The following is a 57,671-nucleotide window of genomic DNA, read 5'->3' as shown; positions in this document are numbered from 1 at the left end:
GGTTGATCTTCTGGTTCTGGGTAAAACCGGAGAAGTCCAGGGTGTCCTTGCCGCCCGCATCCCAGACCGAGAACACGAGTTTGTCGGCGGACGACGAAGCGCTCAGGAAGTCACGGCCGGCATTGGAGTTGAAACCGTAGGTGGTGTCACCGGTACGGGTCTCCAGGTTGGCGCCGTAGAGTTTCTGAATCGCCGCGATATCGTCCATCAGCGGGCCGGACGAATACGCTTCGACACCGCCCTTGCTGAAGTTCTGGCTGGTATTGCTTTCGCTCCAGTAGCTCATGAGGCTGTAGCCACGGGTGTCCTGGCCGTAGGACGCGTCGTTATAAGTCGGGTTGCCTTCGCCGGCGTTATAGTCGCCAGGGTGAGACAGGCCCAAGGTGTGACCAATTTCGTGGGTCAGGGTCTGACGCCCGTAATTGCTCAAGCCCGGGGTTTTGTTGACGTTGTAACCACTGCCGGTCAGGTACCAGGACTGACCGTCATAACCTGGCTCGGTGCCCGGCAGGAAAGCAAATGCCGCTGCGCCGTCCTGGCCGCCGCTGTAGTTACCGAAGGTCATGTGGCCATCGCCACCCTTGGACGCTTCGGCAAACGTTACATTGGCGACGTCAGCCCAGGATTGCATGGCGAGCACGGCCTGGGCTTTTTGCAGGGCGCTGAACTGACTGAAACCGGTAACGCCCAGGCCGCTGAAATTCGAGGTCTGGGACGTCAGAAAGGTGTAAGTCAGTTCGATCTTGCCGCTGCCGTTGAGATCGTGCCAGGAAGCACCATCGCGCAGCAGTTGAGTCGCGGCTTGATCTACCGAGAAGGAGGGTTTGCCATTGACCGTGAGGTAGCCGCCACGGTCGTACTGATGGCTGAAGCTATTGATCTGGTTGAACGCAGAACTCGGCGCGGCCAGTGCTTGCAATGGCTGGAAGACCAGTTCGGCGGAATCAATGGCTTTGGCTTTTACTTTCGACATAAACACACTTCCTTGTTAAGCAATGGAACAGTTTTTGTCCGACGGGACAATCTCTGGCGAGATCGTCCAATCACTCGCCCAATGAAGGCGTAAGAAACCTGACACAATTGGAAATCAAACGTCTAGCACTTTTTTGGGGTCGAACTTGGCTGTTTGGGAATATGCCCGGAAACATGGGGTGCGGGGAGGGAATATAGTTTGGAGTGATGGGGCTTGAATGGATTGTCTGACAACTTCAAATTTAAATATTAAATATGGCTAAGTTGTTTTTTGTCGAAGACGTCTCACTTTGCTGGACTTATTAATATGAGTGCCAGTGCATTGCCATCAACTAAATCAATCTCCTAGTGAGTCGCCTTCATGAATGAGTATGGGCGGATTCTTGTTCCAATAGATCCGCCCTTCTCATCCTCACACGCTAAGGCACTCGATCGATGCCTTCGATAGCAAACACGACCTCAACATCCACTCGCTCAGCTGCCCGAGTATGGTAACTAAAATTCAATTGCCCATTGATTCGCTCCTCTGGCTGGTGATTTTGAAGATGGAGGGTGCCACCGGTGACAGCTTCGAACACCTCCCCAGACGGGTTCACAAAATAGAAAAGACTCACCACAGAACTGCTACCTACGTGGTATGTACCGCTCGGAGCATTTTCATCGGCTAATCTAAACGCGATGCCTTCGCCGGCGAACCCGCCCGCGTATCCAGTGACGTTCAAGCGGTGGTCAGAGTTATTTCTAAACACATCGGTTGAAGTAAAGGCCCTCTTCAACCCCGTTTTTTTTTCGGAAATGGTGCCTTTCATCGTGCCGGTGACATTGCTGCTCATGACGAACCCTCCTTGTGTCGCCTCGATGCGAGGCGCCTGCCGTCATGATTTGATCGACAAATAAAAATGTTGAAACCTGTCAGGTTTGACAGGTCTCAAGATCATTTTGCTATTTCAGACGATGTCGACTGACTCAACTCCCCGTCCGAATCTTGTTCCACACCCGCGTGCGAATCCGGTCGATGTTCAGCGGCATCGCCTCAAGCGCAAACAATTTCCCCATCATTTCCGGGCTCGGATATACCTTGGTGTCGTTCTTGATCGCCGGGTCAATCAGGCTGTCGGCCTGTTCGTTGCCATTGGCGTAGTGTACGTAGTTGCTGATGCCGGCCATGACGTCCGGGCGCAGCAGGTAGTTCATGAAGGCGTAGCCGGCTTTGTCGTCCGGGGCGTCGGCGGGCATGGCGACCATGTCGAACCAGATGGCGGCGCCTTCCTTGGGAATCGCGTAGCCGATGTCGACGCCGTTCTTGGCTTCTTTCGCGCGGGTTTCCGCTTGCAGGATGTCGCCGGAGAAACCGACGGCCACGCAGATGTCGCCGTTGGCCAGGTCGCTGGTGTATTTGGACGAGTGGAAATAGCTCACGTACGGCCGGACTTTGAGCAGCAGCGCTTCGGCCTTTTTATAGTCTTCCGGGTTTTTGCTGTGGTGCGGCAGGCCCAGGTAGTTCAGGGCGGCCGGCAGCAGTTCCGGGCCGTTGTCGAGAATCGCCACGCCGCATTTTTGCAGTTTCGCCATATTCTCGGGCTTGAAGATCAAGTCCCAGGAATCCACGGGCGCGTTGTCACCCAACACAGCCTTGACCTTGGCGATGTTGTAGCCGATACCGGTGCTGCCCCACAGATACGGGAAGCCGTGTTCGTTGCCCGGATCGTTGGTTTGCAAGGCTTTGAGCAACACGGGGTTGAGGTTTTTCCAGTTCGGCAACTGGCTCTTGTCGAGTTTCTTCAAGGCCCCGCCCTGAATCTGCCGAGCCATGAAGTGGTTGGAGGGGAACACCACGTCGTAACCGGATTTGCCGGTCATCAACTTGCCGTCGAGGGTTTCGTTGCTGTCGTAGACGTCGTAGCTGAAACCGATGCCGGTTTCTTTCTGGAAGTTCTTGGTGGTGTCCGGGGCGATGTAGTCCGACCAGTTGTAAATCTTGACGGTCTCGGCCGCGTGGCTGAGGGTCGCGACCAGTGCGAGAGGTGCCAGGGTCAATGTCTTTCGGATCATGAGTCGATTCCTGTGTGGGTTTGTTGTTATTGGCAGGCAATCAAAAGATCAAAATCAAAAAATCAGAACGTAGGTCTTGCGCACGGTTTCCTGGATATCCCAGATCCCGAGGCTGTTGGCCGGCAACATCAGTGCATCGCCAGCTTCTATGTGCAGGGTTTCACCGCCGTCGGGGGTGAAGGTGCAACGGCCCTGGATGAAGTGGCAAAACTCCTGGGCCACGATCTGCCGCCGCCAGCGCCCGGGCGTGCATTCCCAGACGCCGGTTTCGACGCCGTCGTCGCGTTCGACGCTGGTGGTTGAGGCCACGGCCACTGGGGTTCCCAAGGGCACAGCGACGGGATTGGAGTCGTCCAGTTTCAGGGTGGCGGTGTTTTTGAACTGCGTAATGCTCATTGGAATACCCATCAATATTTAGTGCATGAAACCTTCCATGAACCCCGCCACACCGCTGGCCAACTTGCGGCGCCAGGGTGCAGTGGCCGGGTTGGCCAGGGTCTGGTCTTCGTGGACGAAGCTGCGGATGATCGCGTTGTAACCGAGCCAGCGGCAGGGCTCCGGCTCCCAGGCTCTCAACGCATTGAGGCCACCTTGTGGAATCACCCAAGGCTGCCGGACTAATTCGGTGTCGCGCTCCAGAATCAGATCGGCCAGGGTGCGCCCGCCCAGATTGCTGGCACCGACACCCTCCCCGCCATAACCACCGGACAAGGCAATGCCATTGGCCCGATCGCAGAGCATGTGCGGCTTGAAGTGGCGGGACATGCCCAGGTTGCCGCCCCAGGCGTGGGTGATGCGCACGTTCTTCAACTGCGGGAACAGCTCGCCAAACAGATAGCGCCGCAGCTCGACTTCGCCAGTCGTGAGATTGAAGTCATGGCGCAATTTGCCGGCGAACTGATAACCACCGCGAGCGCCGAACACCAGGCGATTGTCGACAGTGCGCTGGCCGTAAGTGACCTGGCGACTGGCTTCGCTGAACGCCTGGCCCTGGCTCAGGCCGATTTCGTCCCAAGTGGCGGCGGACAGCGGCTCGGTGGCGACCAGCAGGCTTTGTACGGGTAACTGATAACGCCCCAGGGGCGGCAGCGTGACCGAATAACCTTCCACCGCCGGCACCACCCAGCGACTGCGAACCTGGGCTTGCGCCGTGCGCACGCTGCCGGACTGCCAATGGGTAACCGGGCTGTTCTCGTAGATCTTGACGCCCATGCGCTCTACCGTGCGCGCCAGGCCCCGGACCAATTTGGCCGGATTGATGGTCGCGACGTGCGGTGCATAGATACCGCCATACGGCTTGGCAACCCTGATCTGTTGCGCCAATTGCTCGGGGCTGAGCCAGCGGTAATCGTTTTCGGTCAGGCCCTGGCTATAGAGTTTGTCCAGGTAGCTGCGCAGGCTGGCTTCCTGCTCGGGATAACGCGCGGCGCAGTACAGCACTCCACCCTTGCGGTAATCACAGTCGATGCCTTCGCGTTCGAGGACGATCTCTACTTCATCGGGGATGCTGTGCAACAGATCGAACGAGGCGCGACGCTGTTCAGCCGACAGATCGGCGAGAAGACGGTCTTCGCCCAGCAGATTGCCCATCAACCAGCCACCATTGCGGCCGGAGGCGCCAAACCCGGCGGTTTGCGCCTCGATGATGGCGATGTCCAACCCCGGGGCCAGGCGCTTGAGGTAGTAAGCGGTCCACAGCCCGGTGTAGCCCGCGCCGATGATGGCTACGTCGACGTCCAGCTCCTGTTCCAGGGCCGGGCGCGCCTGTAACGGCTCGTCGAGTTGATCCATCCATAAACTGATACCGCGCCACGCCGACATACACCACTCCGCCACTCAACACATCAATGGCGTCGATCCTAGTGCGCGACCTCAGAGACTGTCTTGCGCGCGTGCACGCAAAGAAATTTGTTTGACGTAGGCCTTCGGCGACTGGCCGGTGTGCTGGCGAAAACAGCTATAAAAAGCAGATAGCGAGTTGAAACCGGCAGCAAAGGCCAGTTCATCGACGCGCAGCGGTGGCGTCGCTTTATCCAGCGCGGCGAGCAAATGCTGCAAGCGCGCCTGGTTGACGTAGCGATAAAAGCTCTGCCCCAGCACCTGGTTCAGCAGATAGGAAATCTGATTGCGGCTGTAACCGCACTCCTTCGCCACCCGCTGCAAGTCGAGTTCGGGGTCCAGGTACGGTTGCTGGCGCTGGAAGTACTGCTGCAGGTCTTCGGCCATGAAGCTCAGTTGTCGCGGTGACAAACCGAGCCGACTGGCCGCCGGGCGCAAGTTAGTGGAGGCTTTGTTGGCCGGCTGCTCGCGCACCAGGGAGGCGTATTCGTTGACGCGCCAGATCAAACCGTCACGCACGGTGATTGCTTCGCTGGAGCGGAACGACACCAATCCGTCGGTGCCGCGCAACGTCATCTGGTATTGAATGAATGCCGTATTGCCGTCCAGTCGGATTCGGTCCGAGTGCTCCAGCGCTTCGCCAGGATTGCGCGGCATGCTGTCACGCACGTACTCGCGCAACTCATCCAGCCCCATCACCCGGTTCTGGAAAAAGTCGCTGTACTGGATGTCCGGGTGATAAAGGGCCATGACGCCGTCCAGGTCCCGGTGTTTCCAGCACAGGTGGTAGCGCATGACCGTTTCGCCCGTGGCCTGGGTTTGCAGCGGGCCATCATCATCGGCGTGCATAAAGGGCTCGGCGAAAAAAAACCGAGCTTGCCCAAGTTCCGCGCCGGCTTCAATGGCCAATCGGTACTGGCGTTTTGGCGACAACGGGGCGTGACGTGACCCATATCAAAAAAAATTGAACCAATCGCCAAACGGACTGAAAAAATCCACATGGTTTTCACATCTGGATGCTACTTTTAAAGGCATCCACCGGTTGAACCAATGAAGGTTCTACCCCTCCTCACATGAGCAAAAGGAAGCGCTCGATGACTAAGGCGGGCAACACATGAACAAAGGGATATTCAGCAAGGTCACTTTTCCCAACGCCTGCCAGCTGATGCGCTGGCATTTTCATCCCATGGGTTTCGAGGCGAGCATGGACGCGCCGGGCAGCATGATTGCCCGTCTGTTTGACCGTGCCAATGGCGAAACCATGATCGCCATCGCCGGCATTCCCTGCGCGACCGTGATGAATGCGGCGGATGTAGAACGAATAATCGAAGCGGTGGAGGATGAGTTGGAAGCGTTCATTCCGCCGGTTTCACTCAGGAGTTATGCCTGAGGTCCTGCCGCACAGTAAAAAGCCCACAGGATGTGGGCTTTTTTGTGGGTGAAAAGATTCTGCGGTAGCGCCTACGGGACTGTCGCCGCTTTCTGACCTTGTCGATGATCCGCAAAGAACGCCTTGCCCTGACCCACCTTGTCAGACGCTTTGGGCAGATTGACGGCCTGGTTATCCTGACCATCGACGTACCAATAACAATGACTCACCGCCCGGGTAATACCGACATAAGCCAGCCGCAGAATCTCGTCTTTCTGCGCGCTGTCATACGGCTCGCTATCGCCAGCTTTCCCAAGCCCGGCCATGCGATACACCTGGTTCTTGTACGGCGAACTGGTGAGATGCTGGCAATCACCCAACAGGAATACCGCGTCGGCTTGCAAGCCTTTGGCACTGTGATAAGTCAGTTGTTTAAGCCGTCGCGCTTCGTACGGCAAGCTAGAATCAACATTAACTACAGACTGAATATGCTGCTCAATCAATAACTTATCGCTGCTTTTTCGATAAAGCATCAAGATTGAATCGCCCTTTCTATAGTGCTCCATCAGCCGCTGCGCCATGCCCTGATCATCGCGATCCAGTACGTTGACTGGCTGCAGTGGCTTGGGCTCCCCGCTGGCCTTGGCCTTCTTGCCCGGGATGGCCGGCGCGGCGCGCACGATATGTTCGGCCGCATCGATGATGTGCTGGTGGCTGCGGTAGTTGTCGCTGAGCATCACCCGGGTCGTGCTCGGCGACGGGAATTCCTTGTTGAACTCCATGAAATACGTCGGCGAGCTACCGCGCCAGCCATAAATCGACTGCCAATCATCGCCCACGCAGAGCAGCGAGGACCGCTGTGCGCCGCGCCCGACATGCATCGCCGGGCCGCGACTGCGGATCTCTGCCAGGCTGGCGCGAATCCACGATACGATCTGCGGCGATACGTCCTGAAACTCATCGATCATCAGGTGTGAAAGCGGCCTGAGCAGCTCATCGCTCAACAGCTTGAGATTCTCCGGCGAGTGTTCGCTGAACAGGGCGAACATACGGTTGTAAGTCATCACGGGCGGCTTTTGATCGAGCAAGTGATCTTCCAGCGCACGCCAGAACAGGCTCAGTGCCTCGAAGAAAAACCGGTCAGGGTCGTCCTTGGCAAAATTCAGCCGGCCCACGGCGTCCGGAACGTCGAGGCCCAGATTCTCGATAAACCCGGCGGCGGCGACAAAACTGTCCAGTAACGGGGCGGACGCCAGTTCACCCTTGACCTTGTAATCGAAACCTGGCCCGGCGCTGGCATCCCCTGCCAGCGAGGCCAAAACACGTTTTGACGAATCGTAACTATCCAGCCATATCAATGGCTTACGACAGAAAGCTTGAAACAGGGTGCGTTTTACCGCCCATTCGGCGCGAACCGTCAGCTTGGCATTCGGGCGGCTGACCTGGGGGTTTTCCCGAGGATCGAAACCCAGCACCACCCAAGCATCCAGAGTCGGAATATAGCCATGACAATAGAATGTCGAACCGTTGATATCGAACGTCTGGCGGTTGGGCTCGATGCCCTTGATCGGCCAGGCACCGGCGCGAAACCACAGGTCCTCTATCGTGTCGCAGAGCTCTTCGTCGCGCTTGGCCGCCAGTTCCGTCACGGCCATGCGTTTCTGCACATCCGGGTGATCGCGCTCCAATTCCTTGAGCTGCAACGCGTGGCGGGACAACGGCTGGATCAGTTCGCGAAATCGCTCATTGCGGGTAAACAGGCTGTGGTAACAAGCGTTGAGTTGCTGGCGTTGGGCGTCGTTGATGCGCAGATCGAACGGATTGCTGTCGACCTCGTCGTCGCCGTTTTGCGCACGATGAGTGAGGTTTTCGAAGGCTTGCAGGCGTTCGAACCCCGGCAAGCTGCGGACCATCGGCAAAATCCGCGAATGGAAGGTGCGCACCAGGTCCCGCGCCTCTTTGAGGCTGAGCGCCCGGCCCCACAGCGCAAACAGTTCGATCAGTTTATTAATGAAGTCTTTGCGCGACTCCCGGGTGAAGGTCACCACGGTCATTGAGCCGAGTTCGAAGCCCAGGTAGTGGGTCAGCAACAGAATGCGCAGCACCAGCGTCGTCGACTTGCCCGCGCCTGCACCGGCGATCACCGAGGTGGATGGGGTATCGCTGAAGATCATCTTCCATTGCGCGAGGCTGGGCTGTGCATGCGCTGGCAGCCAGCGCGCAACGTCGGCCTTCATGCGCTTCTTGATCTCGGCCGTTAATGGCAGGCGCCAATCGTCGAACAGGTTGTCATCGACATTCGGTGGCCGATGCTCGGTGGAGCGCGAATCGCGGATCAGCAGCACCTGCCGGCCTTCTTCCAACCCTTCGGCCTTGCCCTCTTTGAACCCGTAATCCACCCCGGCGCTGTGCCCGCTGCGGAAGCCATCGGCTTGCCCGTGTAGCCATGAAGCACGGTGTTGCGCGCGCATTTGGGTCAAGCCATAGCCAAAAAACCGCGCGGCCAGGCGCTTGAGCAACGGCATCTCGGCCAGAGGACGAAGTTCGGGGGGAAGATCGGGGGTGTGTTGCGGCACGCGGACGGACTCCAGGGTGTGAGGCTGTTGGGGGCTATGGTGTCTGCATTTGCCGTTGAGTTCTAGTGAAATGCTTACAGGTCATTGGCTTAAGCGATGAAGTGAAGGCTGGATGAGAATGTTTCGAGGTTATTTAGCATCAACTAAATCGATTGTTTTGAGGCACTTTTTACGCTTTTTATCGATTATCGCCTGATAGATGATGCACGCCATCAACCACCGGTTCTTGTTTCGTGGTCCAGGCGCACTGCCCCATGACGAACCTTTCAGGAGACGATCATGCTTGAACTCAGACCTTTCAACACCTTGGGCGGCGCCCACCATGGCTGGTTGGATGCCCATCACCATTTTTCGTTCGCCGAGTACCACGACCCTAAACGCATGAACTGGGGCAACCTGCGGGTCTGGAACGACGATGTGATCGCTCCCGGCACCGGCTTCCCCAGCATCCGCACCGCGACATGGAAATCATCACTTATGTGCGTGAAGGTGCGATTACCCACCAGGACAACCTCGGCAACAAGGGCCGCACCGAAGCGGGCGACGTGCAAGTCATGAGCGCCGGCACCGGGATCGCCCACAGCGAATACAACCTGGAAACCACTGAAACCCGGATCTTCCAGATCTGGATCATCCCCAACGAGGCCGGTTCGGCGCCGTCGTGGGGCGCCAAGCCTTTCCCCAAAGGCCAGCGCGAAGGTTTCGTGACCCTGGCCAGTGGCAAGTCCGGTGACGATCAGAGCCTGCGGATTCGCGCTGATGCGCGGTTGGTGGCGGCGAATCTGAAAGCCGGGGAATCGGCGGAGTATCGTCTGGACAATGGGCGCCGTGCTTATCTGGTTCCGGCTACGGGTGTGATTGAAGTCAACGGCTTGCGGGCACAAGCTCGAGACGGTGTCGCGGTTGCCGATGAGCAGGTGTTGCGAGTGACGGCGATTGAGGACAGTGAAATCGTGTTGGTGGATCTGGCTTGATCGAGTAAATCGCAGACAAAAAAGGGGCGACCGTAATGGTCGCCCCTTTTCTATGTGTGTATTGCATGTGACGAGGGGGCTTGCCCCCGTTCGGCTGCGCAGCAGTCGCAAACCGGTGAATGCGGACGATCTGAAATAACGCATTCGCCTGTTTTGGAGTTGCTTCGCAACCCAACGGGGGCAAGCCCCCTCGCCACAGGGTTCCTCAATCACTTCGCCGAGATTGCGCCATCCACCAGCGTCTGGGCCTCAGCCACCAACTGCTTGAGGTGTTCGTCGCTGACAAAGCTTTCCGCGTAGATCTTGTAGATGTCTTCGGTACCCGACGGACGCGCCGCGAACCAGCCGTTCTCGGTCATGACTTTCAAGCCGCCGATGGCCTGGTCGTTGCCCGGCGCATGGCTGAGGATGCTCTGGATCGCTTCGCCGGCCAGTTGGGTCGAGGTGACTTGATCCGGGGACAGTTTGCTCAGCAGCGCTTTCTGCTCAGGATTGGCCTTGGCATCGACCCGCACCGAGAACGGTTCGCCCAGTTCATCGGTCAGGGCGCGGTAGGCCTGGCTTGGGTCGCGACCGGTGCGCGCGGTCATTTCTGCCGCCAGCAGGGCCGGGATCAGGCCATCCTTGTCGGTGCTCCAGACGCCGCCATCCTTGCGCAGGAACGAGGCACCGGCGCTCTCTTCGCCACCGAAGCCCAGGGAGCCGTCGAACAAGCCATCGGCAAACCATTTGAAGCCGACCGGCACTTCGTACAGGCGACGACCCAGGCGCTTGGCCACACGATCGATCAGGCCGCTACTGACCACGGTTTTACCCACGGCGGCATCGGCACGCCACTGTGGACGGTTCTGGAACAGGTAGTCGATGGACACGGCGAGGTAGTTGTTCGGTGCCAACAGGCCACCGGACGGGGTGACGATGCCATGACGGTCATGATCCGGGTCACAGCCGAAGGCCACGTCGAAGCGATCTTTCAGACCGATCAAACCTTGCATGGCGTGGGTGGACGATGGGTCCATGCGGATCTGCCCGTCCCAATCGACGGTCATGAAACGGAACGTCGGATCGACCTGGGTGTTGACCACTTCCAGATCGAGGCGGTAATGCTCGGCAATCGCCGACCAGTAACGCACCCCTGCTCCGCCCAGCGGATCGACACCCAGATGCAGCTTGGCATCGCGAATGGCGTCGAAGTCGATCACGTTGATCAGATCGGCGACATAGGTATTGAGGTAGTCGTGACGATGGGTGGTGCTGGCCTTCAGCGCCTGTTCGTAGCTGATGCGCTTGACGCCGGCCAGTTTGTTGCCGAGCAACTCGTTGGCCTTGGCTTCGATCCACTTGGTGATATGGGTATCGGCCGGGCCGCCGTTGGTAGGGTTGTATTTGTAGCCGCCGCTTTGTGGCGGGTTATGGGATGGCGTAATGACGATACCGTCCGCCAGGCCCGAGGTACGGCCGCGGTTGTAGCAGAGAATCGCATGGGAAATGGCCGGGGTCGGCGTGTACTCGTCGCCTTCGGCGATCATCACGGTGACGCCGTTGGCCGCCAGCACTTCGAGGGCGCTCGCACCGGCCGGCGTCGACAGCGCATGAGTGTCGATACCGACAAACAGTGGGCCATCGATGCCCTGGGCCTCACGGTACAGGCAGATGGCCTGGCTGATCGCCAGAACGTGCCATTCGTTGAAACTCAAGTCGAACGAGCTGCCTCGGTGACCGGACGTGCCGAAGGCTACGCGCTGGGTAGAGATGGCGGCATCAGGCTGGCCGGTGTAGTAGGCCGTAACCAGTCGCGGGATGTCGACCAACAATTCTGCCGGTGCCGGTTTGCCCGCAAAAGGACTGATTGTCATGCAAAACCTCTAGATAGAGTGGCTCAGGAATTGGAACGCAGTTTACTGGCAGTTTGACCGCAACGCGATGGTAACGATCCGAGCCATGGACGACGTTTTTTAACCTGGCTCAATCGACCGACTCCAGACGCAACGCATCCCCCAGCAAACCCAGGGCGGTTCCCAGATCATGATCACCACTAAACGTATGGCTCAGGCGCAAGTGCTGACCATACAGGCCTTGCAGGCTGAACAACTCTCCCGGCGCAATCACCACCTGCTGCTTGAGCAAGCGCTGGAACACCCGGCGCACATCGACCTGGCGCAACGAACGCGCCCAGATCGTCGCCCCACCCTGCGGCTCCACCAGTTGCAAGGCATCGCCCAGGCGCTCGTGCAAGAGTTGGGTCATCTGCACCTGGCGCTCCTTGAGCAAGCGCCTCAGCACTTGCAGATGCTGATCGATACGTCCACTGCTGTACAGGCGTGCGATGGCCTTCTGGCGGATCGGCGACAAGCGAAAAGCGCGCAGCAAAAAATGCCGCTGCAATTCATTACCCAGGAGCCGCGAGAGCAGATAGCCATAAGGCGCTTCGGGGCCGATGAGTTTCTCGAAGGAAGAAAACACGATCAGTCGGTCAGGATCCAGAAGGTCGCGAAATCTCGGGCCGTCGGACTCGAAACCGAGTTCACCGTAACAGTCGTTTTCCAGCACCCAGCTGCCATGCTGCGCCAACAGGTCGGCGATGGACTGGCGATTGTCGTCGGGAATCTGGCTGCCTCGGGGCATGCTCATCCCGGACGACAGCACCACCAGCCGCACCGGGCGGGCCTCCAGCACTTCCTTGAGTTGCTCCAGGTCCAGTGAGCCGCAGACTCGCAACGGCAACTCGACCACCCGCACACCCGCCGCCTCGAACAACCGAAGGATGACCCAATCGCACGGCGACTCGATGACCACGGTCGCATCCTTGAGTCGCAGGACCGCGATCAGTATTTCCAGAACCCCACGCAGATCGGCGCCGATGTACACCTCATCGGCGTGCCAGCAACGCGCCGGCGACGTGGTGTAGCGCGCAGCGAGGGCCGTGCGCAGTTCCAGCTCGCCGCAGGGTTGCGCAGCCGATGCCGGTTGACGCGGATATTGGCGCAGCAGCTCGCGCTCCAACATCAGCAAAGGGCTGTCCAGTGGCTGCAACAAGGCCGGCTCGTCGGTGCTCAACACCAGCATTTCCGGACGCCGGGCATTGGCATAAACGCACTCAAGCAGATCATTACCGCTGGTCTGCGGGCCAATGGCGGTGACCGGCAGGGAGTAATAGCCGGACTTGGCCACCGAGTAGACCCGGCCCTCCTTCTCTAGCAGCGAATACGCGTACTGGATGGTCGAGATCGACACATTAAGGCGCACCGCCAACTGCCTCAACGAGGGCAGACGGATGGGCGTACCGCCATCCGACTTATGGGTCAAGTGCGTCAAGTACCGGTAAACCGCCTGGTAAGCAAAATCGGTTTCTCTGGGTCCTTTCATCGGTAATGGCCAGGCACGGTGCGAGCAGGTGCATGAGCGGTTGTGGATCGCGGCAGCCCTTGCACCGTCAATGCCCCGCGGACAGTTCGCCAACCACGGCAGCGTCATCGTTGCGCGGTTCTTCGACGCCGTTGTCGGCCTCAACCACCACCGGCTTCATGCGATACAACGTGCCGATCAGGCTGACCGGCAAGCCGCTGACATCGACCATCCACTGCACCACCTGTTCCGGCACCTGATAACCCTGCATCGCCTTGTGCAAGTCCGGCATCGCCACCAGCATGCCGGGATGACAACTGCGCAGGAAGCGCTCCAGTCCCGCGCCACTGTCGATAAATGGCGAAAACAGCAGGCATATCAGTTGGGCCTCGGTCAGCCCGAGGTTTTTTTGCGCCTCGGCCGCCGCCAGCAGGCGCTGTTCGGCCTCGGTGGCCGGGTTACCGAATGCTTCCAGAGCCAGCTCGCAAATACGTTCCGGCACCTGCTTGCGACGCATCATCACCAAAGCGCGCTGCAAATATTCGGCGACCCCGGTTTCGTAGCTTCGGCCCGACACAAAGCACGCTTGCAGCCCCCGCAAGTGCGCCGCAATCCCAGGGCTGACATAGTCGTTGTCGCTCAGGTGCGCCGCCATTTCGTCGGGGCGGACACCCAGGAATTCGGTGAGCAGAGGCCAGCGTTCTTCCAGTTTGCCGACGACCATGTCGTGAATATCGAGACTAGTGGTCCGGCGGCAGGCTTCAAATCGGCCCGCCGGGCGCCAGGTTGCGTACCCATGACCGAAATAGAACTCGCGGTAATAGTCGCTGCCCAGCTCATCAAGCATGGCAAACAACACCTCGAAGCCAGCGGATGTGCAGTTCAAGGTCCCGAGGCCGGCCTTTTGCGCCGCACGCTTCAATCCTTCGAGAAACTGTCTCTGCTGGCGAGGCGTTTCGCTGCTGATCAAGGCATCGACGCCGCTGTCCCAGCGCGCAATTTGCCCGTAGAACTCGCCAGTGGTCAGGTAGCCGTCATCCCATAGATCGAGCGGACCGTCACAGGTCCGGCAATGGCCGACCATCAATTGATTGAGCCGATTCGACTCGCGCCCGGCCTCGGAGATGGGGGCCAAGTGGTCGAATGGCAGGACTTCACGGTTATCCACCATCAACAATTCGACCCGAGGATCGTCATAGAGGAACAATGCCGCGTTGCTGCGGTGGATATTGTCCAGCGCCGTCGAGCCGGTCCCGTTCAGGCGCAAGGTCGCCACCCGCAACTGGAAGGTCGCCGGTGCACGGCTGGCGATACTCAGTTGTGCGGCACGCAGCAATGCCAGGGTGTAGCAACTGTCCAGCGTCCCGGACTGAATCGACATCACCTTGAAATCGCCAATTCGCTCCATCCCCCCGGCGGCCACCACCAGGCGCTGAATCATAAGCTGCAATGCAGTGCGCTCGGCGCGAGAGAAAAAACTCAGCAGCCTTTGCAGTACTTGCTGATAAACATAGTTCATTGCCTGATCGTGGATTGTAGTCATCAGTGTTTTACCTGGTATTCGGAAGTTCAATGTCACGCAAACAGTGATAAACACTGCGCGACCGATTCTCGGTGATGAAGTGCAGCAATCCTTTCATAAAATGCTAGCACTCGAATGTGAGTAATTATTTGAAATGGTTTGTACTCTGCCTATACCCAGGCGACAGCCACCTCCTCGCAAAGCCCCAGCGGGCAAGGTCCTTGAGATTTAAACTGACTTCCTAGGAAACTTCCGACAACGTCCCACAGACATTGAGTACAAAAAACAGAGAAAGAAGTTACTGATATATTTTTGATAGTTGCCCACTGCAACACCGGCCCATCGCCTGCAACCAATATGCCCGAATTAATATCAATCGAACGCCCACCCATGACTCGTTCCTTGAGATGAAAGTAATCATTCAATTATCAGGGCTTATATGATGATTAGAAGATACAGATCGAAAGCAAAAACCGGTTCAGTTGCTCAAATGCACCGTTCAGAAACGACAATGCCCTCGGCGCGGGGAGCACCGAGGGCATCGGGGGACTGCTTGAAGGGTGTTACGCGGGCTCGACCTGAAGGGCGACCCGTTCGCGGCATGGGCATTCGTCCATGTAGCGGTGGGCTTCGACAAACTCGGCAAACGGGAAGACCCGAGTCTTGAGCGGCAACAGAACACGGTCGGCGGTCAACTGGTTGATATCGCGCAACGCTCGTTGCAACGCCACCTGATCCTGAACAATGCCCAACTCCGGCTTACCGGTGAAGTTGCCGATGCAGTGCACGAAGAACTGAATGTTCTTCTGGAACGCCGCACAGGCCGGGAATGGCGTCTGGTTGCCCCCTTGCAGGCCATAAAGCACCAGGCTGCCACGGGGTGCGAGCACGTCACCGAGTAGCGACATCTGTGGCCCGCCGAGGCCGTCGAATACCACATCGACCCCGCGGTTGTCCGTGATTTTGTTGATTTGCATAAGCAGATCCTGTTCTTCGGTGACGATGACTTTCTCGGCACCGAGGGACAGCAGGTTTTCACGTTCTTCCGCGGTCTTGGTCGCGGCAATCACCCGTATACCCAGGGCTTTGCCCAGTTGCACGAAGGAAGGCCCTGCGCAATGGCTTGCGTCGGTCACCAGGGCGAATTGCCCCGGCTTGACTCGCGCCAGGTCGACGTAGGCAAAGTAGGCGATCAACAGCGGCGTGTAATGCACGCTGGCTTCGATCGGGCTGAGCACGTCCGGGTAGCGGGTCAGTGCTGAACGCGGCAGGACAATCTGTTCGCCGTAGACCGGATAATCGTTAGGGCTTTCGGCCGGGAAGCTGGCGACCTTGTCACCTACTGCCAGATCGTCGACACCATCGCCAATCGCCGTCACGACGCCGGCCATTTCATGGCCAAGGCCTGAAGGTAGACGAGCGTGGGACGACGCCAGGTTCTGGCGCCAGAGAATGTCGTACCAGCTAATGCCGATTGCTTCGACGCGCACCTGCACTTCACCTGGTGCAGGCAGAGCGGCCGCATGCTCTTCGCATTTGAGCACCTCGGCTGGACCAAACTTGTGAAAACGGATCGTGCGGGACATCGCAAACCTCGTCAAAGTAACCTCTAATGCCCTGAACTCTATCTGGGCTTTCTACCCAAGACCATCAGTGGCTATTAATAGTCGACATGCCTGTCATTGATTCCGCAGCGCCGGCGACATCATCAGATGCCGTAAAAACCGAAGCAGCCATTTAAGTAAAAAGTGAATTACACGGTGCAGAGTAGCAGCCTTTGCCCGTAAGATTCATGCCGGCCATTGTTCTCATATGGCCGCTCACGTCAAGTTTGCTGACTCTGCCAGGACTCCAGATGAATCGTAATGACCTGCGTCGTGTCGACCTGAACCTGTTGATCGTATTCGAAACACTGATGCACGAACGCAGCGTGACCCGCGCGGCGGAAAAACTGTTCCTTGGCCAGCCGGCCATCAGCGCGGCGTTGTCGCGCCTGCGCGGGCTGTTCGACGATCCGTTGTTCGTGCGCACCGGCCGCAGCATGGAGCCTTCCGCCCGGGCGGTGGAGATCTTCGCCCTGCTCTCCCCGGCCCTGGACTCGATTTCCACAGCGGTCAGCCGTGCGGCGGAATTCGACCCGGCCACCAGCACTGCGGTATTTCGTATCGGTCTGTCGGACGACGTCGAATTCGCCTTGCTGCCGATGCTGCTCAAACGCCTGCGCGCCGAATCACCGGGCATCGTCCTGGTGGTACGTCGGGCCAACTACATCCTGATGCCGAGCTTGCTGGCCTCCGGCGAGATCTCGATCGGCGTCAGCTACACCGCCGATTTGCCGGCCAACGCCAAGCGTAAAGTGCTACGCCGCAGCATGCCCAAGCTGCTACGCGCCGATACCGTGCCGGGGCCGCTGAGCCTCGATGACTTCTGTGCGCGCCCGCATGCACTGGTGTCATTCGCCGGTGACCTGAGCGGCTTTATAGATGAAGAACTCGAAAAACTCGGGCGCAAACGCCATGTTGTCCTGGCAGTGCCGCAGTTCAACGGGCTGAGCACCCTCATCAGCGGGACCGATATTGTCGCCACCGTGCCGGACTACACCGCTGAAGCCTTGACCGCAGCAGGCGGCGTGCGAGCGGAAGATCCGCCGTTGCCAGTGCGCAGTTTTGAACTGCACATGGCCTGGCGCGGGTCGCAGGACAATGATCCGGGGGAGCGTTGGTTGCGGTCCAGGATTCAGATGTTTTTTGGGGATCCGGATAGCCTGACTTAAGTCGCGCGAGCAGCTCGATGCTGTCCACACCCGAACAAGATCAAACGCTATTGATGAGTGCGCCTTTCAAGCCCAGCCAGAGTAACAGTCGCTAAGCGCGATTTGCGCAACACACCCGGCCTTAAAAACAGAACTCGAAAGTTATCGGAAATAACATTAAAGTCGCCCGGCATCCGGGCGATAACGGTGCTGGTATTCAGGATTAAACGTTAAGGAAGACGATGACAATGGTATTTTGTCGCGCGTGCGCCAAGGAAATTCACGAGACGGCTCCAGCGTGTCCCCAATGCGGAGCGAGCCAACACGTTGCCTTGGCGGCAACTCCTGGCATCGGCTCACCGTGGCTGGCCATCCTCTCGCTGATATTGGGCATCATCTGCTTACTCACCCTGCTTGATGACTCCGAATGGGACAGAGATACCGTCGTCGGTATGAGCACATTTTCCGTCGCCGGTCTTATTTGCGGGATCATCAGTATCAACCAGAAGAAACCAGGAAATAACTTGGCGATTGCCGGCGTTATCTTGTCGGCTATTGCGACGCTTGTTTTCATCGGACTGTCATTAGACTAATTTTAGGGAAAAAATATGAGCATGGTTTTTTGTCGTGGTTGTGCCAAGGAAATCAGTACCCTGGCCAAAGCCTGCCCGCAGTGCGGCGCGCCGCAAGCGAGCGAACAAGCCTTTACAGCGCCAAATGCAGGCGCAGCGCAAGGTAATCCTTACATTGAAGTACTGAAGAAATATGCTGTGTTCAGCGGCCGCGCAAGCCGTCGGGAATACTGGATGTTTATTCTGATCAACGTTGCGATCGGTATCGGCCTCATGATTATCGACGCCTTGTTGGGCACCAAAGGGATCCTCAACAATATTTATAGCCTGGCAGTGTTCCTCCCGGGTCTCGGTGCGGCCATTCGCCGGATGCACGACACTGATCGCAGTGGCTGGTGGATCTTGCTGCCGATCGTGAACATCGTATTCCTGGCCCAGGACAGCACGCCTGGCGTCAACCGCTTCGGTCCGAACCCTAAAGGGATCAACTGAAGTCAGTGAACTAACGCTAATCGAGACGGCCGCCATGGCCGTCTCTTTGTTTGAGCCGTTGACAACACTTCGAATCCGTCCGACCTTTGCATTCCGCGCAACACAGATTTGTTATCAACCCAATTGATAGCACCCTAACGAAAGGCGCATGCTAGAGGGCTTGCTTCGCGCTTATATCATTCCGAATGATAGTTACCTTTGCCTCATTCGATTCGTGCGATACAACATCGCCGAGCATCATCCGTCCATTCTCAATACATTGGCGGATGCATCCATGGAACAGTCACTCAAACATTTGCGCTTCCCGTTGGCCTTGTTGGCCGTAGTGGTGATGAGCGCTTGCGGCAAGGCTCCTGAGACCGCCGCCACCATGCCCGCGGCCAAGGTCAGCGTGGCCAAGGTGCTGGAGCAACCTGTCAACGAGTGGGACGAATTCACCGGGCGCCTCGAAGCGCCAGAAACCGTAGAAATTCGTCCACGGGTCTCCGGCCAGATCGATGAAGTCGCTTTCACTGAAGGCGCATTGGTCAAGAAAGGCGATGTACTGTTCCAGATCGACCCCCGCCCATTCCAGGCTGAGGTCCGCCGCCTCGAATCGCTGGTCGCCCAATCCCGCGCCAACGCCACCCGCAGCGAAAACGAAGCCCAGCGTGGCGAACGGTTGCGGACCAGCAACGCGATCTCCGCCGAGCTGGCCGATTCGCGCACCAGCGCTTCGCAAGAAGCCCGCGCTGCCGTCGGTGCCCTCCAGGCCCAACTGGACCTGGCCAAACTGAACCTGAGCTTCACCCGCGTGACGTCGCCGATCAGCGGCCGCGTCAGCCGTGCGGAAATCACTGCCGGTAACCTGGTGACCGCCGATACCACCGCGCTCACCAGCGTCGTCTCGACTGACAAGGTCTACGCCTACTTCGACGCCGACGAGCGTGTGTTCCTCAAATACACCCAGCTCGCTCGTCAGGGCAAACGCGGCGCCACCACTCCGGTGTACCTCGGCCTGTCCAACGAGGACGGCAACCCGCACCAGGGCGTGATGAACTTCGTCGACAACCAGGTCAACCCGAAGACCGGCACCATCCGTGGTCGCGCCGTGTTCGATAACGCTGACGGTCAGTACACCCCAGGCCTGTACGCACGCCTGAAACTGGTCGGCAGCGGCACCTACTCGGCCGTGTTGATCAACGACGAAGCGGTCGGTACCGACCTGGGTAAAAAGTTCGTGCTGGTGATGGATGCCGACAACAAGACCGTGTACCGCTCAGTCGAGCTGGGTCCGAAGATCGAAGGCTTGCGCATCGTGCGCAGCGGTCTGAACAAGGACGACACCGTCATCGTCAAGGGTCTGCAACGGGTTCGCCCTGGTTCTCCAGTGACGCCTGAAGTGATCCCGATGGCCACCAAGGAAACCCTCGCCGCTCTGGCTCAACAACGACAAGCGCTGGAAGCCAGCAACCTGCCCCAAGTCGCACCTGCCAAGGTCGCGCCGGGTGCGGTTGTGAAACTGGCTGCTGCGACTCCACGCGGTTAAGGGACGACAACTCCGATGAATTTTTCCCAATTCTTCATTTCTCGGCCGATCTTTGCAGCGGTACTGTCGCTGCTGATCCTGATCGCCGGCGCCATCTCGCTGTTCCAGTTGCCGATCAGCGAATACCCGGAAGTGGTTCCGCCGACCGTTGTGGTCCGCGCCAACTTCCCGGGTGCCAACCCTAAAGTCATCGGCGAAACCGTGGCAGCTCCTTTGGAGCAAGCCATCACCGGTGTCGAGAACATGCTGTACATGTCCTCGCAGTCCACCGCCGATGGCAAGATCACCCTGACCATCACCTTCGCCCTGGGTACTGACCTGGACAACGCGCAGGTGCAAGTTCAGAACCGCGTAACCCGGACCGAGCCGAAGCTTCCAGAAGAAGTGACGCGCATTGGTATCACCGTGGACAAGGCCTCTCCGGACCTGACCATGGTGGTTCACTTGACCTCGCCGGACAAACGCTACGACATGCTCTACCTGTCCAACTACGCCTTGCTCAACATCAAGGATGAGCTGGCGCGCCTGGGCGGTGTCGGTGATGTGCAGCTGTTCGGGATGGGCGATTACTCCCTGCGGGTATGGCTCGATCCAAACAAGACCGCTTCGCGCAACCTGACCGCGACCGATGTGGTCAACGCCATTCGTGAGCAGAACCGTCAGGTCGCTGCCGGTGCCCTGGGCGCGCCTCCTGCGCCGAATGCCACCAGCTTCCAGTTGTCGGTTAACACCCAAGGTCGTCTGGTTTCCGAGGAAGAGTTCGAGAACATCATCATTCGCGCCGGTGACAACGGTGAAATCACGCGCCTCAAAGACATCGCTCGGGTTGAACTGGGTTCCAGCCAATACGCATTGCGTTCGTTGCTGAACAACCAACCGGCGGTGGCGATCCCGATCTTCCAGCGCCCTGGCTCCAACGCGATCCAGATCTCCAACGAAGTTCGCGACAAGATGGCCGAACTGAAGAAGAGCTTCCCGGAAGGCATGGACTTCAGCATCGTCTATGACCCGACCATCTTCGTGCGCGGCTCCATCGAGGCAGTGGTCCACACCCTATTCGAAGCGCTGATCCTCGTAGTGCTGGTAGTGATTCTGTTCCTGCAAACCTGGCGCGCCTCGATCATTCCATTGGTGGCGGTGCCGGTATCGTTGATCGGTACGTTTGCGGTGATGCACCTGTTTGGCTTCTCCCTGAACGCCCTGTCACTGTTCGGTTTGGTATTGGCCATCGGTATCGTGGTGGATGACGCCATCGTGGTGGTGGAGAACGTCGAGCGGAACATCGAACTCGGATTGACCCCGGTCGAAGCCACCAAGCGCGCCATGCGTGAAGTGACCGGCCCGATCATCGCCACGGCACTGGTGTTGTGTGCTGTGTTTATCCCGGCGGCATTCATCTCCGGGTTGACCGGGCAGTTCTATAAACAGTTCGCCCTGACCATCGCGATTTCGACGGTGATCTCGGCCTTCAACTCGCTGACCCTGTCGCCAGCGCTGGCTGCGGTGTTGCTCAAGAGCCACGACGCGCCGAAGGACCGCTTCTCCAAGGTCCTCGATAAGATCTTCGGTGGCTGGTTGTTCCGTCCGTTCAACCGCTTCTTTGAGAAAGCCAGCCACGGTTATGTCGGCACGGTCGGCCGGGTCATCCGCAGCAGCGGTATCGCCCTTCTCCTGTACGCTGGCCTGATGGTGCTGACCTTCTTCGGTTTCGCCAACACCCCGACCGGTTTCGTACCTGGCCAGGACAAGCAATACCTGGTGGCCTTCGCGCAGTTGCCGGACGCTTCGAGCCTGGACCGTACCGAAGACGTGATCAAGCGCATGTCCGACCTGGCCCTGAAACAGCCTGGCGTGGAAAGTGCGGTGGCCTTCCCGGGCCTGTCGATCAACGGCTTCACCAACAGTCCGAACGCCGGCATCGTGTTTGTGACCCTGAAACCGTTCGACGAGCGTAAAGACCCGAGCATGTCCGCCGGTGCGATTGCCGGTGCCTTGAACGGCAAGTTCGCCGGCATCGAAGAAGCCTACATGGCGATCTTCCCGCCGCCGCCGGTACAAGGCCTGGGCACCATCGGTGGTTTCCGCCTGCAGATCGAAGACCGGGGCAACCTGGGCTACGACGAGCTATACAAAGAAACCATGAACATCATCACCAAGAGCCACAACGTGCCGGAACTGGCCGCGCTGTTCACCAGTTACACCGTGAACGTGCCACAGGTCGATGCCGCCATCGACCGTGAGAAAGCCAAGACCCACGGCGTCGCCGTCAGCGACATCTTCGACACCCTGCAGATTTACCTGGGTTCGCTGTATGCCAACGACTTCAACCGCTTTGGTCGCACCTATCAAGTCAACGTTCAGGCCGAGCAACAGTTCCGCCTCGAACCGGACCAGATCGGTCAGCTGAAAGTGCGCAACAACAAAGGCGAGATGATCCCGCTGGCGACCTTCATCAAGGTCAGCGACACCTCAGGCCCCGACCGCGTGATGCACTACAACGGCTTCATCACCGCTGAAATCAACGGTGCGGCAGCCCCGGGCTACAGCTCCGGCCAGGCCCAGATCGCCATCGAGAAACTGCTCAAGGATGAACTTCCAAACGGCATGACCTACGAATGGACCGACCTGACCTACCAGCAGATTCTGTCCGGCAACACTGCGCTGTTCGTGTTCCCGCTCTGCGTACTGCTGGCGTTCCTGGTGCTCGCGGCGCAATACGAAAGCTGGAGCCTGCCACTGGCGGTGATCCTGATCGTACCGATGACGCTGCTGTCGGCCATTACCGGTGTGATTGCTTCGGGAGGCGACAACAACATCTTCACCCAGATCGGCTTGATCGTACTGGTGGGGCTTGCCTGTAAGAACGCGATTCTGATCGTCGAGTTTGCCAAGGATAAACAGCAGGAAGGCCTCGGCCCTCTGGCTGCGGTACTGGAAGCGTGCCGTCTGCGTCTGCGGCCGATCCTGATGACCTCTTTCGCGTTCATCATGGGTGTTGTGCCACTGGTGTTCTCCAGCGGTGCCGGTGCCGAGATGCGTCATGCCATGGGCGTGGCGGTGTTCTCCGGGATGCTCGGGGTGACCTTCTTCGGTCTGTTGCTGACGCCAGTGTTCTACGTATTGATTCGTAACTTTGTGGAGCGCGGTGAAGCGCGCAAAGCGGCCAAGACCCTGAAACTGGAGTCGCAACAATGAGCCTGAAAGCCTTCCTGCCGAGCTTGCTGGTACTGGCGCTGAGCGCCTGTGCTGTCGGCCCGGACTACAAAACCCCTGCCACGGAGCCGGCCAACATCACGGCCGCTACCGATGGCGCCAGCGGTCAGAAGAACTATGACCGCTCGCGTTTCGAAGGCATCTGGTGGCAACAGTTTGAAGACCCGACCCTCAACCAGTTGGTGATGCAATCGCTGCAAGGCAACCGTGATCTGCGCGTGGCATTCGCCCGCTGGAAAGCCGCACGAGCGATTCGCGACGACGCCAGCAACGACGCCATGCCGACCATCACCAGCCGCGCCAGCAGTGACCTGGCCAAGGGGCAAATCCCTGGCCAGACCACCAAACGGGTTAACAGCGAACGCTATGACCTGGGCCTGGACATGGCGTGGGAACTGGACTTGTTCGGTCGCATCCAGCGCAATCTGGAATCGGCCGACGCCGAGCAACAAGCCGCCGAGGCCGATCTGTACCAACTGCAAGTCAGCATGATTGCCGAACTGGTGGACGCCTACGGCCAGCTGCGCGGCGCACAACTGCGGGAAAAGATCGCCCTGGCCAACCTGAACAACCAGCAGGAATCGAGCAAGATCACCGTCAGCCTGCGTGATGCCGGCGTCGGCGATCAGCTTGATGTGGTCCGCGCCGATGCACGCCTGGCTTCCGTCGAAGCCAGTGTGCCGCAATTGCAGGCCGAACAGGTTCGACAGAAAAACCGTATCGCCACCCTGCTGGGTGAACGTCCGGACAAGCTGACCGTCGACTTGAGCCCGAAAGATTTGCCAGCGATCGCCAAGGCCCTGCCGATCGGTAATCCGGGTGAACTGCTGCAACGTCGCCCGGACATTCTCAGCGCCGAACGCAAGCTCGCTTCCGCCACCGCCCGTATCGGCGTAGCCAAGGCTGATTTGTTCCCGCGGGTCAGCCTCAGCGGCTTCCTCGGCTTCACCGCCGGGCGTGGTTCGCAGATCGGTTCTGCGGCAGCCAATGCCTGGGCACTGGGCCCAAGCATTACCTGGGCGGCGTTTGACCTGGGTAGCGTGCGCGCCCGTTTGCGCGGTGCCGATGCCGATGCCGAAGGCGCCCTGGCGACCTACGAGCAACAAGTGCTGCTGGCCCTGGAAGAATCGGAAAACGCCTTCAGCGATTACGGCAAACGCCAGCAACGCCTGATTTCGCTGATTCGTCAGAGTGAATCCAGCCGCGCCGCTGCCGACCTGGCGCAGATTCGCTACCGCGAAGGCACGGCGGACTTCCTGGTCCTGCTCGACGCCCAGCGTGAACGTCTGGCCGCCGAAGATTCCCAGGCCCAGGCCGAAGTCGATCTGTATCGCGGCATCGTCGCGATCTACAAAGCCTTGGGTGGCGGTTGGCAACCGGAGACAACGGTCGCCAGCAAGTAAGTTTTTAAAGAGCTCCTTTGGTTGGCCGCAACCAACCAAATTTTTTGGCCCCGCGTCTCATTCGGTCGCGGGGCTTTTTTTTGCTTGCTCAAAAGACACTGCATTCCATCTGTGGGAACGGGCTTGTGTGGCGACGGGGCTTGTCGGAATGCCGCACCACCCCGTTCGGCTGCGAAGCAGTCGTGAATCATTGCATGCGGTGTGTCTGACAGATCTCGGCTACACGTTTTGGGGCCGCTTCGCGACCCAACGGGGGCAAGCCCCCTCGCCACAAATGCCCGTTCCAATAAGGGATTAGCGGTGTTCGTCTGTCTTGTGGTTTTCCATGACGGTTACTGTGGCTGTCGTGCCGGCCCGCAAGCGGTTTTTGGCTGCGTAATCAGCATCGATCTCTATCCGCACCGGCACCCGTTGCGCCAATTTGACCCACGTGTAACTGGGGTTGATGTTGGCCAGCAACCGCGCACCCGGGGCGTTCTCGCGGTCGGCAATGGCGAAGGCGATGCTTTGCACCGTGCCGCCGAAGGTTTCGCCGCTCATTAACTCGATCCGCACCCGGTCCCCCTCCTGGATTCGCGGCAGTTTGGTTTCTTCAAAGTAACCACTGACGTAAAACGAGTCGCTGTCCACCAGCGCCAGCAACGCACCACCGGCCGTGGCGTAATCGCCCTGGCGGGTCAGCAGGTTGGTGACGTAGCCACTGACCGGCGCTTCGACCCGGGTACGTTGCAAATCGAGTTCGGCCTGGGTCAACGCGGCGATGGCCAGTTGCACATTGGCCTGGGCCAGCCCGAGGTTAGCCTGATTGCGTAACAACTCGGCCTGGGCCACGGCGACCTCAGTGCTGGATTTTTCCCACTCCTCACCGGAAATCGCGAAACCCTGTTTCAACTTGCGCCGCCGCTGTTCTTCGCTTTGACGCTGCTTGAGCAACGCTTCGCTGGACACAATTGAAGCCTGAGATTGGCCAAGCGTCGCTTTCGAGACTTCCACGGAACGCTTGGCCCGCTCCACCGCCAGGCTGTAGCGCGCCGGATCGATCTCCAGCAGCAGCTGCCCTTTCTCCACATGCTGGTTGTCCTGCACGCCCAGGCTGACGATGCGTCCCGCGACGTCGGCCGACAAGGTCACCACATCCGCCCTCACCCGGGCATCCCGGGTCCAGGGCGCGCGGGTGTAATGCTCCCAAGCAAACCAGCCGAGGATGAACGCCAGCAACACCACCGCGACGGTCGCGAGTCGGGCAAGGATCTTCTTCAAGGCATCAGCCTCCCATGACCAGGATCAGCGTGGCGCAAACGCAGGCATACAACGCCCCTTCAAACAGCGCTTCATGCCAGACGAAACGCAAAACACCCAGGCGCCTCAGGAGCCAGTCCAGCAGCAGAAAAATCGGCAAGGCCAGCAACAGGGCCTGGGCGATTGGCGGCAGATAGACACCGCCCAATTCCAGATCAATGGGCAAGGGCTGGTACTCCTTCCGTGTCGGCAGGTTGAAAGTAGCCGCGGTAGCGCTGTAGAAACGACACCACGATCAGCAACGAAACGCGCATCCGGAATACGGACCACAACTGCTCATGAACATCCAGATGCAGGTCATCCATTTCATCCCCCAGGCTGCGCAAGTTGGCGAGCAGGCGCTCAAGATCGATCCCGGGCCGTCCGGCAATCAACCGCCCGGTCTCACGGACCGCCGCCAGCAAACGGTTTTGTTGATCGGTACTCAGCAGCGCATGGTTGCGCCCTTGCTGCCTGAGCTGGTTCAACGCCACGCCCAGCGCCATGCAACCCAGGCTGACTTCGAACAACTCCCGGGAGCGCTGCTCGGTAATCGCCGGCAGCAAGCCAAGCATCATGGTCAGGCGGTCGACCATACGGCTTTCAAAGGCAAATTGCTGCTCATCGGTGGCTGGCGTCTTGAGTAACGCGTAGACCTGTTCACAGCTCTCATTGAACAACCGGCGCATCCGTAAAACCGGTCTGAACGGGAAGATCAGCGCGTAGACACTCAGTGCCAGCACGGTGGCGCAGGTGTACGCGGCGGCGAACTCGAACCACTGGATCGCCGTGTTCTGGCCGATCCCGATGTTTTGCGGCCCCAACAACAGGAATGTCGTGAGCCCCAGGCCAATGGCCGTCCCGGTGGTAGGCGGCGTGGTCAGCCCGATCGCCACGGCGTACAGCAGCGGCACCAACAGCAACGCCAACAACTCGAAATGGCTGATCATCGGGAACAGCATGAACAGGTAGAGCGCCGAAGCGATCAGCGCCATGACCAGCCCCCTCGCATAACTCTGGGCGGCCAGCAGCGGTCGCGGGAACGTCGCCATCAGCGAACAGAGAATGCCCACCAGCACCATTCCGCCACGGGCGCCGTCCCAGCCGGTTTCGATCCAGATCAATCCAGCCACCACCAACGCGATAAAGGCGCGAATGGCGTTCATCGCCGCCAGGGTGAAATCCAGATGCAATGGATTCTCCTGCCCGCGAAACACGCAACTGGCTTCGCGCCCCTCCTGAATCGCATCGCTGAGTTCCAGAATCTGCTCCAGTTGCTGAAGCAACCGCGCCTGCTCCCAACGCAACGCCCAGGCCAACGAGCGCAAGGTGGCGGTCATGGTTTCGGTGAGCTGCTCGGCCTTGTAAGCCTGGCTGTCGAAGCGGTGTTGCAGTGAGACGAAATGCTTGCGCGCCTCGGTCGACAATGCGCGCCCCTGAATCGCCAATTCATCGAGAAAAGCCAGTTCTTCGGCGCGCAACAGCTCGATTTCTTCGGGCAATGCGCCTTGCCAGCGCTCGGCCAGCAGCTCTCGCTGGTGGCGCAACGCCGTCAGTCGTGAGGTCAGCAGCACCAGCTGATTACCCAGCATCTGCACCAGGCCGTTGGCACTGCGCAGGCGAGGCGCATCGAAGTACAAATGCCGACGCAACCCTTCCAGCGCACTGATCTCGCCCAACAGTTGCATCTGCCGACGGTGGAAATCGGCTTCGCTTTCTTCGGTGCGGATGACCGCCGCCGCGTGGGTCGCAAGCAGCTTGATCACCTCGTCGACCTTGGCGAAATAGTTGCGCGCCACCGTCTCCGGGCGTGCGGTCAGGAGGCTGACCACGCACACGCAAGCCAACGCCAACAGTGTCTCGGTGACCCGTGTGACGGCCAGCAGGAACGTGCCGTCCTGGTCCGGCACCGACAGCAGCGCCACAACAACGGCCGTGTAGCCGCTGAGCACAAAGGCCTGGGAGCTGGTGTAGCGCAACAACGTACCGCCAGCGGTGCACAACGCCAGCCACAGGGCCAGGGTAATAATGAAGGGCAGCGGGGCCTGGGGGAAAATCGCCATGATCAGCACCGCGACGACCGCGCCCATCGTGGTGCCGATAACCTGGCCGAAGCTGCGGGCCAACGCCATGCCACCCGACGGCTGGCTGACGATGACCACCGCCATGATCGACCACTTGGGCTGGTCGAGGTCGAACAGGAACGCCAGGTACAAGGTCAGCAAACCGGCGGCAATGGTTCGCAAGGCAAACAGCAAGCCCCCTTGGCCGGGATTGAGCAGCATCTTGAAGTAGTGAAGAAACGGTTGCATGGGCGAACTCATCGGGTCATCTCAAGCAAGCGTAGTCACTGCTTCAAGACCCCGACAGGTTAAAAAGTCGACGGGAGTTGTAGGCAAATTCGATGATCAGCCAGCCGCCAGCGATAGATGCGCTCGATAACCCTGTCAGCCATAGCGATTGGACAGAAACCGGCCCGGCCCCTAGGCTTTAAACGCTGCGAAAGCGTCACTCGAATAAGCCCCGCCCCCATGATCGTACGTCCCAAGCCGAACCTGATCGGCATCCTGTTTTCCCTCAAAGGCTCGATTGCCAAGCGCATTGCCTTGCGCAGCCTGTTGGTGACCCTGCTCGCGTCGGTGATTGTGCTGGTGGAAACCTGGCACCCGGCGTATTTCTCCAAGGTCAATGCCACGCCCTTCACCCTACTGGGGTTGTCGCTGTCGATCTTCATGAGTTTTCGCAACAACGCGTGTTACGACCGCTGGTGGGAAGGTCGCAAGCAATTGGGGCAATTGATCATCGAGGTGCGCTCGCTGATCCGCCAGACCCAGGGCCTGATGGACGCCGACGAACGCGAACTGTTGTTGCGTGAACTCTGCGGCTTCGCCCATGGCCTGATCGCGCGCCTGCGCTTTGAAAGTGAGCGGCAAGCCGTCGCCCCCTGGACGCCCACGCCCATCGATCATCAGCACCCGAACATCCCCGACGCACTCTTGCAACGCATCGGCGCCCGCTGTTCGGAGCTGGCCGAACTCGGCCGGATCAGCGAATGGCGCTACACCCAACTGGAATCCCGACTGGTCAGCCTGAGCCAGGTCCAGGCCAGTTGCGAACGGATAAAAAGCACGCCGCTGCCCTTCCCTTACACCCTGTTGCTGCACCGCACCATTTACCTGTTTTGCATCCTGCTGCCGTTTGCCATGGCCGAACCATTGGGTTGGCTGACCCCGGTGTTCACCGCCATCGTCAGTTACACCTTTTTTGGCCTCGACGAGATCGGCGACGACCTGGAAGACCCGTTCGGCTTCGATGAGAACGATTTGCCGTGTAATGCGATTTTGCGCACCCTGGAGCGCGAAGTGCTGGCGGCGTTGGGGCAAACCGATTTGCCGCCGGCCCTCGAACCCATCGAGTACGTCTTGAACTGAGCCAGGGTTTGACTCACGGCCGCACCTGACCGAAGCTGACGTCCTTTGCAAAAGCTCGCCAGCTCCCGGATCCGTGCATGCCCCAGTCCCGCCGCTACCTGCTTATCAGCCTCTGCGTCCTGTTCGCCATTGCCCTCGCCTGGTTTTTCCTGCGCAGTACCACGCCCGTGGTGCCGGAGGCGATCAAACATGGCTACAGCGAAGCGCTGGCCCAGGCGCGCGCCGGTCAACCGGGGGCGGCGCGGGTGCTTTATCAGCAACTGGCGCGGCCTGACTTGTCGACCAAACGCCGGCTCTGGCTCCTCGCCGAGTTGCCCAACTACCCCAGCCCGCAAGCCTTGAAGCTGGCCGATGCCGACTTGCAAAACAGCTCGGCGGATGTCCGGGTGGCGGCGATCAAGAGTGTGGTCGGCCTGGTCCCCAGCGGTCAGCGCAGCCTGTTGCTGGGGCCGTTGCTCGATGACAGCGAGCAAACCGTGCGTTTGGCAGCCGTCAACGCGCTATTGGGGCTGTCACCGGATGATCTGGGCCTGTATTTCGGTCCATTGCAGCAGGCGATTGATGCCTGGGAACTGGTGCTCAAGGCCGAACCGGAAAGTGCCAACACGCACTATCAGCTGGCACGGCTGCACCTGCACAACGCCGAACTGAAGGAGGCGCAACAAGCGCTGGAGCGCACCTTGCAGTTGGAGCCTGGCAACCTGCCGGCACTGGTCATGCAAATCGAAGTACTGGACAAGCAAGGCCAGACCGACGCCGCCCGCCAGTTGCTGGCCAAACAGTTGAAGGCCCAGCCCGATTCCGCCTTCCTGCAACATGCCCTCGGCCTCTGGTTGCTGCACCACGGGCAGAGTGAATTCGCGGTACTCGGCCTTTCCAAAGCGGTTGAACTGGAGCCGGACAACAAGGATTACCGTTACGACCTGGCCACTACGCTGCACGGTGAGGAAGAGCTGGAAGCCGCGCAGAAACAGCTGCAGGAAATCGTCCAGCGCCACCCAGCCGACCGCAAGGCGCGGGTGTTGTTGATCAATTACTGGAAGGAAAGCGGCCAGTTGCAGAACGTGCAGATTCTGCTGGCGCAACTGGAGCAGATGAACCCGGATGATCCGGCGTTGCAGCAAGGTCTGTAACGCTCGCCACCATCCCTGTAGGAGTAAGGCTGAACGGCGATGGCGTCCGTGAGATCGCTTTCGCGAGCAAGCTTTGCTCCTACAAAAAAAAACAGCGTCAAGCAAGCCTTGCTCCTACAGTCAGCAGGCGTCACACAGGCGTCATCGCGCCCGGCAAAAAAGGTTGAACCGTCGTCACGGCCAAGGGTCAAGAGAAACAGGCAGTCAATTCAGGCATTTCAGGCCTGCTGCCTCGCTTCCCCTAGTCATGAGAGGGCTTTTTTTGTCTACATCTAACGAGTTGTTCAGTGCAAAAGCCGCCACCGGCATCGAAGGTCTGGATGACATCCTGGCCGGTGGATTGTCTCGCGGCCATGTGTTTTTGCTGGAGGGTGAACCCGGAACCGGTAAAACCACCGTCGCCTTGCATTTTCTCCTCGCCGGAGCCCGAGCCGGCGAGCGCTCGTTGTACATCACCCTGTCGGAAACCGAACGTGAACTGCGCCAAGGCGCGTTGTCCCACGGCTGGGAGCTGGATGAGAACATCCACATCTTTGAACTTACCCCGCCGGAAAGCCTGCTCAACGCCGAGCACCAGCAAAGCTTGCTGTATTCCTCGGACCTGGAGCTGGGCGAAGCCACCAAACAGATCTTTGAAGTCGTAGAGCGAGTCAAGCCGACCCGCGTGGTCCTCGACAGCCTCTCGGAAATCCGCCTGCTGGCCCAAAGCTCTTTGCGCTATCGCCGGCAGATCCTGGCCATCAAGCATTACTTCGTGCGCTATGACGCCACGGTGTTGCTGCTGGATGACCTGACCACCGAATCCCTGGATAAAACCGTGCACAGCGTGGCCCACGGGGTGATTCGCCTGGAAGAACTGACGCCCAACTACGGCGCAGAACGCCGCCGGATTCGCGTGGTGAAATACCGTGGCCAGAAATATCGCGGTGGTTTTCACGACTTCACCATCATGGGCGACGGCGTGCATGTGTTCCCGCGCCTGGTGGCGGCGGAACATCGCGGCAAGTACATTCGCACGCAATTGACCAGCGGCATCAAGGAAATGGACGCCCTGCTCGGCGGCGGCATCGAAACCGGCTCCAGCACGCTGATCCTCGGTCCCGCCGGTACCGGCAAATCCCTGATCTCAATGATATTCGCCGCTGCAGCCGTGGCCCGTGGCGAAAAAGCCGCGCTGTTTATCTTCGATGAAGAGCTAGGGCTGCTGTTTGAACGCATGAAAAACATGGGCATCGATCTCAAGGCCCTGCAAGACACCGGCAACTTGCTGATCGAACAAGTGGACGCCGCCGAACTGTCCCCCGGCGAGTTCTCCCACCGGGTGCGGCGCTGCGTCGATGAACGCAATATCAAGACTGTGGTGATCGACAGCATCAACGGCTATCAGGCGGCAATGCCCGAAGAAAACGCCCTGGTGTTGCACATGCATGAGTTGCTGCTGTACCTCAACCGCCAAGGCGCCGCGACCTTCATGACCGTCGCCCAGCATGGTCTGGTCGGTGACATGCAAGCGCCGGTCGATATCACTTACCTGGCCGACACCGTAATTCTGCTGCGCTACTTCGAAGCCCTGGGCAAAGTGCGCCGGGCCATCTCCATCATCAAGAAACGGACCGGCAGCCATGAATCAACCATTCGCGAATACCGCATCAGCAGCCACGGCATGACCATCGGCGAACCGTTGGATGCGTTCCAGGGTGTATTACGCGGCGTGCCGACCTACCTGGGCGCCAGCAATCCGCTGCTCAAGGAAGACGACAAATGACGGCGCTGGCAGCGACCTCCGAGCGCGCGATCATCCTCGCGCCGCTGGGGCGCGACAGCCAGATTGCGCTGATGATGCTCAACGAGGCCGGTTACGCCGGCGTCATCAGCCGTGACATGCCAGCGTTGTGTCGCGAACTGGAGTTTGGCGCCGGGTTGCTGCTGATCTCGTCCGAAGCGCTGCTCGGCAGTGACCTGGAACCCCTCTTCACCCTGATTGAACAGCAACCGGCCTGGTCGGACTTGCCGATTGTGCTGCTGACGTATCACGGCGGCCCGGAACACAACCCGGCGTCGCGCTTCGGCCCGCAACTGGGCAACGTCACCTTCCTTGAGCGCCCGTTCCATCCGGTAACCCTGATCAGTCTGGTGACCACCGCGTTGCGCGGGCGACGACGACAGTACGAAGCCAGGGATCGGCTGATCGACCTGAGCCAAAGCGAGTTGCGCCTGCAAACCACCCTGGAAACCCTTGAACAACAAGTCGAGGAACGCACTGCGCAACTGCGGCACAACGAAGAAGCATTGCGCCAGTCGCAGAAGATGGAAGCAGTCGGCCAATTGACCGGCGGCATCGCCCATGACTTCAACAACATGCTGACCGGCATTATCGGCAGCCTGGAGCTGCTGCGTCGACGCCTGGCTCGCGGGCGCACCGACGACCTCGACAGCCTGATCGATCTGGGGGTCACTTCGGCCAACCGTGCGGCGGGCCTGACCCACCGTTTGCTGGCGTTTTCCCGCCGCCAGTCGCTGGATTCCAAACCCGTGCAGATGAACGCCCTGGTGACCTCGATGGGCGAATTGCTGCAGCGCAGCATCAACGAAAGCATTCAACTGGACATGCAGTTGAGCGATCAACTGTGGGTGGCCGAGGCCGACCCCAATCAACTGGAAAGCGCCCTGCTGAACCTGGTGCTCAATGCCCGCGATGCGATGCCCGACGGCGGCCAATTGGTGGTGAACACCTTCAATCAGCATCTGGACACCGGTTTCGCCGAATCCCATGGCAACCTCGAACCCGGGGATTACGTGGTGCTGAGCGTCACCGACACCGGCTGTGGCATGCCGCAAAGCACCATCAGCCGGGCATTTGATCCCTTCTTCACGACCAAACCCATCGGCCAGGGCACCGGCCTTGGGTTATCGATGATCTACGGTTTCAGCAAGCAGTCCCGAGGCCATGTCACGATCCAGAGCGAGGTCGACAACGGCACCACGGTTAACCTCTACCTGCCGCGTTACATGGGCAACCTGGCGCAGGATCCGCTCGCGGATATCCAGCAAGCGCCCTTCGCCCAGGACGGTGAGACCGTGCTGATCGTCGAAGACGACCCGGCGGTCCGGGTGTTGGTCAGTGCGGTGTTGAGCGAGTTGGGCTATGCCTTCGTCGAGGCTGGCGATGCCGACAGCGCAGTGCCGATCCTGGATTCCGGCCAGCGCATTGATCTGTTGATCAGCGACGTTGGGTTGCCCGGGATGAACGGCCGGCAACTGGCGGAAATCGGTCGTCAGTATCGGCCCGATCTCAAGGTCTTGTTCATTACCGGGTATGCCGAGCACGCAGCGGTGCGCGGTGGTTTCCTTGACCCGGGGATGCAGATGATCACCAAGCCGTTTACCTTCGACCTGTTGACGGCGAAGGTGCGGGAGATGATTCGAATCTAAAGCGCCCGAGAGGTTTTACCGACGATGGCGGTCTCACGGACGCCTTTGTGGGCAAGCCTCGCTCCTACACGGGACGCGCGTGAACCTGTAGGAGCGAGGCTTGCCCGCGAAAGCGATTTCAGGATCACCCTCACCGTCAAGCCATGCACCGATAGGCGTTTTTTGATCTCAGGACAGCATTTCCTGCATCAATTCCTGCAACACATACAGGTCAAACGGCTTGCCCAGAATCGGCGCCTTGCGGGTAATCGGGCTGTCGGTCTCGCGGATTTCCTGCGGATAACCGCTGATGAAAATAACCTTGAGCTCCGGTCGCAGCTTGACCGCGGGCTCGGCGATCTGCACGCCGGAAATCCCGCCAGGCAGGCGGAAGTCGGTAATCATCATGTCCAGGTGCGGTTTACTGGCCAGGATTTCGAAGGCTTGCTCGCCGTTTTCGGCCTGCAACACCCGATACCCCTCGCCCGACAGATAGGCAGACAACACCATCAAAATCGAGGGATCGTCCTCGACAATGAGTACTACATCTTGCGCATCTTCACTCATGGGAAGCCTTTGTTCGGTCAATAGCTGCTGATACGACCGTGAGGTCGTTCAGAGGTTGCGTTTATCTGGCTGCTTTCCTACAGCGGCAGACAAACGCGAAATAAGGCGCCTTCGTTGATTCTGCTCTCGACGACGATGGATCCGCCATGGGCGGCGACGATTTGCTCGGAAATAAAGAGCCCGAGCCCAAGTCCCGCAATCACGGTCTTGGCTGAAACCCGTTCGAACTGTTGAAAAATACGCTTCTGGTTTTCTTCACTGATGCCGATGCCGCGGTCCTGGACCTCGACCCGGGCCTGGCCTTCGTGGCAATACACCCGCACATCGATCTGACCCTTGCCGCCATAGCGCAGGGCGTTGGTCAGCAAGTTGGAAATCACCTGCTCGATCCGGAACTCGTCCCACTGCCCTTCCACCGGCCCTTCGGCGCTGAACGTCACCGAGGACTCGGCGGCATCGACCTGCGGCGCGAAGTTTTGCAGCAGGTTGTCGACCAGTTTCACCAGATCTACCCGGCTCGGGCGGATCGACAGTTTGCCGGTGCGAATGCGCGAGACATCGAGCATGTCTTCGATCAGGCGGATCAGGCTTTTGATCTGCCGCTCGTCGCGGTCGACCATGGCGTGCATCTTGTCCAGGGTAAACGCCGCTGCGTTGTCCCGGGCCAGGTGCATCTTGCGCAATTGGGTTTCGAGGATCAGGCCATTGAGCGGCGTGCGCACTTCGTGGGCGACGATCGACATAAAGTCATCGCGCATGCGCACGGCCTGCTCCAGTTCATTCTGAGTGGTCTGCAGTTTTTTCAGCAGCGCTTCCTGCTCGCGACGGCTCTGCTCCAGGGCTTCGACCTGTTGCTTCATGGCCTTGCTCTGGCGATACAGGTCGACGAACACATTAACCTTGCTCTTGACCGCGTGGATATCCAGCGGCTTGTGCAAGAAGTCCACGGCACCGCTTTCGTACCCTTTGAACGCGTAGTTCAGCTCACGGCCAGCAGCGCTGACGAAGACAATCGGGATGTTCTTGGTCTTTTCCGTGCCGCGCATCAGTTCGGCCAGTTCGAAGCCGTTCATGCCCGGCATCTGCACGTCAAGAATGGCCATGGCGAATTCGTGTTGCAGCAACAACGACAGCGCTTCGTCCGCCGACAGCGCCTTGTAGACCATGCGGTCTTCGCGCTTGATCAACGCTTCGAGGGCCAGCAGGTTTTCCGGCAGATCGTCGACGATCAGCAGTTTGGCTTGGATGTCACTCAGCATGCTATTCGTTCCAACTCGACAAGCAAACGGCCGATGCCGCGTATAGGGAGAATGTGGTCAGGTTGATGCAAGTCCAGCGCCGCCTGGGGCATCGTCGCGACCTGGGCTTCGTCCGGGTCTTGCACCACGGTCAGGCCGCCACGGTACTTGACCTGGGCCAGACCGTTGGCGCCATCGCGGTTGGCACCGGTCAACAACACGGCCGCCAGCGCCGGTCCGTAAGCATCAGCGGCGGACTCGAACAGAAAATCAATGGCCGGCCGCGAATAGTGCACGCGGTCCTCCAGGCTCAACGAGAAACTGCGGTCCTGTTCCACCGAGAGGTGATAGCCCGGCGCGGCAAAATACAGGGTCCCGGCTTCGACCAATGTCTTGTCGACAGCCTCCAGCACCGGCAGTGAAACCCGTCGGGCAAACACTTCGGTCAACTGGCTGCGACGATCGTCAGGCAGGTGCAGCACCACGATGATCGGCAGGGCAAACCCTTCACGCAGCGGGCTGAGGATATTCAGCAGCGCCTCGACTCCACCGGCCGAAGCGCCGATCACGATAGCCTCTACGGTCGGCAAACCGGCTTCGTTGTTCATGATTTACGGTAGATCCGTTCTTGTTTGACCAATGGCTCGAACTGCTTGCCGAACGCCGAGAAATCCGGGGTTTCCTTACTGCCCAGCACCAGGAATCCACGATGGCACAGCGACTCATGAAACAAGCCAAACGCTCGATCCTGCAATTTTTTATTGAAGTAAATCAATACGTTGCGACACGAAATTAATTGAGTTTCTGAAAACACACTGTCGGTCGCCAGGCTATGGTCAGCAAAGGTCACGTTCTCGCACAGGCTCTTGTCGAAAATCGCGTAACCATAGGCGGCCGTGTAGTAGTCGGCAAACGAGCGCTGGCCACCGGCCTGCTGGTAATTGGAAGTGTAGGCGCGCACGTTCTCCATGGAGAAAATCCCTTGCTTGGCTTTTTCCAGTGAGCGCGGATTGATGTCGGTGGCGTAGATGATCGTGCGTTCGAGCAAGCCTTCCTCGCGCAACAGGATCGCCATCGAATAGACCTCTTCACCGGTGCTGCACCCGGCAATCCAGATCTTGATCGACGGATAGGTCTTGAGCAGCGGTACCACTTCCTTACGGATCGCCAGAAAGTGCGACGGGTCACGGAACATCTCGCTGACCGGGATCGTCAGCAACTGCAGCAACTGCATGAACGCGGTCGGGTCGTGCAGGACTTTCTCCTGCAACGCCGAGATGGTCGCGCACTCGAACTGACTCAAGGCATGAGCGACCCGGCGCTTGATCGAGGCGCCGGAGTAGTCACGAAAGTCATAGCTGTACTTGAGGTAGATCGCCTCGATCAGCAGCCGCAGTTCGATTTCGGTGTTCTTTTCCACTAAATGCTATCCACTAGATGCGTTCCATCTTCGGTAACCACACACGAATCAGCGAGAACAGGCGATCGAGGTCGATCGGCTTGGCCAGGTAATCGTTGGAACCCGCCGCCAGGCAGCGCTCCTGATCGTCCTTCATGGCCTTGGCCGTGACGGCGATGATCGGCAGCTTGCGCCAGCGCGGGTCCTGGCGGATCAAGGTCGTGGCCTCGAAACCGTCCATCTCCGGCATCATCACGTCCATCAGCACCAGGTCGATGTCTTCGACTTCATTCAATTTTTCAATCGCCTCACGACCGTTCCGGCCAATGACCACGACTGCGCCCTTTTGCTCCAGCGCACTGGTCAGGGCGAAGATATTGCGCACATCGTCGTCGACCAGCAGCACCTTGCGGCCCTCGAAGACCTTGTCGCGACTGCGCGCGGTCTTGAGCATCTTCTGCCGCTCATGGGACAACTGGGATTCGACTTTGTGCAGAAAGAGTGTCACTTCATCCAGCAACCGCTCTGGCGAGCGGGCACCCTTGATGATGATCGAGCGCGAATACTTGCGCAGCTCGGCCTCTTCGTCCCGGGTCAGGTTGCGTCCGGTGTAGACAATCACCGGCGGGAACGAACAGATGTCTTCGGTGGACATGCGCTTGAGCAGATCGTTGCCGAGCATGTCCGGCAGCTTCAGGTCGATGATCATGCAATCGAAGACCGTTTCGCGCAGCCGGTCCAGCGCTTCCTGTGCAAAACCGACGGCGGTGATCTCGATGTCTTCTTCGCCGATCAGGCGGGCAATGCTGTCGCGCTGCAAATCATCGTCTTCCACCAGCAGCACCCGTTTGACCTTCTGGGTCAGCTTGGCTTCGAGGCGGGCAAACACGTCCTTGAGCTCCTCGCGGGTGGTCGGCTTGACCGCATAACCGATGGCGCCCATGTGCATCGCCGCTTCAACCCGGTCTTCGACCGAGATGATGTGCACCGGGATGTGCCGGGTTTCGGCGTGTTCTTTCAGGCGCTGCAACACCGTCAGCCCGGAATGATCCGGCAGGCGCATGTCCAGCAGGATGGCGTCGGGGATGAACTCCCTGGCCAGGTCATACCCTTCATCGGCGCCGTGGGCGACCAGGCACTGGTAACCCAGTTCGTGGGCCAGGTCGTAGAGGATGTGGGCGAAATTCACCTCATCTTCCACCACCAGGATGCAGCGCGTGGCGAACGGTGCCTTGGCGCGGTCATCATCGAAGCGCGGGATATCGACTTCGGCAATCAGCGGTACCGGCGCCGCGACCGGTGCTTTTGGCGTGTAGGCGACCGGCGTCGCGCGCATTGGCTCGACCGGCTCGTCACCCGGCTCGACGTATTGCTGCGGCAACACCAGGGTGAACGCACTGCCCTGCCCCGGTTCGCTGGTGACACTGATCGAACCGCCGAGCAACATGGCCAGGTCCCGGGAAATCGACAGGCCCAACCCGGTGCCGCCATAACGGCGGTTGGTGGTGCCGTCGGCCTGGCGGAAGGCTTCGAAGATGCTTTCCTGCTGTTCCGCGGCAATACCGATCCCGGAGTCGCGAACGATGAAGGCGATACCGTCGCCCGGCTGACTGGCGACGGTCAGGCTGACGGTGCCTTTTTCGGTGAACTTCACCGCGTTCGACAGCAGGTTCTTGATCACTTGTTCCAGGCGCTGGCGGTCGGTGTAGATCATCATCGGCGCACCGGCCTGCAACTCGATCTGGAAATCGAGCTTCTTGTCCGTGGCCATCGGCTCGAACATGCCGCGCAGGCCCTCCACCAGACGAGAGACGCTGGTGTTTTCCGGGCGCATGTCCAGCTTGCCAGCCTCGACTTTGGAAATATCCAGAATATCGTTGATCAGGTTGAGCAAGTCATTGCCGGCGGAATAGATCGACTCGGCGAACTTGACCTGTTCGGCGCTGAGGTTGTCCTGCGGGTTCTCCGCCAGCAACTTGGCGAGGATCAACGAACTGTTCAGCGGCGTGCGCAGTTCGTGGGACATGTTGGCAAGGAATTCGGATTTGTACTTGCTGGAGCGCTGCAATTCTTCGGCGCGGTCTTCCAGCTGAATCTGCGCCTGATTGAGTTCGGTGTTCTTCTGATCCATGGCGTCGCGCTGGTCGGCGAGGATCTGTGCCTGCTCGGCGAGCTGTTCGTTGGTCTGCTCCAGCTCCACTTGCTGGGTTTCCAGGTGCGCCTGGGATTCCTTGAGAATCCGCGATTGCTCTTCCAGCTCTTCGTTCGCGGTCTTGAGCTCTTCCTGCTGGACTTGCAGTTCTTCGTTGAGCTGCTGGGTTTCGGCCAGCACTTCCTGCAAGCGTTGACGGTAGCGCGCCGCTTCGATCGAAGTGCCGATGTTGCCGGCGATCAGCTCCAGCAGTTCGATGTCGCGCTCGTCCAGGGTCCGCAGGAAGCCAAGTTCGATCACGCCATTGACCCGGTCGTCGTCGCTGGTCGGCACCACCAACACACTGTGGGGCAAGCCTTCGCCCAGGCCGGAGCTGACCTTGAAGTAGTCTTCTGGCACGTTGTCCAGGCGAATCAACCGGCCTTGTTTCACCGCCTGGCCGATAATCCCTTCGCCGTCGTAGACCGACTGTTCCTGCGCTTCCTGCTCGCGGGACAAACCATAAGAAGCCACGCGCTTGAGGCCGCCATGTTCTTCACGCACATAGATCGCCGCCACGGCGGTCCCGAGGTATTGCGCGCAGAATTGCAGGATATTGCGACCCAACAAGTTCAGGGTCAGTTGCCCCAGCACTTGCTCAGCCAGTTCGGTCTGGCCACTGCGCAGCCACGCCTGCTTCTCCAGGCGGTCGGCGGCACTCTGCTGCGCGGCGAGGTTGGCGCTGTAGTTTTGGGAGAGATTGAGCAGGTCACGGCGGCCAATGTAAGCCAGCAATGCACTGATCCCGGCCACGAACACCAAGTACAGGGTGATGCTCCAGATCGTGGTGCGGCGCACTTCTTCGTTGCGCGTGGTGCGCAACTGCTGCTCCATGTCGATCACGTCCTGGAACTGCGTACGGATTTCATCGGTCAGGCGCTTGCCGCGCCCGGCCTTGATCGCGCCGCGATAATCGCCACTGGAGCGCTGCATATCGATCATCGATTGCGCGTAGGCGGCCCACTCGGTTTGCAAGGCCTGGAGACGGCGCAAACGGTCGGTCTGCACCGGGTTGTCGGCCGTCAGTTCGAGCAAGGTATTGAGGGCGACGGCGATTCGCGGCCTGGCCGTTTCATACGGGTCCAGGAAGTGCTCGTCGCCACTGAGCAGGAAGCCGCGCATGCCGGTTTCCAGGTCAACGGTCAGCTTTACCGCTTCATTGGCGTTATTGATCACCCGGTCGGTGTGCTCCACCCACTGAATGACGGACAACAGGTAAGTGATCAACGCCACAAAGAAAACCGCACTGATCACGCCCACGCCCAGCGGCAAGCTGACGTTGCGGCTCAGGAGTTTGCGGAATCGTTGCTCGTCAACCGAAGACGCAGAGGTCATGGGGAAGGCCTTGTCGAACTGTTGAAAACCAAGGAGTTTGCCCCAAAACGGACGCATTGATCTAATTTTCTGACAGCTCTGGTGACAAATTCCTGCAATTAACTGCGCTTGATCATTGCCGCGCGTTATCCTTGCAGGTTCTTGTACAACCATAGTTTTTTGTATCGGGTCGGGAACTTGTCGGGGTCCGGCAATTACTCAACCAAGAGACCGGCGATTTCGATCGACCGCCGACCCGCCATTCCACCCTTGAGAGCTTTCTATTATGTCCTCCGACCCGTCCATCATTCTCGTCGTCGAAGACGATGCCATCGTCCGCATGCTGATCGTCGATGTGCTGGAGGAACTTGAATTCAAGGTGCTGGAAGCCGATGGCAGCGAAAAGGCACTGGAGTTTCTCAATGACGAAGACCAGTACATCGACCTGATGATGACCGATGTCGGTTTGCCGGTGATGGATGGCCGTGAACTGGCCACCCAGGCGCGCATGCTGCGCCCGGAACTGCCGATCCTGTTTGCCAGCGGTTATGCCGAAAGCATCGATGTGCCGGCCGGCATGCAGGTGATTGGCAAGCCGTTCTCGATTGATCAGTTGCGCGACAAGGTCAAGGGTATGCTGGCCTGATTCGACCTCAGACCCTGTCGCACCTGTCAAGTCTGACAGTAGATGGAACCCGCCCGCATGGAGTTTGATTAGACCGGTCATTCCCGCTCATAAGGAACTGAGTCCATGCCGAGTCAAACCGAACTCTATGCACGTTACTTGAAGGCCTGCGCGCTGGTGCTTGCACTCATCGCTGGCTATGGTTGCCAATCCTCTTCGCCCGACGATCCCCAACACTGCTTTGAACAAAACGGACAGGCGTTCAGCGAAGTCTTGAGGTGTTATCACCAGGCCCAGGCGTCGCAACCGTTGCGCTACACCGATAAGGGCCAGGAGCAACAGCCCGGCGTCAGCATCCGGCGATTTGAGCTGTCGTCGCAGGCCTGGGCCCAGGACGGTCAGGTCGCCCCGGCGCAGTGGCTGCATGACGTCGATCTGTACATTCCCGACAATGTTCAAGGCTCGCGGGCGGTACTGGTCGCCAACGACGGCGTCAACAACTCGCTGCCCGGCCAGTCACCCACCCCGCCCAACAACTTTACCCTACAGACATTGCTCAACATCGCCCGACAAACCGGTTCAATCGTGGTGGCGGTCAGCAATGTACCGAACCAGTACCTGACCTACAGCGATGACGCCGTGCCGCGCACCGAAGATGGCAGTGTCGCCCATAGCTGGAAACTGTTCATGCAGGCACCGGAGCGCCAACCCTTTATCTCGTTGCATGTGCCGATGATGGAAGCGCTGGTCAAGGCCATGGACCTGGCGCAAAAGGAAGCGCCTGCGGGCCAGGCCAAAAGCTTTTTGGCCACCGGTGTATCGAAGCGCGGCTGGGCGGTATGGCTGGCGGCCCTGGCGGACCATCGCATCGATAGCATTGCGCCGTTTGTCATTGATGTCCTGAACACCGAGCGAGTGTTTGACCAGACGTTTCTGGCGTACGGCGGCAACTGGCCCTTGGCGTACTTCGACTACTACTCCCAAGGCGTGATCGCCCAACGCAAGACCCCGGCGTTCAGCAAGCTGATGCGCGTTGAAGACCCGACGACCTACCCGCCCGCTTATCTCGCCCGCTTGAGCATCCCCAAATACATCGTCAATGCCAGCGGTGATGACTTCTTCATCCCGGATGCTTCACGCCTGTACTTCCCGGGGCTGCCGGGTGAGAAGGCGCTGCGTGTCCTGCCCAATTCCCCCCACGACGTCCGCCCACTGGTTGAGGCGAACCTGATTCCGTACATCAAGCGTCGGCAGGCGGGCAAGCCCCTGCCGACGTTGAAGGTGCAGGAACAGCGCCTGGGCGTGACGTCGACCCGACTGCACGTGACGTTGTCCGAGCTGCCGGTCAAGGTCACCAAATGGGCAGCCCACAACCCGCAGGCCCGGGACTTCCGCTACAACTGCAAAGTGCCCTACACCGCCGCGCAGTTCCCGCCGTCGACAGAACTGCAGACCACTTACCAGGCGCCCAAGACCGGCTGGGGTGCCGAGTTTTTCGAGTTTGAATTCGCTGACGGCTTGGTCGCCACGACCACCGTCACGGTTCTTCCGGACACCTACCCGACCCAGGCACCGCCCGCTGATGAGGCGCTTTGCAGAACACTGCCCGGCACCGTGGCTAAATAACCTCCTAAGTTGAACACTCGCAACGACAAAGTACTTTAACTTTGTCGTTGCCTGCTCAACTTTCCACCCGATACGTTTGAATACCAAACTACCCAACGCAACATCCATTTATATAAAGCAACTTGAACCCTTCTCGAAAAATACACAACATCCAAACAAGGAACACCCCCATAAATAATATTAGGTAACACCGTGACAACTCCAACCTTTAAAACGATCAACCGCTATTCTTTCGACGCAACCCTGCAAGCAAGAACACTGCGCAATGAAGCTGACAAGTTCGAAAGAGACTTGGTCATTCTCAAACTAAAAGAGGCGGTGCGCAGCACTGAAGAGACTGACTGGGACTCGCATGAAATTGACTTGAAACCGGGCTCTTCGCTTTATCAACTGCACATGCCCGCGAGCATCCTGTTGAATAAACTGAGCGCCGAACCGCTTATCCAGCAACATGCCGTGCGGCTATTCCGCGAACCGCTTATCGATGCTTTCGTCAACGCTGAGGGCAGCCTGTTCATTCGCGGCGACGCCTGGGAGCCCATCACCCAGATGGCTAACCGTTCTGCCTCGACCCAAGCCCAGCTGAAATGCCTGACGGACATTGCCAAACAAATAGGCGGCATTGTCTCCTCCAGCAATACCGTGGAAATATCGCAATGGATGAAGTTTCACGATCTGAATGTACCTACCACGCAGGCACAAACAAAAAACCTGCTCGACTTCCTGGAGTTCGATATTCCTTCTGCCGATTACCTGGGCAACTATTGGAATCAACTATTCGCGACTGAGGACGGTGAAACGGTATTAACCACCGATCAACAGGCTGCCATGCGCAAGTTAACTGCCGAGTTCCTGCCTAAAGGAAAAAACTTACTCGATAAACTGTATGAAGAAGCATTGAACAGTCGCCCGGTCATTTGGGACGACGCCGGGGATATGCTCAAGTCGCTCGTCAGTCATCCCACTTCCCGGGCATTGGCCAAACGCTACATCACCCGACTGGCCTGGTTTGGCGCCAACGCTGATGAATCGGTCCACGATGAAGACCTCGATCAACTCCTGATCACGGCAATCCTGTTGGACCTGAACCCGCCCGTTGTCACGCAGGACGCACGCAGCCCGTTCGGCAGCCTGGACATTTATTCGCCGGACAATGTTGATTTGCCGCACTTCCTGGTGCGCCAACAACTGGAAACCTACCTGGTGAACAACCAGCGGGTCGGCGCACAAGCCGCGCCACTGGCGGCGCATCTGCTGCTCGCCAACGTCGCGCCGGAGTTCCTGATCAAGCAATTACCTTCCTCACCGCTTTTGGGCTCCATTGCCTGGGTGACGTTCAGCCGCACCGTCGCATTGATTGAGCTCCAAGTCCGGGGGGCGTCGCGTTTGATGACATTTGCGCAGGTCATGCAATACGCGGCCATTGAACCCGTCGGTCCTTACCAGGAAAAAATCAGCGGCTTGGCGGCCATCAACCCGATTGTCGATTGGGCATTGCTGAACAGCGTGATCACACGGGCGGCATTGCAACGCCACAGTGCCGGAGCACTGCAAGAAGCGTCTACGGCGTACCACGCATTCCTGGAGCAGTTGAACCAGGCCGCCACCACGTTTGCCACGCCGCCCCCGAGTCGCCGGGCGCTCGCCCTGGCGCAACTGCAAGCGATCCTGCCGGATAGCGATGACCTGGAAAAAGAATTCCTGACCCACGCCGGGACCGCTTGGCAGTATCAGCCGGTCGTGCCTTATGCCGCTGACGAGATGTTTGAAAACCAGAAAATGTCGATGGTCGAGCTGCACATGTCCGGCGACCTGGTTCGCCAGCAATGGAACGACCCCGCTTACGACCTCTTTAAAAAATACCCCGCGCTGTTGCCCGAGCTGAACAAGCTGTCCGGTGATTTTGAGGCGCCTGTGCGCGCCTATCAGCAGCAACTGCAACACGCGTTGGCGACCAATCTGCAACTGGCATTGGCGCAGTTGGATGAGGCCGATCAGAAAGACCTGCTACGCAGCGAAATCACCTTATACACCGTGCGCGCCTCGGCGCAGTTCGACGCCAAGGCCCCGGTAGCCTTGAATGGCCGCTTCGGCATGGAGTACCTGACCAGCATTGAAACCCAGGAAGCGATCGATGCCGCTACCGGTCATTACGGTGTGGTCATGTGTGCGTCTTTTCGCGGGAAAACCACCTGTTTTGAGCTCTTCAGCCTGCATGGCCAATGCCTGAAAAACCCAGCGCTTGGCGCGGCGATCAGTCAAGCGGCGCTGCACAAAAACCGCGCCCGGATCGACTTCACTGGCGACCTGAATCGCGCCATGAAACCCGCGCAACTGAGCGCCATGCCCCTGGACATCACCAACTACACGCACGGCAGCGTACCGAACCGCAAAGTGTCCAGTGAAGTCGTCCTCGACAAACTGGCGGTACTGGCGGCCCCCATTGAGACGACCATTGACAAGAAAGGCGTCTATCAACGCTTCCACTACCCGAACCTGGAACGCATCGCCCACTTCATCGCCCGCCATCGTCCTCTCGCCACTTACGCCGAGCTGAAAGAAATCGCCTTGGGGCAAACCCGGCTCGAAAAGTTGATCAGCAAGAATGAAGAACGGACCGAGTTCATGCTCAACCTGATCATCCCCTTCCGCTCCTGCATCGCGGAAATTCGTTCCGGGGAACGGGTACGGGTCGCGCAAGGCATCTTTGGTTGCATCATGGATGCCATCGCGGTCATCGGCGGTGTTGCCGGAGCGGCGTCGAATATCGCCGGCATCATGTCCAAGACCGTTTCCTCCTGCTCCAGGATCGCCAGCATTGCCAAAGAGCTGGTCATCCTGGCGATCGGGACTTTCAATCCGCTGGATGGTTTGCGTTCTTACGCCAGCATCGGTGCGAAGGCGCTCCTCAAAGGTGGCCTGCGCTTGAACCTGGTGGGCATGGACGCCGTGACGAAAGCCAGGATGCAGGTGCACCGGCTGACCAAAATGGCCGACTCCTATGACCTGGTCAAAGCGTCGAAACGCTCCGATCTCGTGCAAGGGACCTGGATTCCCAAGGACAGCAGCGAATCCGTTAACGCCTGGGCCTGCCGTAGCCGCAACAATCAATGGCACGCACTCAATCGCTTTGGCCGGCCATGGGGCGAGTCGTTGAAAAATTTCCGCCGGGTCGGCGAGATCCGCTTACCGCGTTTCGACAAACAATTGCCGGCCCTCTACACCAGCACGGTGATTGAAAATGCCCTGTTGAGCGCCCGCCGAAAAATGGACGCCGCCGTCAGGGTACTGGCCCAGGCGAACAGGAAAGTCGATGTCGATGCCCTCGCCAGGCTATTGCTGGGTGGCAGCTCAATCGAAGCGGTCAATAACGTTCTGATGGCGCAAAAGTCGTACTGCGGTGCGGTGGACCTGGGTAATTTCCTGCTGGATGAAGCAGACAGTGCCAACGAAATGCTCACCTTGGACCTCAGTGAGTTCCAGGTATGGAAAAACGCCGGCCCGTTGCAACGGGAGAAACAATTCCTGCGCGTCGACTGCGCCGACCTCAACGAACGCTTCCGCGAGCACCACCTGAACGAAGGCGTGATTGCCGATGATTTGATTCGAACCCTGCTCCACGCCAGCAGCATCGATGACCTGAGCTACGCCCTGCCGTTGCCGAACACCGATTCGCGCTATCAACAGCTGGACGTGGCGCCGCTGCTGAACCTGGCCAACGGGCATCATCCGATCGCCGACGAAGGGGTTGCGACCCGCTACCACGACCGCGCCCAGGCCCGGAACAACGCGGACTCCTTGACAGTATTCACCTCGCTATTGAGTCAGCTGGAAACCCACCCGGCGAACTTTGCCGAGAACCTGTCGGCCATGAGTGCGGCGCTGCAAGCCGCTCGCCAGGGCGCTATCAACCGGCCAGTGCCGATTTACCTGAACAGGCTCTAAACCCCTGTTTCATCGGGAGGCCTGGCATAGGGGCCCTCCTTCTTTTTTTTCAAACTTAATGAATGGACTCAAAATGAATAACACAAGCAACAGCACGCTCACCGAGCGACACCTTTCGCGCCCCATCAGCCCTTCCAACAACGATGTCGATCCCACAAGCAGCAATGACAGCGAGCGACAGGAAGTCATCAGCCGATTGAAAACCATATTGGCTGATGACAACACAGGATTCGCCCCTGCCTGGACCCTGCCAGTTATTTCCCTGGAGCGCGATTCAAGCCTTGAAAGCTCGATGGTGCCCGGCATTGAGCTGTTAAAGCGAATGGTCAGCAAAGACGCCTTTAAACGGATCCTGAGCAGGCACCAATTAGCCGAAGACGCGGTGTTTCAAGTCGCAGAGAACGGGCACATCACCGCACAGACTCCGAACTTCACCTACGACCTGACCAGCCGCACCCAACTGGACCCCGAACTGGACGATGACCTGAAAACCCTCGCCGAAATGGCGGCGGCACTGGGTGGCGCGGTGACGCTCGACGACCGGGTCAGCCTGACGCAATGGTTCAGTTTCCACGAGCATCCCATCCCCAAAACAGCCGAGCAGACCCAACGCCTCATCACGTTGCTGGAGCTGAATCTGCCGAAAAGTCCGCTACTGGGTAACTATTGGGACATGCTCTCGGTCGCCACCGACAGCCCGATCAGCCTGAATGACACCCAGCGCCGCCAAATCAAGGCCCTGACCCAGCGTCACATTCAGGGGCGAGGGACGCTGCTGGATCACCTGTCGCAAGTTGCCTTGGGGCGGGACATCTCGACCATCAGTCGATCCGACGCCGATGAACATCTGCAGACACTCGCATCCCACTCCATCGCGGCCTCTTGGGCCGAAGGCTATATCAACGAACTAGGGTGGTATGGCGCATCGAGCGATGAGCCGATATCCGATGGGTATCGGCAGCAGGTGATGCTGACAGCGGTACTCCTGGACCTGCACCCTTCCATTGGCGAAGCGGAACCGCGCAATCATGTTGCCGGGTTTAATCTCTACGCCACTGAGCATGTTGAACACTCTTTTGCTGCCGTTCGCACCGCGTTGGAGAGCCATCTAGTTGCCAAGGCCGGCGTTAGCGAACAGACCGCGCCTCTTGCCGCCCATTTGTTGCTAGCCGGCACCGCGCCTGAGTTCCTGGTCAAAGACGTGCCACCGACCCTGCTGCTGGGTACACCGCAATGGGTTGAGTTTTGTCGTGGCGTGGCGATGGTGGAATTCAACGCGCCGGGCTCTTCCCGCCTGATGACGTATGCACACATCAAAAAAATGGCAACGATTGATTGGGCGGATGAAGCGCTGACAACCCTCAACAGCGTGCTCGCCATCGATCCCCTGCTCGACTGGGCCCTGCTCAACGGCATTGTCACACTGACCGACGTGCAGAACGCCCACACCACGGCCGTGGCCACTGCAACTTCGGCTTATGAAAAGCACCTTGGACACCTCGTCGACATCCAGACCCAGTTGTCGAAAAAATTCCCGACACGGCGGGACATCGCGTTAAGACTGCTGAAAGTTACAGCCCCTGATTGCGATTTTGTTGAAGATGAGATTCTGCGCAAAAAGAGCCCACACGCCGCTCGCCCGGGCTTTGCCACATCAGAGCCGATGTCGTTGGTTGAGTTGTTGATGGCCAATGAACTCGGCTCCCGGGAATGGGACTTGGCGAACGACAGCCTCTATGACATTTATCCGTTTATCAATAATGAAACCCATCGGTTGAAACCCGAATTCGATCGTTTGTTCAATCGGGCTCACACCCAATTCTCGGAAGCCATGAGCAGCAGTTTCAAACTGGCTTTTGCGACACTGCCACCGCTTGATCGCCAGCGATTGTTAAAAGGACAGGTGTCGCTGTTCACCGTCCGGCCTTCAGTCGCGGTCATCCCCAAGCCGGACAATACATTCTCGTTGAACCCGTTTAAGTTAATCACTCACACGGTCACCGAGTTCACCCAACTAGGCTACAAGGAAAACCAGGCCGACAAAGATGCCGCGACCGGACGTTATGGTGTGGTGGTCGGTGCTTACTACGAGAACAAGTTGTATTGCTACGAACTGTTCACACTGCACGGCGTCTGCCGCGAAAACCCCGCGCTCGCCGAAGTGATCAGCCGTAACGGCTTGTTGAACCAGGCCCCACGCACGGATTTCTCTGGCAGTGCGAATCGCTACGGCCCTCCTTCTGCCACTTATCATTTACCGACTGATATCGAGTGCTATACCCACGGCGTAAACCCCGGCATCCAACCCGCCAGCATTGGTGTGATTGAAAAACTCGCCATTCTTCCCGTGGCCGCCACACACTCAACCCGCCAGCCGCGCAGTTATTACCAAAGTTTTGACAGTGGCGAGTTCAACGAGCTTGCAGCCTTCATTCAGAAACACCGTCCCCTTGCGACCTATGACGAGCTGTCGAAAGAGTGCTGGGGACAGACCAAACTGGAGCGGTTGCGGGCCGAGTACGATGGCATTATCGACACAGCGCTCAACTTCATTGTCCCGTTCAAGTCGTGCATCCAGGACATCCTTTCGGACGATCCGGATCGCCGGGCAGAAGGTTGGGCGTCGTGCACCATTGAGGCGGCCATGACACTGCTGCTGGTGGTCGGCGCGGTCGCCAAGGTGGTCAGCATTGCCGCTAAAACCGCTTCCATCGCGGCAAAGGCCGCCAGCATGGCAAAAGTGGGCGTCGGCTTGTTGAACAGCGTGTTCAATCCGTTGGACGGCATTCCCGCCTTGCTGCGCAAGGGCGTGAAGGTGCTGAAGCTCAAGAAATTGGGCACCAATGTACTGGAAAACGCCACGTTTCAACTGCGCAAGTTGACCGGCAGCGCGCAATCCTATGACTTGGTCAAAGCTGCCAACCGTGCAGACACCGGCATGGGAACCTGGCGTCCATTGGCGTCATCGACGGACTCGATCGCCGTCCTGGCTACGCGCCACAACGACCAATGGTACGCATTGAACCGTAGTGGCCAGCCTATCGGGCCAAAGCTGCAAAACTTCCATTTCCTGAACGCGCTCCGCTTGCCCGGATTGCATAAAATCATGCCCGCAACCTATACCCGCAAGTTGCTTCAGGAGGCATTGCCGGCTGCCCGGAAAAAAGTGGATGACGCCATTAAAGTATTGACTGACGTGACATCGGAGAAAGATTCAGGCGTCGCCCTGAAACTGCTCATGGGGGATCACTCCGCCGAGAGTCGCAAAAAATTTCTGTCCGCCCTGCAGGATGTCAAAAAAGACTTGGCAAAGATCACGCCCGATAACTTCGAACTCGACACCTATACCAAGACAAACAGCCTGGCCGCGCTGAATCCGATTGCCTACAAGGAATGGATAAATGCCGGTGAGACTAAAGCGGCTCAAAAGAAATTCATGCGTATTTATTCGGAAAACTTCAACGACCAATATCGCAAGGAGGGATTCACGTCCACCGTTCCTGCTGATGATCTGATTCATGAAGTCTTTCACGGAGCCCCCGACACTCTGGACCACACTTACGCCAGTGCGCCGGTGTCCGGTCGAATCGGCAACCAGCAACGCCTGGACGTCAAGCGATTGATGAACCTGGCGTCTGGTCACTTCCGTGACGACAACCTCAAGTTGCTGGATAAGACCCTGGCCTTTGACAATGCCGACTCGTTTGCCGTGACCACCTCTTTGTTGAGCCAATCTTCCAGCAACAACCTTATGTTTCTTGAAAACATCGCCACCTTGCAGAAGCAGGCGGATAGAGCTCGCGGTGGCTACATTGGCTGGGAGGTGGTGTTGAACTTCAACCCGGTTTGATCAACGGCCCCATTGGCAGGGGCATCTGTGCGCAGGGCTGTGGTTTAATCGCGCTCTTTTTTTCATCGCCCTGCGCCCTCATCAGGAATGCCCCATGAGCCTGCCCCCCATCAAAGTCCTGGTCATTGGTTACGTCTGGCCCGAACCCCGCTCTTCGGCAGCCAGTGGCCATGTGATGCAAATTCTCGACACGTTTTTGCAGCAAGGCTGGGACATCACCTTCAGCAGCCCGGCGGGCGTCGGCGAACACAAAGCCGACCTCGCCGCCCTGGGCATTCGTGAATGTGCGATTGAGCTGAATAACAGCAGTTTCGATACGTTTATCCGCGAACTGACCCCGGATATCGTATTGTTCGACCAATTCATGATGGAAGAGCAATTCGGCTGGCGCGTAGAGAAACAGTGCCCCGACGCATTGCGCGTGCTCGAAACTTCCGATCTGCAAAGCTTGCGACATGCCCGGCACCAGCGGCTCAAGGATCGGTTGAAGGCCAGTGCCGATGAGAACGACTTCGGCGATCTGTTTGCCCCGGCGCTCCGTGAGGAGTTCGAGTTGATGGCCGGCACCGACCTGGCCAAACGCGAGATTGCTGCGCTGTATCGTTGCGACTTGAGCCTGATGATTTCCCCGGTGGAAATCGAGTTGCTGGTCGAACAGTTCAAGCTGCCGCGGGACTTGCTGCACTGGTGTCCCTTGATGCCCTCCCTGCCAACGGCGGCCCATACCCCGTTTGAAGCTCGGGCGAACTTTCTCAGCATCGGCAACTTCCGTCACGCGCCGAACTGGGACGCCGTGCTGTGGATGAAAACCGCAGTCTGGCCATTGATCCGTCAGCAATTACCCGGTGCGCAGTTGCATCTTTATGGCGCTTACACGCCGCCCAAAGCCACCGCGTTGCACAACCCGGCCCAAGGGTTTCATGTCATGAACTGGGCGGAGGATGCGTTGCAGGTGATGTCGGCGGCGCGAATCTGCCTGGCACCGCTGCGCTTTGGCGCGGGGATCAAAGGCAAGATTGTCGATGCCATGCTGTGTGGCACGCCGAGCGTCACCACGCCCATCGGCGCCGAGGGCATGAGCGATGGCCTGCTGTGGCCGGGGGTCATTGGTGAATCCGCTGAAGCGCTGGCTGCCGCGGCTGTTGCGCTGTATCAGGACAAGGCGTTGTGGACCCAGGCGCAACAACATGGCGACCAATTGCTCAGCGCCCAATATCGCCAGTCAGACCACGGCCCGGCCTTGATCGAGCGCCTGCAAGCCTGTCGGCGTGACCTGGCCGAGCGCCGTCGCGACAACTTCACCGGCGCCATGCTTCGCCACCACGCGCACAAAAGCACGCAGTACATGGCCCAATGGATCGAGGCGAAAAATCGTCACGTCGAGTCGGATGTTTCTGATTCTCGCGGGTGATAACTGACCTGAGAAAAGTGGCGCAAGGCTATATTTATGTGGATGTTTCTGTGCATTGAAAATCACCTGCCGGGCTTCTAGGCTCTTGGGCATCAGGTGATTTTTTCACGATTCCTCGCGCCCCACGGATGGGGGCCGAGCCACAGGCAGGAGCCTTGCACCATGACCAACAGCCCCACTTCCAATGTCGACAAACAATGCTGGATGAGCAAAGTCCCCGACATCGACCGCATGAAAATCACCGATCTCATCTGGCCCGGCACGCACAACTCGGGCATGGACAAAAAAGCCCCCAATTACGAAGTCATCATCGGCAACTGGACCACCTGCCAGAACGACTCCTTTGCCTGGCAACTGGCCAACGGTGCCCGGGCATTCGATTTGCGCCTGGGCTACCTGCCCGGCTCGCCCAGGGGTTCTTATTACTTTCACCACAACGGCTATCAGTCGCACAGGGTGCTGGATGAGCTGATCGATGCGGTCAACAGCTTTCTCGACCGCAACCCGGATGAATTCATCGTCCTCGACTTTCACCAATTGGGTAATGGCGACCAGCACTTTGACTACCGGCAACTCAGCGACTTATTGATACAACGCCTCGGCGCCCGGGCCATTGCACCCGACGATGAAGAAAAGACCCTTGGGGAGCTCAAGGCGGCGAGCAGCAAGAAACGCGTGGTTCTCGCCTCCCGCAAGTCGGTGGAACTGGACCTGGATTATTTCTGGGGCACCATCCCCCATCGGTGGAGCGGCTCCCGGCTCACCAACGTGGACGAGTTGCGCCGACATATCGCCCGCACCCTGGACACACCCCGGTACGGCCATTACCTGTGGTCCCTGACCGCCACCAGCTACACCTTCCTCGGCGGGCCGGTGGACATCAAGCAACACATCAACGACTGGTTCCACTCCTCCCGGGATTGGGTGACGCAATGCAGCATCATCAGCACCGACTTCTTCGACGAGTCGCAGATTGTCGGTTATTGCTGGGTCGCCAACAGCATGAAGGCGGCACAACTCAGGCAGTCGCTGGCATAACTGGCCCGGAAAGAGGCATCATCAGCGGGCAATAACAATAAAAGTGCCCTGCCATGAGCCGATCCGCCCGAATAACCGATCCTTCCTACGAGTTGATGGACGACCACAACGGGTTGTCCATCATCTATCGCCAGCATGGTTTCCCATGCCCGTTGGTGCGCTGGCATTTCCACAAGGAATACGAACTGCACCTGATCGTCGCCAGTTCCGGCAAGGTGTTCATCGGTGATTACATCGGCAACTTCTACCCGGAAACGCTGTTCCTGACCGGCCCCAACCTGCCGCACAACTGGATCAGCCAGGTCGCCGAAGACGAAGTGGTGCCCAAACGGGACATGCTGGTCAACTTCACCGATGAGTTGTTCGACAGCGGTCACCTGGTGTTTGCCGAACTCAAGACCCTGGTGCCCTTGCTGGAGCGCGCGCAGTACGGCATCGAGTTTCGCTGCAAGCGCACCATCCGCCAAGCCATGACCCTGATGCAGCGCATCGCCGACACCCAAGGCGTGACCCGGCTCGGGCATTTCCTGATTTTGCTGGAATTGCTCGCGGCGTCCGATGATTACCAACTGCTGTCGGGCGCCACGACCACGCCATTGGCGGATGAACACAACGTTGACCGCACCAACCGGGCGGTGGATTACATCTTTGCCCATTACGCCCGGGAACTGCCGCTGGAAGAAGTCGCCGAGCACCTGGGTATGAAGCCGACGTATTTCAGTCGAGTGTTCAAGCAGGCCACCGGGCGCTGCTTCATCGAATTCGTCAATCGCCTGCGCATCAGCAAGTCCTGTGAACTGCTGGCCGATGGCGATAAACCGGTGACCGATGTGTGTTTCGAGTCGGGTTTCAACAATATTTCCAACTTCAACCGACGGTTTCAGCAACTCAAGGGCATGACCCCTTCCCATTACCGGCGGTTGGCGGTCCAACGTTTGACCGAGCAAAACCTCGGTTAAATGCTTTGTTGTACGGGCGAGGCTTGCCCGCGAAGGCGGTGTATCAGAAAAGACGCCTTCGCGGGCAAGCCTCGCTCCTACAGGTTTCCCTACAAAACCTGTACGCATTTCATCACCGACAATCATCTAAAAGCCCTACCCCGTACTTCCCACCGAAAACCCCAGTGCAAAAAAGTATCGATTCAAGTGCGATGGATGATTTGTCACATCCGCAATTGAAGGCTGTAATCAGTGCACATTCTTCCCTCATCAGGAAGACACAAAAACAATAACTGTCCTTCTGGCCCCGCCGGGTACAGAAAAGGAGTGCTCGATGCAACCTTCTGTAAAAGCTCTGCTTGCCCTCACCTGCATGACCCTCAGCAGCGTCAGTCTCGGCGCCCAGACCCTGACCATTGCCACCGTCAACAACAGCGACATGATTCGCATGCAAAAGCTCTCGAAAACCTTCGAGACCGAGCATCCGGACATCAAGCTCAATTGGGTGGTGCTCGAAGAAAACGTCCTGCGCCAACGCCTGACCACCGACATTGCGACTCAGGGCGGGCAGTTCGATGTGCTGACCATCGGCATGTACGAAGCCGCACTCTGGGGCGCCAAAGGTTGGCTGGAGCCGATGAAGGACTTGCCGGCCAGCTACGCCCTCGACGACGTGTTCCCGTCGGTGCGTGAAGGCCTGTCGGTCAAGGGTTCGCTGTACGCCCTGCCGTTCTACGCCGAAAGCTCGATCACCTATTACCGCACCGATCTGTTCAAGAACGCCGGGCTGGAAATGCCGGAGCGCCCGACCTGGACCCAGATCAGCGAGTTCGCGAAGAAACTCACCGATAAAGATAAAGAACAGTACGGCATCTGCCTGCGCGGCAAGGCTGGCTGGGGCGAGAACATGGCGCTGATCACCACCATCGCCAACGCCTATGGCGCGCGCTGGTTCGATGAGAAGTGGCAACCGGAATTCACCGGCCCCGAGTGGAAGAACGCGCTGAACTTCTACGTGCAGACCATGAAGGATTCGGGCCCACCGGGCGCCTCCAGCAACGGTTTCAACGAAAACCTGGCGCTGTTCAACAGCGGCAAGTGCGCGATCTGGGTCGATGCCAGCGTCGCCGGCTCCTTCGTCACCGACAAGACGCAAAGCAAGGTCAGCGAGCACGTCGGTTTCACCTATGCGCCCCATGAAGTCACCGATAAAGGTTCGGCCTGGTTGTACTCCTGGGCGCTGGCGATTCCGACCAGTTCCAAGGCCAAGGACGCGGCGAAAACCTTCAGTGCCTGGGCGACTTCCAAGGAGTACGGCGCACTGGTTGCCGAGAAAGACGGCATCGCCAACGTACCGCCAGGCACCCGGGCCTCAACTTACAGCGAGGCCTACATGAAAGCCGCGCCGTTCGCCAAAGTGACCCTCGAGTCGCTGAAAGCCGCCGACCCGAGCAAACCGAGCGTCAAGCCTGTGCCGTACATCGGCATCCAACTGGTGACCATTCCTGAATTCCAGGGCATCGGCACCCAGGTCGGCAAGTCGTTCTCGGCAGCGCTGATCGGTCAGACCACGGTCGACCAGGCCCTGGCCGCCGCCCAGCAAACCACCGAACGTGAGATGAAGCGCGCCGGTTATCCCAAGTAACCCGCGCCCTCTGTAGGAGCGCTTTTTGTGGCGAGGGAGCTTGCTCCCGCTCGGCTGCGAAGCAGTCGCAAAGCTTTTGGGGTTGCTTCGCGACCCAGCGGGAGCAAGCTCCCTCGCCACACAAGCCTCGCTCCTACAGTTGATCTTCACCTGCCTGTTCTTAATCGGTTCTATCGCCATGAATATTTCAACTGCCAAAGCTCAAATGGACATTCCCCAACCGGTGCGTAAAAGCCGGTTGGCCAATCCCGGCTGGTTTCTGGTCAGCCCTTCGGTGGTCATGTTGCTGCTGTGGATGATCGTGCCGCTGGGCATGACCCTCTACTTCTCGGTGATCCGCTACAACCTGCTCAACCCCGGCGAGAACGAGTTCGTGGGGCTGGAGAACTTCACCTATTTCCTCACCGACTCGGGCTTCCTGCCCGGCGCCACCAACACCCTGTTGCTGGTAGGCAGCGTGCTGCTGATCAGCGTGGTGTTCGGCGTGTTGATCAGTGCGTTGCTGGAGGCCAGTGAGTTCCTCGGTCGCGGCATCGTGCGGGTCATGCTGATTTCGCCGTTCTTCATCATGCCCACCGTCGGCGCGCTGATCTGGAAGAACCTGATTTTCCATCCGGTGTCGGGGATTCTCGCCTACGTCTGGAAGCTGTTCGGCGCACAACCGGTGGACTGGCTGGCGCACTACCCGCTGCTGTCGATCATCATCATTGTCTCGTGGCAATGGCTGCCCTTCGCGATCCTGATCCTGATGACCGCCATGCAGTCGCTGGACCAGGAACAGAAAGAAGCCGCGCGCCTGGACGGTGCCGGTCCGGTCGCGATCTTCTGGCACCTGACCCTGCCGCACCTGGCGCGGCCAATTGCGGTGGTGGTGATGATTGAAACGATCTTCCTGCTCTCGGTGTTTGCTGAAATCTTTACCACCACCAACGGTGGCCCCGGCTACGCCTCGACCAACCTCGCCTACCTGATCTACAACCAGGCGCTGGTGCAGTTTGATGTGGGCATGGCGTCCGCCGGCGGTTTGATCGCGGTGGTGATTGCCAACGTCGCGGCCATCGTGCTGGTGCGCATGATCGGCAAAAACCTGACAGACAAAGCCTGAGGCCTGCGCCATGACTCTTCAACAATCCCGCCGTCTGCAAAGCCTGCTGCTCGGCACCCTGGCCTGGGCCATCGCGATCCTGATCTTCTTCCCGATCTTCTGGATGGTGCTGACCAGTTTCAAAACCGAAATCGACGCGTTCGCCACGCCGCCGCAATTCATCTTCACCCCGACGCTGGAAAACTACCTGCACATCAACGAGCGCAGCGACTACTTCAGCTTCGCCTGGAACTCGGTGGTGATTTCCTTCAGCGCCACGGCCCTGTGCCTGCTGATCGCAGTGCCGGCGGCCTACTCGATGGCGTTCTACGAAACCAAACGCACCAAAGGCACGCTGCTGTGGATGCTCTCCACCAAGATGCTGCCACCGGTGGGCGTGCTGATGCCGATCTACCTGCTGGCCAAGAGTTTCGGCCTGCTCGATACGCGTATCGCGCTGATCGTGATCTACACCCTGATCAACCTGCCGATCGTGGTCTGGATGATTTACACCTACTTCAAGGACATCCCCAAAGACATCCTCGAAGCCGCACGTCTGGACGGGGCAACGCTGTGGCAAGAAATGGTCCGCGTGCTGCTGCCCATCGCCAAGGGTGGCCTGGCCTCCACGGTGCTGCTGTCGCTGATCCTGTGCTGGAACGAAGCGTTCTGGTCCTTGAACCTGACGTCGTCCAAAGCCGCACCGTTGACCGCGTTGATCGCCTCGTACTCAAGCCCCGAAGGTCTGTTCTGGGCCAAGTTGTCGGCGGTATCGACCCTGGCGTGTGCGCCGATCCTGATCTTCGGCTGGATCAGCCAGAAACAACTGGTCCGCGGCCTGTCGTTTGGTGCAGTGAAGTAGCCCGGAATCCGATCCTTGTAGGAGCCAGGCTTGCCGGCGAAGGCGTCCGTTAAATCGCCTTCGCCGGCAAGCCTGG

At 58.8% G+C, this 57,671-nt stretch carries 41 protein-coding genes and 1 pseudogene (1 of these 42 running past the window's edge); 22 read left to right on the top strand and 20 right to left on the bottom strand.

The window, feature by feature from the left end; all coding sequences use genetic code 11:
• From FQ192_RS21650 to FQ192_RS21625, 6 genes are all read right to left on the bottom strand, one after another.
• Window positions 1–973, bottom strand: the 5' portion of a protein-coding gene (locus FQ192_RS21650; protein ID WP_149660367.1) for a serralysin family metalloprotease. It extends 482 nt beyond the left edge of the window; only the first 973 of its 1,455 coding nucleotides appear in the window; it begins with the start codon at window positions 971–973; the stop codon falls past the left edge of the window.
• Between the two features lie 418 nt (window positions 974–1,391).
• Window positions 1,392–1,805, bottom strand: a complete 414-nt coding sequence (locus FQ192_RS21645; RefSeq protein WP_149660366.1) for a hypothetical protein — start codon at window positions 1,803–1,805, stop codon at window positions 1,392–1,394.
• Window positions 1,806–1,938: 133 nt separating this feature from the next.
• The gene (locus FQ192_RS21640; RefSeq protein ID WP_149660365.1) at window positions 1,939–3,024 is read right to left on the bottom strand and encodes a polyamine ABC transporter substrate-binding protein; all 1,086 of its coding nucleotides are present in this window, start codon (window positions 3,022–3,024) and stop codon (window positions 1,939–1,941) included.
• Window positions 3,025–3,078: 54 nt separating this feature from the next.
• The gene (locus FQ192_RS21635; RefSeq protein ID WP_149660364.1) at window positions 3,079–3,420 is read right to left on the bottom strand and encodes a cupin domain-containing protein; all 342 of its coding nucleotides are present in this window, start codon (window positions 3,418–3,420) and stop codon (window positions 3,079–3,081) included.
• 18 nt (window positions 3,421–3,438) lie between these two features.
• Window positions 3,439–4,845 carry an FAD-binding oxidoreductase gene (locus FQ192_RS21630; RefSeq protein ID WP_149660363.1) on the bottom strand — a complete coding sequence of 469 codons (1,407 nt, stop codon included), beginning with the start codon at window positions 4,843–4,845 and terminating at the stop codon, window positions 3,439–3,441.
• Window positions 4,846–4,896: 51 nt separating this feature from the next.
• A complete protein-coding gene (locus tag FQ192_RS21625; RefSeq protein ID WP_149660362.1) occupies window positions 4,897–5,712 on the bottom strand; it encodes a helix-turn-helix domain-containing protein in 816 nt (271 codons plus the stop codon).
• 265 nt (window positions 5,713–5,977) lie between these two features.
• On the opposite strand from FQ192_RS21625, the gene FQ192_RS21620 reads away from it, so the two are divergent.
• Window positions 5,978–6,253: a DUF1652 domain-containing protein gene (locus FQ192_RS21620; RefSeq protein ID WP_149660361.1), complete on the top strand. Its 276-nt coding sequence runs from the start codon at window positions 5,978–5,980 to the stop codon at window positions 6,251–6,253.
• A 71-nt stretch (window positions 6,254–6,324) separates the two neighbouring features.
• Here FQ192_RS21620 and FQ192_RS21615 read toward each other — a convergent pair whose 3' ends face one another.
• Both FQ192_RS21615 and FQ192_RS34080 read right to left on the bottom strand, forming a co-directional pair.
• On the bottom strand, window positions 6,325–8,808 hold the full coding sequence (locus FQ192_RS21615) for a UvrD-helicase domain-containing protein (RefSeq protein WP_149660360.1): 2,484 nt from the start codon (window positions 8,806–8,808) through the stop codon (window positions 6,325–6,327).
• A gap of 129 nt (window positions 8,809–8,937) precedes the next feature.
• On the bottom strand, window positions 8,938–9,150 hold the full coding sequence (locus FQ192_RS34080; protein ID WP_178129190.1) for a hypothetical protein: 213 nt from the start codon (window positions 9,148–9,150) through the stop codon (window positions 8,938–8,940).
• Here FQ192_RS34080 and FQ192_RS21610 point away from each other — a divergent pair.
• Window positions 9,088–9,782: pseudogene (locus tag FQ192_RS21610) on the top strand (pirin family protein). The gene FQ192_RS34080 and the pseudogene FQ192_RS21610 overlap by 63 nt on opposite strands.
• 209 nt (window positions 9,783–9,991) lie before the next feature.
• On the opposite strand, the gene pgm reads toward FQ192_RS21610, so the two are convergent.
• From pgm to FQ192_RS21590, 4 genes are all read right to left on the bottom strand, one after another.
• On the bottom strand, window positions 9,992–11,638 hold the full coding sequence (pgm, locus tag FQ192_RS21605; RefSeq protein ID WP_149660359.1) for a phosphoglucomutase (alpha-D-glucose-1,6-bisphosphate-dependent): 1,647 nt from the start codon (window positions 11,636–11,638) through the stop codon (window positions 9,992–9,994).
• A gap of 109 nt (window positions 11,639–11,747) precedes the next feature.
• A complete protein-coding gene (locus FQ192_RS21600) occupies window positions 11,748–13,148 on the bottom strand; it encodes a PLP-dependent aminotransferase family protein (protein WP_149660358.1) in 1,401 nt (466 codons plus the stop codon).
• Between the two features lie 67 nt (window positions 13,149–13,215).
• Window positions 13,216–14,670, bottom strand: a complete 1,455-nt coding sequence (locus FQ192_RS21595) for a hypothetical protein (protein ID WP_149660357.1) — start codon at window positions 14,668–14,670, stop codon at window positions 13,216–13,218.
• A 542-nt stretch (window positions 14,671–15,212) separates the two neighbouring features.
• Window positions 15,213–16,235 (bottom strand): zinc-dependent alcohol dehydrogenase family protein, encoded by a 1,023-nt coding sequence (locus FQ192_RS21590; protein ID WP_149660356.1) that lies wholly within the window; start codon window positions 16,233–16,235, stop codon window positions 15,213–15,215.
• A gap of 269 nt (window positions 16,236–16,504) precedes the next feature.
• Here FQ192_RS21590 and FQ192_RS21585 point away from each other — a divergent pair, with 269 nt between their 5' ends.
• From FQ192_RS21585 to FQ192_RS21560, 6 genes are all read left to right on the top strand, one after another.
• A complete protein-coding gene (locus tag FQ192_RS21585; RefSeq protein ID WP_149660355.1) occupies window positions 16,505–17,422 on the top strand; it encodes a LysR family transcriptional regulator in 918 nt (305 codons plus the stop codon).
• Between the two features lie 221 nt (window positions 17,423–17,643).
• Complete coding sequence (locus FQ192_RS21580; RefSeq protein ID WP_149660354.1) at window positions 17,644–17,994, top strand: DUF4190 domain-containing protein; 351 nt, start codon at window positions 17,644–17,646, stop codon at window positions 17,992–17,994.
• 15 nt (window positions 17,995–18,009) lie between these two features.
• Window positions 18,010–18,465: a DUF805 domain-containing protein gene (locus FQ192_RS21575; protein WP_149660353.1), complete on the top strand. Its 456-nt coding sequence runs from the start codon at window positions 18,010–18,012 to the stop codon at window positions 18,463–18,465.
• A gap of 274 nt (window positions 18,466–18,739) precedes the next feature.
• Window positions 18,740–19,993 carry a multidrug efflux RND transporter periplasmic adaptor subunit MexE gene (mexE, locus tag FQ192_RS21570; RefSeq protein ID WP_149660352.1) on the top strand — a complete coding sequence of 418 codons (1,254 nt, stop codon included), beginning with the start codon at window positions 18,740–18,742 and terminating at the stop codon, window positions 19,991–19,993.
• Between the two features lie 15 nt (window positions 19,994–20,008).
• Window positions 20,009–23,188: an efflux RND transporter permease subunit gene (locus FQ192_RS21565; protein WP_149660351.1), complete on the top strand. Its 3,180-nt coding sequence runs from the start codon at window positions 20,009–20,011 to the stop codon at window positions 23,186–23,188.
• A complete protein-coding gene (locus FQ192_RS21560; RefSeq protein ID WP_149660350.1) occupies window positions 23,185–24,609 on the top strand; it encodes an efflux transporter outer membrane subunit in 1,425 nt (474 codons plus the stop codon). The genes FQ192_RS21565 and FQ192_RS21560 overlap by 4 nt, the downstream gene beginning before the upstream one ends.
• 294 nt (window positions 24,610–24,903) lie before the next feature.
• Here FQ192_RS21560 and FQ192_RS21555 read toward each other — a convergent pair whose 3' ends face one another.
• Genes FQ192_RS21555 through FQ192_RS21545 form a run of 3 tightly spaced genes read right to left on the bottom strand, consistent with a single transcriptional unit; the run spans window position 24,904 to window position 28,211 of the window.
• Window positions 24,904–25,869 carry an HlyD family secretion protein gene (locus tag FQ192_RS21555; RefSeq protein WP_149660349.1) on the bottom strand — a complete coding sequence of 322 codons (966 nt, stop codon included), beginning with the start codon at window positions 25,867–25,869 and terminating at the stop codon, window positions 24,904–24,906.
• 4 nt (window positions 25,870–25,873) lie between these two features.
• Complete coding sequence (locus FQ192_RS21550; protein ID WP_149660348.1) at window positions 25,874–26,074, bottom strand: DUF1656 domain-containing protein; 201 nt, start codon at window positions 26,072–26,074, stop codon at window positions 25,874–25,876.
• A complete protein-coding gene (locus tag FQ192_RS21545) occupies window positions 26,064–28,211 on the bottom strand; it encodes an FUSC family protein (protein ID WP_149660347.1) in 2,148 nt (715 codons plus the stop codon). Before FQ192_RS21545 ends, FQ192_RS21550 begins: the two co-directional genes overlap by 11 nt.
• 207 nt (window positions 28,212–28,418) lie before the next feature.
• Between FQ192_RS21545 and FQ192_RS21540 the strand changes: the two genes are divergently transcribed.
• The 4 genes from FQ192_RS21540 to FQ192_RS21525 all read left to right on the top strand — a co-directional run bounded on the left by FQ192_RS21540 (window position 28,419) and on the right by FQ192_RS21525 (window position 33,883).
• The gene (locus FQ192_RS21540) at window positions 28,419–29,318 is read left to right on the top strand and encodes a bestrophin family protein (RefSeq protein ID WP_149660346.1); all 900 of its coding nucleotides are present in this window, start codon (window positions 28,419–28,421) and stop codon (window positions 29,316–29,318) included.
• A gap of 77 nt (window positions 29,319–29,395) precedes the next feature.
• On the top strand, window positions 29,396–30,451 hold the full coding sequence (locus FQ192_RS21535; protein WP_149660345.1) for a lipopolysaccharide assembly protein LapB: 1,056 nt from the start codon (window positions 29,396–29,398) through the stop codon (window positions 30,449–30,451).
• Window positions 30,452–30,713: 262 nt separating this feature from the next.
• Window positions 30,714–32,216 (top strand): ATPase domain-containing protein, encoded by a 1,503-nt coding sequence (locus FQ192_RS21530; RefSeq protein WP_149660344.1) that lies wholly within the window; start codon window positions 30,714–30,716, stop codon window positions 32,214–32,216.
• Window positions 32,213–33,883, top strand: coding sequence for an ATP-binding protein (locus FQ192_RS21525; protein WP_149660343.1), 1,671 nt, complete (start codon window positions 32,213–32,215; stop codon window positions 33,881–33,883). The genes FQ192_RS21530 and FQ192_RS21525 overlap by 4 nt, the downstream gene beginning before the upstream one ends.
• A 168-nt stretch (window positions 33,884–34,051) precedes the next feature.
• Here FQ192_RS21525 and FQ192_RS21520 read toward each other — a convergent pair whose 3' ends face one another.
• From FQ192_RS21520 to FQ192_RS21500, 5 genes are all read right to left on the bottom strand, one after another.
• On the bottom strand, window positions 34,052–34,429 hold the full coding sequence (locus FQ192_RS21520) for a response regulator (protein ID WP_149660342.1): 378 nt from the start codon (window positions 34,427–34,429) through the stop codon (window positions 34,052–34,054).
• Window positions 34,430–34,506: 77 nt separating this feature from the next.
• Entirely contained in the window at window positions 34,507–35,688 is a 1,182-nt protein-coding gene (locus FQ192_RS21515) for a hybrid sensor histidine kinase/response regulator (RefSeq protein ID WP_149660341.1), read from the bottom strand.
• Window positions 35,682–36,275, bottom strand: coding sequence for a chemotaxis protein CheB (locus FQ192_RS21510; RefSeq protein ID WP_149660340.1), 594 nt, complete (start codon window positions 36,273–36,275; stop codon window positions 35,682–35,684). The genes FQ192_RS21515 and FQ192_RS21510 overlap by 7 nt, the downstream gene beginning before the upstream one ends.
• Window positions 36,272–37,087, bottom strand: coding sequence for a protein-glutamate O-methyltransferase CheR (locus FQ192_RS21505; protein ID WP_149660339.1), 816 nt, complete (start codon window positions 37,085–37,087; stop codon window positions 36,272–36,274). The genes FQ192_RS21510 and FQ192_RS21505 overlap by 4 nt, the downstream gene beginning before the upstream one ends.
• A 13-nt stretch (window positions 37,088–37,100) precedes the next feature.
• Window positions 37,101–40,592 (bottom strand): response regulator, encoded by a 3,492-nt coding sequence (locus FQ192_RS21500; RefSeq protein WP_149660338.1) that lies wholly within the window; start codon window positions 40,590–40,592, stop codon window positions 37,101–37,103.
• 265 nt (window positions 40,593–40,857) lie between these two features.
• Here FQ192_RS21500 and FQ192_RS21495 point away from each other — a divergent pair, with 265 nt between their 5' ends.
• The 10 genes from FQ192_RS21495 to FQ192_RS21450 all read left to right on the top strand — a co-directional run bounded on the left by FQ192_RS21495 (window position 40,858) and on the right by FQ192_RS21450 (window position 57,595).
• The gene (locus FQ192_RS21495; RefSeq protein WP_149660337.1) at window positions 40,858–41,217 is read left to right on the top strand and encodes a response regulator; all 360 of its coding nucleotides are present in this window, start codon (window positions 40,858–40,860) and stop codon (window positions 41,215–41,217) included.
• Window positions 41,218–41,322: 105 nt separating this feature from the next.
• The gene (locus FQ192_RS21490; RefSeq protein WP_149660336.1) at window positions 41,323–42,822 is read left to right on the top strand and encodes a PhoPQ-activated protein PqaA family protein; all 1,500 of its coding nucleotides are present in this window, start codon (window positions 41,323–41,325) and stop codon (window positions 42,820–42,822) included.
• Between the two features lie 414 nt (window positions 42,823–43,236).
• The gene (locus FQ192_RS21485) at window positions 43,237–46,767 is read left to right on the top strand and encodes a hypothetical protein (protein WP_149660335.1); all 3,531 of its coding nucleotides are present in this window, start codon (window positions 43,237–43,239) and stop codon (window positions 46,765–46,767) included.
• Between the two features lie 73 nt (window positions 46,768–46,840).
• Entirely contained in the window at window positions 46,841–50,617 is a 3,777-nt protein-coding gene (locus FQ192_RS21480; protein WP_149660334.1) for a hypothetical protein, read from the top strand.
• Window positions 50,618–50,711: 94 nt separating this feature from the next.
• Window positions 50,712–52,028: a glycosyltransferase gene (locus FQ192_RS21475; RefSeq protein WP_149660333.1), complete on the top strand. Its 1,317-nt coding sequence runs from the start codon at window positions 50,712–50,714 to the stop codon at window positions 52,026–52,028.
• Between the two features lie 162 nt (window positions 52,029–52,190).
• Window positions 52,191–53,066 carry a phospholipase gene (locus FQ192_RS21470; protein WP_149660332.1) on the top strand — a complete coding sequence of 292 codons (876 nt, stop codon included), beginning with the start codon at window positions 52,191–52,193 and terminating at the stop codon, window positions 53,064–53,066.
• A 53-nt stretch (window positions 53,067–53,119) separates the two neighbouring features.
• Window positions 53,120–54,025, top strand: a complete 906-nt coding sequence (locus FQ192_RS21465; RefSeq protein WP_149660331.1) for an AraC family transcriptional regulator — start codon at window positions 53,120–53,122, stop codon at window positions 54,023–54,025.
• 313 nt (window positions 54,026–54,338) lie between these two features.
• A complete protein-coding gene (locus FQ192_RS21460; RefSeq protein ID WP_149660330.1) occupies window positions 54,339–55,649 on the top strand; it encodes a sugar ABC transporter substrate-binding protein in 1,311 nt (436 codons plus the stop codon).
• Window positions 55,650–55,854: 205 nt separating this feature from the next.
• Window positions 55,855–56,754: a carbohydrate ABC transporter permease gene (locus FQ192_RS21455; RefSeq protein WP_256672338.1), complete on the top strand. Its 900-nt coding sequence runs from the start codon at window positions 55,855–55,857 to the stop codon at window positions 56,752–56,754.
• A gap of 10 nt (window positions 56,755–56,764) precedes the next feature.
• On the top strand, window positions 56,765–57,595 hold the full coding sequence (locus tag FQ192_RS21450; RefSeq protein ID WP_054046221.1) for a carbohydrate ABC transporter permease: 831 nt from the start codon (window positions 56,765–56,767) through the stop codon (window positions 57,593–57,595).
• Window positions 57,596–57,671: the final 76 nt, after the last annotated feature.

It is taken from the genome of Pseudomonas sp. ANT_J12 (assembly GCF_008370045.1).
Lineage (GTDB): Bacteria > Pseudomonadota > Gammaproteobacteria > Pseudomonadales > Pseudomonadaceae > Aquipseudomonas.
This window is presented reverse-complemented; position numbering and strand designations above follow the sequence as displayed.

Excerpts from the sequence above, each read along its gene's own strand:
- FQ192_RS21645 (WP_149660366.1), bottom strand. The coding sequence starts at position 1,805 with ATGAGCAGCAATGTCACCGGCACGATGAAAGGCACCATTTCCGAAAAA.
- FQ192_RS21640 (WP_149660365.1), bottom strand. The coding sequence starts at position 3,024 with ATGATCCGAAAGACATTGACCCTGGCACCTCTCGCACTGGTCGCGACC.
- FQ192_RS21635 (WP_149660364.1), bottom strand. The coding sequence starts at position 3,420 with ATGAGCATTACGCAGTTCAAAAACACCGCCACCCTGAAACTGGACGAC.
- FQ192_RS21630 (WP_149660363.1), bottom strand. The coding sequence starts at position 4,845 with ATGTCGGCGTGGCGCGGTATCAGTTTATGGATGGATCAACTCGACGAG.
- FQ192_RS21625 (WP_149660362.1), bottom strand. The coding sequence starts at position 5,712 with ATGCACGCCGATGATGATGGCCCGCTGCAAACCCAGGCCACGGGCGAA.
- FQ192_RS21620 (WP_149660361.1), top strand. The coding sequence starts at position 5,978 with ATGAACAAAGGGATATTCAGCAAGGTCACTTTTCCCAACGCCTGCCAG.
- FQ192_RS34080 (WP_178129190.1), bottom strand. The coding sequence starts at position 9,150 with ATGGGCATCCAACCAGCCATGGTGGGCGCCGCCCAAGGTGTTGAAAGG.
- pgm (WP_149660359.1), bottom strand. The coding sequence starts at position 11,638 with ATGACAATCAGTCCTTTTGCGGGCAAACCGGCACCGGCAGAATTGTTG.
- FQ192_RS21600 (WP_149660358.1), bottom strand. The coding sequence starts at position 13,148 with ATGAAAGGACCCAGAGAAACCGATTTTGCTTACCAGGCGGTTTACCGG.
- FQ192_RS21595 (WP_149660357.1), bottom strand. The coding sequence starts at position 14,670 with ATGACTACAATCCACGATCAGGCAATGAACTATGTTTATCAGCAAGTA.
- FQ192_RS21590 (WP_149660356.1), bottom strand. The coding sequence starts at position 16,235 with ATGTCCCGCACGATCCGTTTTCACAAGTTTGGTCCAGCCGAGGTGCTC.
- FQ192_RS21585 (WP_149660355.1), top strand. The coding sequence starts at position 16,505 with ATGAATCGTAATGACCTGCGTCGTGTCGACCTGAACCTGTTGATCGTA.
- FQ192_RS21580 (WP_149660354.1), top strand. The coding sequence starts at position 17,644 with ATGACAATGGTATTTTGTCGCGCGTGCGCCAAGGAAATTCACGAGACG.
- FQ192_RS21575 (WP_149660353.1), top strand. The coding sequence starts at position 18,010 with ATGAGCATGGTTTTTTGTCGTGGTTGTGCCAAGGAAATCAGTACCCTG.
- mexE (WP_149660352.1), top strand. The coding sequence starts at position 18,740 with ATGGAACAGTCACTCAAACATTTGCGCTTCCCGTTGGCCTTGTTGGCC.
- FQ192_RS21565 (WP_149660351.1), top strand. The coding sequence starts at position 20,009 with ATGAATTTTTCCCAATTCTTCATTTCTCGGCCGATCTTTGCAGCGGTA.
- FQ192_RS21560 (WP_149660350.1), top strand. The coding sequence starts at position 23,185 with ATGAGCCTGAAAGCCTTCCTGCCGAGCTTGCTGGTACTGGCGCTGAGC.
- FQ192_RS21545 (WP_149660347.1), bottom strand. The coding sequence starts at position 28,211 with ATGAGTTCGCCCATGCAACCGTTTCTTCACTACTTCAAGATGCTGCTC.
- FQ192_RS21540 (WP_149660346.1), top strand. The coding sequence starts at position 28,419 with ATGATCGTACGTCCCAAGCCGAACCTGATCGGCATCCTGTTTTCCCTC.
- FQ192_RS21535 (WP_149660345.1), top strand. The coding sequence starts at position 29,396 with ATGCCCCAGTCCCGCCGCTACCTGCTTATCAGCCTCTGCGTCCTGTTC.
- FQ192_RS21525 (WP_149660343.1), top strand. The coding sequence starts at position 32,213 with ATGACGGCGCTGGCAGCGACCTCCGAGCGCGCGATCATCCTCGCGCCG.
- FQ192_RS21520 (WP_149660342.1), bottom strand. The coding sequence starts at position 34,429 with ATGAGTGAAGATGCGCAAGATGTAGTACTCATTGTCGAGGACGATCCC.
- FQ192_RS21515 (WP_149660341.1), bottom strand. The coding sequence starts at position 35,688 with ATGCTGAGTGACATCCAAGCCAAACTGCTGATCGTCGACGATCTGCCG.
- FQ192_RS21510 (WP_149660340.1), bottom strand. The coding sequence starts at position 36,275 with ATGAACAACGAAGCCGGTTTGCCGACCGTAGAGGCTATCGTGATCGGC.
- FQ192_RS21500 (WP_149660338.1), bottom strand. The coding sequence starts at position 40,592 with ATGACCTCTGCGTCTTCGGTTGACGAGCAACGATTCCGCAAACTCCTG.
- FQ192_RS21495 (WP_149660337.1), top strand. The coding sequence starts at position 40,858 with ATGTCCTCCGACCCGTCCATCATTCTCGTCGTCGAAGACGATGCCATC.
- FQ192_RS21490 (WP_149660336.1), top strand. The coding sequence starts at position 41,323 with ATGCCGAGTCAAACCGAACTCTATGCACGTTACTTGAAGGCCTGCGCG.
- FQ192_RS21480 (WP_149660334.1), top strand. The coding sequence starts at position 46,841 with ATGAATAACACAAGCAACAGCACGCTCACCGAGCGACACCTTTCGCGC.
- FQ192_RS21475 (WP_149660333.1), top strand. The coding sequence starts at position 50,712 with ATGAGCCTGCCCCCCATCAAAGTCCTGGTCATTGGTTACGTCTGGCCC.
- FQ192_RS21470 (WP_149660332.1), top strand. The coding sequence starts at position 52,191 with ATGACCAACAGCCCCACTTCCAATGTCGACAAACAATGCTGGATGAGC.
- FQ192_RS21465 (WP_149660331.1), top strand. The coding sequence starts at position 53,120 with ATGAGCCGATCCGCCCGAATAACCGATCCTTCCTACGAGTTGATGGAC.
- FQ192_RS21460 (WP_149660330.1), top strand. The coding sequence starts at position 54,339 with ATGCAACCTTCTGTAAAAGCTCTGCTTGCCCTCACCTGCATGACCCTC.
- FQ192_RS21455 (WP_256672338.1), top strand. The coding sequence starts at position 55,855 with ATGGACATTCCCCAACCGGTGCGTAAAAGCCGGTTGGCCAATCCCGGC.
- FQ192_RS21450 (WP_054046221.1), top strand. The coding sequence starts at position 56,765 with ATGACTCTTCAACAATCCCGCCGTCTGCAAAGCCTGCTGCTCGGCACC.